This is a genomic window from Castellaniella denitrificans (genome assembly GCF_027214045.1).
Lineage (GTDB): Bacteria > Pseudomonadota > Gammaproteobacteria > Burkholderiales > Burkholderiaceae_B > Castellaniella > Castellaniella denitrificans_A.
Genome location: NZ_JAPWHE010000011.1, coordinates 1 through 57671, shown reverse-complemented (window position 1 = coordinate 57671; position 57671 = coordinate 1). Strand labels below are relative to the sequence as shown.

Annotated in this window: 45 protein-coding genes, 1 tRNA gene and 1 pseudogene (1 of these 47 running past the window's edge); 18 read left to right on the top strand and 29 right to left on the bottom strand. The window is 66.2% G+C overall.

What is annotated here, in order from left to right:
* Positions 1-2630: the 3' portion of a trifunctional transcriptional regulator/proline dehydrogenase/L-glutamate gamma-semialdehyde dehydrogenase gene (gene putA, locus O4H32_RS13035; RefSeq protein ID WP_269359841.1), read on the top strand. Its footprint begins 1186 nt before the window's first position; only the last 2630 of its 3816 coding nucleotides appear in the window; its start codon lies off the left edge, out of view; it ends in the stop codon at positions 2628-2630.
* 213 nt (positions 2631-2843) lie between these two features.
* On the opposite strand, the pseudogene O4H32_RS13030 reads toward putA, so the two are convergent.
* The 11 genes and pseudogenes from O4H32_RS13030 to O4H32_RS12980 form a co-directional block, all read right to left on the bottom strand.
* Positions 2844-3128: pseudogene (locus tag O4H32_RS13030) on the bottom strand (peptidylprolyl isomerase); the annotation flags it as partial.
* A 146-nt stretch (positions 3129-3274) separates the two neighbouring features.
* Entirely contained in the window at positions 3275-3988 is a 714-nt protein-coding gene (locus O4H32_RS13025) for an ABC transporter ATP-binding protein (protein ID WP_269359837.1), read from the bottom strand.
* On the bottom strand, positions 3985-4839 hold the full coding sequence (locus O4H32_RS13020) for an ABC transporter ATP-binding protein (protein ID WP_269359836.1): 855 nt from the start codon (positions 4837-4839) through the stop codon (positions 3985-3987). Before O4H32_RS13020 ends, O4H32_RS13025 begins: the two co-directional genes overlap by 4 nt.
* Positions 4836-5792, bottom strand: a complete 957-nt coding sequence (locus tag O4H32_RS13015) for a branched-chain amino acid ABC transporter permease (RefSeq protein WP_269359835.1) — start codon at positions 5790-5792, stop codon at positions 4836-4838. The genes O4H32_RS13020 and O4H32_RS13015 overlap by 4 nt, the downstream gene beginning before the upstream one ends.
* Before the next feature lie 15 nt (positions 5793-5807).
* Positions 5808-6710 (bottom strand): branched-chain amino acid ABC transporter permease, encoded by a 903-nt coding sequence (locus tag O4H32_RS13010; RefSeq protein ID WP_269359834.1) that lies wholly within the window; start codon positions 6708-6710, stop codon positions 5808-5810.
* 111 nt (positions 6711-6821) lie between these two features.
* The gene (locus O4H32_RS13005; RefSeq protein ID WP_269359832.1) at positions 6822-7964 is read right to left on the bottom strand and encodes a branched-chain amino acid ABC transporter substrate-binding protein; all 1143 of its coding nucleotides are present in this window, start codon (positions 7962-7964) and stop codon (positions 6822-6824) included.
* Positions 7965-8593: 629 nt separating this feature from the next.
* Positions 8594-9061: a dUTP diphosphatase gene (gene dut / locus O4H32_RS13000; protein ID WP_269359830.1), complete on the bottom strand. Its 468-nt coding sequence runs from the start codon at positions 9059-9061 to the stop codon at positions 8594-8596.
* 72 nt (positions 9062-9133) lie between these two features.
* On the bottom strand, positions 9134-10327 hold the full coding sequence (coaBC, locus tag O4H32_RS12995; protein ID WP_269359829.1) for a bifunctional phosphopantothenoylcysteine decarboxylase/phosphopantothenate--cysteine ligase CoaBC: 1194 nt from the start codon (positions 10325-10327) through the stop codon (positions 9134-9136).
* Positions 10328-10337: 10 nt separating this feature from the next.
* Positions 10338-10865 carry a signal peptidase II gene (gene lspA, locus O4H32_RS12990; RefSeq protein ID WP_269359828.1) on the bottom strand — a complete coding sequence of 176 codons (528 nt, stop codon included), beginning with the start codon at positions 10863-10865 and terminating at the stop codon, positions 10338-10340.
* Positions 10858-13716, bottom strand: a complete 2859-nt coding sequence (ileS, locus tag O4H32_RS12985; RefSeq protein ID WP_407932657.1) for an isoleucine--tRNA ligase — start codon at positions 13714-13716, stop codon at positions 10858-10860. The genes lspA and ileS overlap by 8 nt, the downstream gene beginning before the upstream one ends.
* The gene (locus tag O4H32_RS12980) at positions 13673-14638 is read right to left on the bottom strand and encodes a bifunctional riboflavin kinase/FAD synthetase (RefSeq protein ID WP_269359824.1); all 966 of its coding nucleotides are present in this window, start codon (positions 14636-14638) and stop codon (positions 13673-13675) included. Before O4H32_RS12980 ends, ileS begins: the two co-directional genes overlap by 44 nt.
* A gap of 82 nt (positions 14639-14720) precedes the next feature.
* On the opposite strand from O4H32_RS12980, the gene purN reads away from it, so the two are divergent.
* From purN to O4H32_RS12955, 5 genes are all read left to right on the top strand, one after another.
* The gene (gene purN / locus O4H32_RS12975; protein ID WP_269359822.1) at positions 14721-15410 is read left to right on the top strand and encodes a phosphoribosylglycinamide formyltransferase; all 690 of its coding nucleotides are present in this window, start codon (positions 14721-14723) and stop codon (positions 15408-15410) included.
* Between the two features lie 208 nt (positions 15411-15618).
* On the top strand, positions 15619-16854 hold the full coding sequence (locus tag O4H32_RS12970; RefSeq protein ID WP_331284294.1) for an RsmB/NOP family class I SAM-dependent RNA methyltransferase: 1236 nt from the start codon (positions 15619-15621) through the stop codon (positions 16852-16854).
* Positions 16855-16941: 87 nt separating this feature from the next.
* On the top strand, positions 16942-18144 hold the full coding sequence (locus O4H32_RS12965; RefSeq protein WP_269359819.1) for a DesA family fatty acid desaturase: 1203 nt from the start codon (positions 16942-16944) through the stop codon (positions 18142-18144).
* Positions 18145-18152: 8 nt separating this feature from the next.
* Complete coding sequence (locus tag O4H32_RS12960; protein ID WP_269359817.1) at positions 18153-20453, top strand: UvrD-helicase domain-containing protein; 2301 nt, start codon at positions 18153-18155, stop codon at positions 20451-20453.
* A gap of 121 nt (positions 20454-20574) precedes the next feature.
* Positions 20575-21132: a sterol desaturase family protein gene (locus O4H32_RS12955; protein ID WP_269359815.1), complete on the top strand. Its 558-nt coding sequence runs from the start codon at positions 20575-20577 to the stop codon at positions 21130-21132.
* 20 nt (positions 21133-21152) lie between these two features.
* Here the strand turns inward: O4H32_RS12955 and O4H32_RS12950 are convergent, their stop codons facing one another.
* From O4H32_RS12950 to O4H32_RS12895, 12 genes are all read right to left on the bottom strand, one after another.
* Entirely contained in the window at positions 21153-21926 is a 774-nt protein-coding gene (locus O4H32_RS12950) for an ABC transporter permease (RefSeq protein ID WP_407932656.1), read from the bottom strand.
* A gap of 27 nt (positions 21927-21953) precedes the next feature.
* Positions 21954-23174, bottom strand: coding sequence for an ABC transporter substrate-binding protein (locus O4H32_RS12945; protein ID WP_269359813.1), 1221 nt, complete (start codon positions 23172-23174; stop codon positions 21954-21956).
* Positions 23171-24010 (bottom strand): ABC transporter ATP-binding protein, encoded by an 840-nt coding sequence (locus tag O4H32_RS12940; RefSeq protein WP_269359811.1) that lies wholly within the window; start codon positions 24008-24010, stop codon positions 23171-23173. Before O4H32_RS12940 ends, O4H32_RS12945 begins: the two co-directional genes overlap by 4 nt.
* Positions 24011-24013: 3 nt before the next feature.
* On the bottom strand, positions 24014-25114 hold the full coding sequence (locus tag O4H32_RS12935) for an acyl-CoA dehydrogenase family protein (RefSeq protein ID WP_269359809.1): 1101 nt from the start codon (positions 25112-25114) through the stop codon (positions 24014-24016).
* 14 nt (positions 25115-25128) lie between these two features.
* Positions 25129-25671 (bottom strand): carboxymuconolactone decarboxylase family protein, encoded by a 543-nt coding sequence (locus O4H32_RS12930; protein ID WP_269359807.1) that lies wholly within the window; start codon positions 25669-25671, stop codon positions 25129-25131.
* Positions 25672-25807: 136 nt separating this feature from the next.
* Entirely contained in the window at positions 25808-27730 is a 1923-nt protein-coding gene (locus O4H32_RS12925; protein WP_269359805.1) for an ABC-F family ATP-binding cassette domain-containing protein, read from the bottom strand.
* Positions 27727-28623: a 50S ribosomal protein L3 N(5)-glutamine methyltransferase gene (gene prmB, locus O4H32_RS12920; RefSeq protein ID WP_269359804.1), complete on the bottom strand. Its 897-nt coding sequence runs from the start codon at positions 28621-28623 to the stop codon at positions 27727-27729. Before prmB ends, O4H32_RS12925 begins: the two co-directional genes overlap by 4 nt.
* A 53-nt stretch (positions 28624-28676) precedes the next feature.
* Positions 28677-29810 carry a succinyl-diaminopimelate desuccinylase gene (gene dapE, locus O4H32_RS12915; RefSeq protein WP_269359802.1) on the bottom strand — a complete coding sequence of 378 codons (1134 nt, stop codon included), beginning with the start codon at positions 29808-29810 and terminating at the stop codon, positions 28677-28679.
* Positions 29811-29850: 40 nt separating this feature from the next.
* Positions 29851-30675 carry a 2,3,4,5-tetrahydropyridine-2,6-dicarboxylate N-succinyltransferase gene (gene dapD / locus O4H32_RS12910; RefSeq protein WP_269359800.1) on the bottom strand — a complete coding sequence of 275 codons (825 nt, stop codon included), beginning with the start codon at positions 30673-30675 and terminating at the stop codon, positions 29851-29853.
* A gap of 74 nt (positions 30676-30749) precedes the next feature.
* Positions 30750-32195, bottom strand: a complete 1446-nt coding sequence (locus tag O4H32_RS12905; protein ID WP_269359798.1) for an efflux transporter outer membrane subunit — start codon at positions 32193-32195, stop codon at positions 30750-30752.
* Entirely contained in the window at positions 32192-35401 is a 3210-nt protein-coding gene (locus O4H32_RS12900; RefSeq protein ID WP_269359796.1) for an efflux RND transporter permease subunit, read from the bottom strand. Before O4H32_RS12900 ends, O4H32_RS12905 begins: the two co-directional genes overlap by 4 nt.
* 10 nt (positions 35402-35411) lie before the next feature.
* Positions 35412-36629 carry an efflux RND transporter periplasmic adaptor subunit gene (locus O4H32_RS12895; RefSeq protein WP_269359795.1) on the bottom strand — a complete coding sequence of 406 codons (1218 nt, stop codon included), beginning with the start codon at positions 36627-36629 and terminating at the stop codon, positions 35412-35414.
* Between the two features lie 136 nt (positions 36630-36765).
* Between O4H32_RS12895 and O4H32_RS12890 the strand changes: the two genes are divergently transcribed.
* Complete coding sequence (locus O4H32_RS12890; RefSeq protein WP_269359793.1) at positions 36766-37785, top strand: LysR family transcriptional regulator; 1020 nt, start codon at positions 36766-36768, stop codon at positions 37783-37785.
* Between the two features lie 61 nt (positions 37786-37846).
* On the opposite strand, the gene O4H32_RS12885 is transcribed toward O4H32_RS12890, so the two are convergent.
* Positions 37847-37931 (bottom strand) — tRNA-Leu (locus O4H32_RS12885).
* Between the two features lie 112 nt (positions 37932-38043).
* On the opposite strand from O4H32_RS12885, the gene tig reads away from it, so the two are divergent.
* The 4 genes from tig to lon all read left to right on the top strand — a co-directional run bounded on the left by tig (position 38044) and on the right by lon (position 43963).
* Positions 38044-39354 carry a trigger factor gene (gene tig / locus O4H32_RS12880; protein ID WP_269359791.1) on the top strand — a complete coding sequence of 437 codons (1311 nt, stop codon included), beginning with the start codon at positions 38044-38046 and terminating at the stop codon, positions 39352-39354.
* A 1-nt stretch (position 39355) separates the two neighbouring features.
* The gene (clpP, locus tag O4H32_RS12875) at positions 39356-40015 is read left to right on the top strand and encodes an ATP-dependent Clp endopeptidase proteolytic subunit ClpP (RefSeq protein WP_269359789.1); all 660 of its coding nucleotides are present in this window, start codon (positions 39356-39358) and stop codon (positions 40013-40015) included.
* A gap of 10 nt (positions 40016-40025) precedes the next feature.
* The gene (clpX, locus tag O4H32_RS12870; protein WP_269359787.1) at positions 40026-41318 is read left to right on the top strand and encodes an ATP-dependent Clp protease ATP-binding subunit ClpX; all 1293 of its coding nucleotides are present in this window, start codon (positions 40026-40028) and stop codon (positions 41316-41318) included.
* Between the two features lie 191 nt (positions 41319-41509).
* Entirely contained in the window at positions 41510-43963 is a 2454-nt protein-coding gene (gene lon, locus O4H32_RS12865; protein ID WP_269359785.1) for an endopeptidase La, read from the top strand.
* A gap of 121 nt (positions 43964-44084) precedes the next feature.
* Here the strand turns inward: lon and lexA are convergent, their stop codons facing one another.
* Both lexA and O4H32_RS12855 read right to left on the bottom strand, forming a co-directional pair.
* Positions 44085-44804 carry a transcriptional repressor LexA gene (gene lexA / locus O4H32_RS12860; protein ID WP_269359783.1) on the bottom strand — a complete coding sequence of 240 codons (720 nt, stop codon included), beginning with the start codon at positions 44802-44804 and terminating at the stop codon, positions 44085-44087.
* A 133-nt stretch (positions 44805-44937) separates the two neighbouring features.
* Complete coding sequence (locus O4H32_RS12855) at positions 44938-46143, bottom strand: amino acid aminotransferase (RefSeq protein WP_269359781.1); 1206 nt, start codon at positions 46141-46143, stop codon at positions 44938-44940.
* A 94-nt stretch (positions 46144-46237) separates the two neighbouring features.
* Here O4H32_RS12855 and uvrB point away from each other — a divergent pair, with 94 nt between their 5' ends.
* The 6 genes from uvrB (at position 46238) to iscA (ending at position 51735) form a co-directional block, all read left to right on the top strand.
* Positions 46238-48340, top strand: coding sequence for an excinuclease ABC subunit UvrB (gene uvrB, locus O4H32_RS12850; protein ID WP_269359780.1), 2103 nt, complete (start codon positions 46238-46240; stop codon positions 48338-48340).
* 177 nt (positions 48341-48517) lie between these two features.
* Positions 48518-49009, top strand: coding sequence for a low molecular weight protein-tyrosine-phosphatase (locus O4H32_RS12845; protein WP_269359901.1), 492 nt, complete (start codon positions 48518-48520; stop codon positions 49007-49009).
* A gap of 236 nt (positions 49010-49245) precedes the next feature.
* Entirely contained in the window at positions 49246-49767 is a 522-nt protein-coding gene (iscR, locus tag O4H32_RS12840; RefSeq protein WP_269359778.1) for a Fe-S cluster assembly transcriptional regulator IscR, read from the top strand.
* A 15-nt stretch (positions 49768-49782) separates the two neighbouring features.
* Positions 49783-50997 carry an IscS subfamily cysteine desulfurase gene (locus O4H32_RS12835; protein ID WP_269359776.1) on the top strand — a complete coding sequence of 405 codons (1215 nt, stop codon included), beginning with the start codon at positions 49783-49785 and terminating at the stop codon, positions 50995-50997.
* Positions 50998-51002: 5 nt separating this feature from the next.
* Positions 51003-51443, top strand: a complete 441-nt coding sequence (locus tag O4H32_RS12830) for an iron-sulfur cluster assembly scaffold protein (protein WP_269359899.1) — start codon at positions 51003-51005, stop codon at positions 51441-51443.
* Positions 51412-51735, top strand: a complete 324-nt coding sequence (gene iscA / locus O4H32_RS12825) for an iron-sulfur cluster assembly protein IscA (protein ID WP_269359774.1) — start codon at positions 51412-51414, stop codon at positions 51733-51735. The genes O4H32_RS12830 and iscA overlap by 32 nt, the downstream gene beginning before the upstream one ends.
* Positions 51736-51843: 108 nt before the next feature.
* Here iscA and lysS read toward each other — a convergent pair whose 3' ends face one another.
* Positions 51844-53358, bottom strand: a complete 1515-nt coding sequence (lysS, locus tag O4H32_RS12820; protein ID WP_269359772.1) for a lysine--tRNA ligase — start codon at positions 53356-53358, stop codon at positions 51844-51846.
* A 15-nt stretch (positions 53359-53373) separates the two neighbouring features.
* A protein-coding gene (gene prfB / locus O4H32_RS12815) for a peptide chain release factor 2 (protein WP_269359770.1) occupies positions 53374-54478 on the bottom strand; the annotation gives its coding sequence in 2 pieces (ribosomal slippage) (positions 53374-54396 and positions 54398-54478; 1104 coding nt in all).
* A gap of 166 nt (positions 54479-54644) precedes the next feature.
* Here prfB and O4H32_RS12810 point away from each other — a divergent pair.
* On the top strand, positions 54645-55781 hold the full coding sequence (locus tag O4H32_RS12810) for a tellurite resistance/C4-dicarboxylate transporter family protein (protein WP_269359769.1): 1137 nt from the start codon (positions 54645-54647) through the stop codon (positions 55779-55781).
* Between the two features lie 22 nt (positions 55782-55803).
* Here O4H32_RS12810 and O4H32_RS12805 read toward each other — a convergent pair whose 3' ends face one another.
* The gene (locus O4H32_RS12805; protein WP_269359767.1) at positions 55804-57444 is read right to left on the bottom strand and encodes a methyl-accepting chemotaxis protein; all 1641 of its coding nucleotides are present in this window, start codon (positions 57442-57444) and stop codon (positions 55804-55806) included.
* Between the last annotated feature and the right edge of the window lie 227 nt (positions 57445-57671).

Sequence of the window (57671 nt, the reverse complement as noted above, 5' to 3'; positions counted from 1 at the left end):
CCTACCAGAAGCGCGCGCCTTTCGTGATCGACTTCGTGATCGACCTGGCGCGTCGCAGCAAGCATCGCCTGATGGTCCGCCTGGTCAAAGGGGCCTATTGGGATTCCGAGATCAAGCGCGCGCAGGTCGACGGCCTGGAAGGCTACCCGGTCTACACGCGCAAGATCCATACCGACGTGTCGTACCTGGCCTGTGCGCGCAAGCTGCTGTCCGCTCCGGAAGCCGTCTTTCCCCAGTTCGCCACGCACAACGCCCAGACGCTGGCCTCGATCTACCACATGGCCGGCGAGAACTACTATCCCGGCCAGTATGAATTCCAGTGTCTGCACGGCATGGGAGAACCCCTGTACGAAGAAGTCGTCGGGCCGGTCGCCAAGGGCCGTCTGAGCCGGCCTTGTCGCGTCTACGCCCCCGTCGGCACGCACGAGACCCTGCTGGCGTATCTGGTGCGTCGATTGCTGGAAAATGGCGCCAACACCTCCTTCGTCAACCAGATCGGCGATCGCGACCTGCCCATCGACGCGCTGGTGGCCGACCCGGTCCGCAAGGCCCGCGCCGTCCAGCCGCTGGGTGCGCCGCACGATCGCATTCCACTGCCGCGCGACCTGTACCGGGCGCACGAGGACCGCGCCAACTCGGCCGGCCTGGATCTCAGCAATGAACACCGCCTGGGTTCGCTGGCGGCAGCCCTGCTGGGCAGCGCGACGCAGATGTGGCGCGCCGGGCCTGCCGGTGAATGGCGTGACGAGCGCGCCCTGACCGTCCTCAATCCGGCGGACCGCCGCGATGTGGTCGGCCAGGTGGTCGAGGCCGACGCGGACGATGTCCAGGCCGCCTTGCGTCGGGCCGAATACGCGGCGCCGATCTGGCAGGCCACGCCGGCCGCGGAGCGGGCGCAGTGCCTGCGGCATGCCGCGCAGTTGATGGAAGACGAAATGCAGTCGGCCATCGGACTGATCGTGCGCGAAGCGGGCAAGTCCTTCCCCAACGCCGTCGCCGAGGTCCGCGAGGCCGTCGATTTCCTGCGTTATTACGCGGTGCGCATCGAAGAATCCTTCTCCAGCGACAGCCACCGGCCCCTCGGACCCGTGCTGTGCATCAGCCCCTGGAACTTCCCGCTGGCGATCTTCACCGGCCAGGTGGCGGCGGCCCTGGCTGCGGGCAATGTCGTGCTGGCCAAGCCGGCCGAGCAGACCGCGCTGATCGCCGCCTACGGCGTGTCGGTGCTGCATCGCGCCGGTATTTCCGCCGACGCGGTCCAGTTGCTGCCGGGCCGGGGCGAGACCGTCGGCGCGGCCCTGGTCGCCAGCCCGGCGGTGCGCGGCGTCATGTTCACTGGTTCGACCGAGGTTGCGCGGCTGATCGCCGCCACACTGGCGGACCGCCTGGACGGGGCCGGCCATCCTGTTCCCCTGATCGCCGAAACCGGTGGGCAGAATGCCCTGATCGTGGATTCTTCGGCCCTGACCGAGCAGGTCGTGTACGACGTGCTCAGTTCGGCCTTCGATTCGGCGGGCCAACGCTGTTCGGCGCTGCGCATATTGTGCGTGCAGGAAGACTGCGCCGACCGTACGCTGGAGATGCTGCGCGGCGCCATGAAAGAACTGCGCGTGGGGCGTCCCGAACTGTTGTCGACCGACATCGGTCCGGTGATCGATGCGGAGGCCCAGGCGGTGATCGAACGCCACGTTCAGGCCATGCGGGCGGCCGGCCATGCGGTCGACCGGTACCCGCTCGACGCGGAGCAGACGCGCTTCGGCACCTTTGTCGCGCCGACCCTGATTGAAATCTCCGACATCGCCGAACTGGAGCGTGAAGTTTTCGGCCCCGTCCTGCACGTGCTGCGCTATCGCCGCCAGGATCTCGACGCGGTGATCGACGCCATCAACGAGCGTGGCTATGGCCTGACCTTCGGCGTCCATACCCGTCTGGACGAGACCGTCCGCCACGTCACCGAACGCATTCATGCGGGCAATATCTACGTCAACCGCAATATCGTCGGTGCGACTGTGGGTGTCCAACCCTTCGGCGGCGAGGGCCTGTCGGGTACCGGTCCGAAGGCCGGCGGGCCCCTGTATCTGCATCGCCTGCTGGCCGACCTCCCCAGTTCCCTGCCGGTCGAGGGTGTCGTGGGCAAGGGCGCCCGGCCGCTGACGCTGCCCGGTCCCACCGGCGAGACCAACCAGTATCACCTGAAGCCACGCGGCACGGTGCTGTGCCATGCCGCCAGTGTGGCCGGCGCCCAGGCGCAGATGGAAGCCTGTCACCGCACGGGTAACGATACGCTGTGGGTGGACCATCCCGAGGCGCGCGCTTTCCACGCGGCGCGGCCGGCGGGCGCCGCCGTGCGCTGGGTGGCGGCGGACGCCGCCGTGCGCTGGGTGGCGGCGGACGCCGCCGTCACGGCCGATTTCCAGGCGGTGCTCTACGAGGGCGACAGCGACGATCTGCAGGCCTTGTCCCGAGCGCTTGTCGGCCGTCCAGGACCGATCGTGCCGATCCTGGCGCGTCGCGCCGACGAACTGGCCGCTGGCAAGGCCTATCCGCTGGAAATGCTGGTCCGCGAGGTCTCGGTGTGCGTCAACACCGCCGCCGCCGGCGGAAACGCCAGCCTGATGATGGTTGGATGAGACAGGCGAGGAACAGTCCCTGCGGACTGTTCCTCGCCTGTCGAATCCGAGCCGCTTGCAAGCGGCGAGGTGGAGGGATGCCCCGGCTTTGGGCTTCCTCGCCTGTCGAATCCGAGCCGCTTGCAAGCGGCGAGGTGGAGGGGCTCTGGTCGAGTCCCCCACGACAAAAAGGGCTCCGAGGAGCCCTTTTTGTCGTGGGGAGACCGATGCCGCTCAGTCCTGACGGTCGGTTACTTCCACCAGGTGGTAGCCGAACTGGGTGCGGACGGGGCCCTGGACCACGCCCACTGGTGCGCTGAAGACGACCTCGTCGAATTCGCGCACCATCTGGCCGCGACCGAAGGTGCCCAGGTTGCCGCCGTCGCGGCTGGACGGGCAACTGGAATGTTCGCGGGCGATGGCCGCGAAGTCGGCGCCGCTTTCGATGTCGGCCTTCAGCTTCAGGCATTGTGCTTCGTTGTCGACCAGGATGTGGCGGGCGGATGCTTGGGTCATGAGGGTTTTCCTATGTGATTGAGCGGTGGGATTCGAACGTCAAGCCCATAGCTTAACCCGAACACCGCGGAAAAAAGGACGGCCCCGCTGGGCCGTCCGGTGGCATTGCGGGGCGGACAAGGCCTGTCGCCAGGCCCCGTCCCTCGGGCTCAATGCCCCAGATACGCGGCCTGGATCTCCGGCGAGGACAGCAGCTCGCGCGAGGAGCCCTCATGCGACAGCTTGCCGACCTCCAGCACGTAGCCGCGGTCGGCCAGTTTCAGCGCCATGCGGGCGTTCTGTTCCACGATCAGGATCGTGACGCCGGTATCACGCACTTCGCGCAGCACCTGGAAGATATTGCGCACGATGATCGGGGCCAGACCCAGGCTGGGCTCGTCCAGCAGCAGCAGGCGCGGTTTGGTCACCAGGGCGCGGCCGATGGCCAGCATCTGCTGTTCGCCGCCCGACAGCGTACCGGCGAGCTGGTCGCGGCGTTCGTGCAGGCGCGGAAAGATCCTGTAGACGTGTTCACAGCTTTCATCGATCTCGGCGGTCGGGCGCGTGAAGCCGCCCATGCGCAGGTTTTCCGCTACGGACAGAGTGCCGAATACGCGGCGGCCTTCGGGGGATTGGCCGATACCCAGGCGCACGATGCGATCGGCTCCCATGCGGGTGGTATCGTGCCCGGCGAAAGTGATCTTGCCCGATTGCGGCGTGATCAGGCCGCTGAGCGTGCGCATCAGCGTGGTCTTGCCGGCGCCGTTGGCTCCCAGGATGGCCACGACCTCTTTTTCCTGAACATGCAGGGAAATGCCCTTGAGGGCCTGGATGTGACCGTAGCTGACGCGCAGGTCTTCGATCTGGAGCAGAGGAGCGGTCATGCGTTCACCTGGTCTTGTGCGGCGTTCATCAGCGGATCGTCCTCATCGTCGTCCTGACCCAGATAGGCCTCGATGACGAGCGGATTGCTGCGGATTTCGGCGGGCTTGCCCTCGGCGATCTTCTTGCCGAAGTTGATCACGACGATATTGTCGGTGACGTTCATCACCACGCTCATGTCGTGTTCGACCAGGATCACGGTGACGCCGGCGTCGCGGATGGCCCGGATGGTCTCGTTCAGGCCGGCCGACTCCTGTTCGTTCAAGCCGGCGGCCGGTTCGTCCAGAATGATGAGCTCGGGATCGGCGACCAGCGTGCGGGCCATCTCGACGCGGCGCTGGGCGCCGTAGGGCAGTGACGTGGCGATCTCGTGGGCCACGTCGGTCAGGTCAAGCTGGCCCAGCACCGTCATGGCGCGTTCGACCAGCTCGCGTTCTTCGCGGCGTTGGGCGGGCGTATTCAACAGGCCTTGCCACCAGGACTGGCGCATTCGCAGGTGCTGGCCGGCGATCACGTTTTCCAGCACCGTCATGTCCTGGAACAGGCGGATGGTCTGGAAGGTGCGGCGGATGCCGGCTTCGGCGATGCGATGCGGCGCGAGACCGGTGATCTCGCGGCCATGCCAGCGGATATGGCCGTCGGTGGGCCGGTAGACCCCGGTGATCATGTTGAACACCGTGGTCTTGCCGGCGCCGTTGGGGCCGATCAGGCCGACGATTTCGCCTCGCCGGACCTTGAAGCTGAGGTTGTCGACCGCGCGCAGGCCGCCGAAGCTGATGCCGATGCCGTCGAGTTCGAGAAGGATGTCGGACCCGGCGTCGGCGGACGGCGGGCTGGAAACGGCTGTGTTCATATGATCCCCTTGCGAGCCGGCCAGATGCCTTGCGGACGCAGGATCATGACGAGGATCATCGCCACGCCGAAGGCCAGATAGCGGTATTGGGCGAATTCGGTGAAGATCTGCGGCACCACGAACATCATGGCGGTACCCAGCAGCACGCCGGGCACGGAGGCCTGGCCGCCAACCAGCACGATGGCGAAGAGCACCACCGAATCGGTGAAGCGGAATGAGCCCGGGCTGACGGCCGATAGCTGCATGGCGAACAGCGTGCCGGCCAGCCCGGCGATGCCGGCCGCCAGGGCGAAGGCGGCGACCTTGTAGTTGCGGGCGTTGACCCCCAGGGTGGTGGCCGCCAGTTCATCGTGCTTGATGTAGCGGAACGTGCGTCCCAGGGAAGAGCGGTCCAGGTTGCCCATCAGCCACAGCACCACGGCCAGGACGACCCAGTTCAGATAGAACAGGTCGCTCTGGGTGCCGAACATCTGCCCGAAGAGCGTCGGACCGCCGACGCCGAACAGCCCGTCGGCGCCGCCGGTCAGGCCGAACAGATTGTTCTGCATGGCCAGCACGAAAATAGCGTTGAAACCGATCGTGACCACCAGCAGGTAGTCGCCGCGCAGCTTGACGATGGGCGCCGACAGAATGGCGCCCAGAGCCGCGGCCAGCACGATCGCCACCGGGATGGTCCAGAGGACGGGCCAGTTGAAGGACAGCGACAGGATCGCGCAGGTATAGGCACCGATGCCGAAGAAGACCGCGTGGCCCATGTCGTACATTCCAGCCCGGCCAAGGACGATGTCCTGGGACAGGGCGACGATGGCGTAGATGGCGAAGATGCCGCCGATGGTGATCCATGCGGGCGACAGCAACTGCGGGATCAGCAGGCCCAGGATCCACAGCGCGGGGCCGGCCAGGCGCAATGCGCGGGTCGTGCCTGTGGAAGTGGCCCTGGAGGCTTGGTTCATGTTTTTGTCCATGGGTTACACCTTTTCCGCGACGCGTTCGCCCAGCAGGCCGGTGGGGCGCACCAGCAGGATGGCGATCAGCAGGGCGAAGGTAATGGCGTCCTGCCAGGAACTGGAGACGTAGCCGGCGGCGAAGGCATTGAACAGGCCCAGCAGCAGGCCGCCCAGCATGGCGCCGGGAATGTTGCCGATGCCGCCGATGATGGCTGCGATGAAGGCGCTCAGTCCGTAGGACCAGCCCATGGTGAAGTAGGTCTGGCGATAGTAAAGGCCGATGAACAGGCCGCCCACTGCGCCCAGGACGGGGCCGATGATGAAGACCATGGCGATCACGCGGTTGACGTTGACCCCCATCAGGCGCGCGGCGTCCTGATCGATGGCGGTGGCGCGGATGGCGGTGCCCACGCGGGTATGGTGCACGAAGAAGTACAGCGCGGCCATCAGCACGAAGGCGCCGACGATGATCAGCAACTGGACGAAGCTGATGTGGGCGCCGCCGATCTCCCAGTTGATGTTGGGCAGGAGGTTGTCGGGAAAGACCTGGACGTTCGGGCCCCAGATCAGCATGATGCCGTTCTGGATCAGCATCGAGGCGCCCAGGGCGGACACCACGGCCGACAGGCGCGGCGCCTTGCGCAGAGGCTTGTAGGCGAACTGGTCGAGCAGCGTGCCGGCCACGGCCACGACGATCATGGCGATCAGGAATGCCAGGATCAGCAGGACCGGCGTGGACAGGCCGCCGAAGACGCCGGAGGTCAGGGTGGTCAGGCCGATGAAGGCGCCCAGGATGCACAGGTCGCCGTGGGCGAAGTTGATCAGCTTGAGCACCCCGTAGACCATGGTGTAGCCCAGCGCGATCAGCGCGTAGATGCCGCCGACCGTCACCCCATTGATGAATTGCTGGAGGATAAAGTCCATCGATCGGTTTCCAGAGAGAGCCGCTTCGCGGCGGGCGCGCCGTTCGAAGCCGGGCGCTGCGTAAAGGACGGCGCCCGGCCGGAGGCGCGGGCGCTGTCAGGGACGGCGGGCTCAGTTCGTCGGATAGACGGTCTTGTAGCTGCCGTCGGCCTGGACTTCGAAGGCGGACATCGGGCTGCCGATGCGTTCGCCCTTGTCATCCCAGTTGAAGGGGCCGGTCAGGCCGGGGAAGGGTTGCTTCATGCCATGCAGCCAGGGGATGAGCTTGGAGGTGTCCACGCTCTTGGTGGCCTCGATGGCGGCGAAGACCGCGCGCAGGCCGTCGGCGTTGGTGAAGGTGTAGATGCTGGGAGGCGCCGAGCCGAATGCCTGGGTGTAGTCGGCCAGGAATTTTTTGGCTTCCGGGTAGGGCAGGTTTTCCGGGGCGGGGACGTTGACGATGATGGCGCCCTGGGCCGCATTGCCGGCGATCTTGGCGAAGGCCGCGTTCTGGTTGGCGTCGCCGCCGATGAAGGCCGCGTTCATGCCGAGCTGTTTCATCTGCGCGCGGATCAGGCCGCCGTCGGTGTAGTAGCCCGAGAAGAACAGGGCGTCCGGGTTCTTGGATTTCAGCTTGGTCAGCACGGCGCTGTAGTCTTGCGTGCCGGCGTTGATGAAGTCGTCGGCCACGAGGTTGCCTTTCTGGTCCTGGACCGCTTTTTTGACGCTCTGGGCCAGACCGGTGGCGTAACTGGAGTGGTCGCTCAGCACCGCGATGCGCTGATACTTCTTGACGTTGACCATGTAGTTGGCGGCGAAGATGGCTTCGTCGCTGTTGGGCGGCGCGTTGCGGAAGAAGGTCTTCCAGCCGCGCTGGGTCAGCTCGTCGCTGGTGCCGTCGGAGGTCTGGATGACGTTGGCGGCGGAATAGATCGGAGCGGCGGCCAGGGCGGCGCCACTGGTGTAGGTGCCGATCACCGCGGTCACGCCTTCGTTCACCAGTTTGCGACCGCAGATGGCGGCCTGCGAGGCCTTGCCTTCGTCGTCGCACACGATCACCTGGATCTGACGGCCCAGCAGGCCGCCCGCCGCATTCTGCTGTTTGACCAGCAGTTGCACACCGTTCTCGATGCCCTGGCCCTCGGCGGCGTATTCGCCGGTGATGGGGGCTTGCACGCCGATCTTGATCGGGCCGTCGGCGGCCATCGCCGTCCCGGCGCCGGTCGCCAGCAGGATCGCTGCGGTGAGGGTGGAAAGTTTGGTCAGCCTGCTCATGTCTGGATTCTCCTTTGTGACGGATCCAATCGCGTGATGGGTCGGGTAGAGCGCGTACGATGCAAATGGCCTCTTTCCGGGGGATTCCCTTGTCTCGATGGAAAGAGGGCCTGGTCCTCCCGGATCCTGCCGTCGATGAAATCGGCGGAATCGCGCGAGGTGTTCTGATTAACCCCGTCAATCAGGTAAACCTTCGCTGGGGAGAAAAGGAGCAACCTGAAAGACGGGCGAAGTATAACCATCTGAAATCCGCGAGTGCAACCAGGGATATTGCCTAGATGAACGCCTTGGAATATTCAATCGGATTCAGCCATTCTGGACTGATTACATAATATATTGATAATATTTTTTGTAAAAACTGGGATAAACCCTGACTGCAAAGCGATGAGGCACTGTCAGGAAAGTGATTTCAACGCATTGAAAAAAAGAGATTATTTCTTATTGGGGAAATTTTCGAATGGTTTTTGGCTGAATGCCGGATCCGCCGGTCCGATTTTTTACCGGGTGCCAAAGTCGAATCGAAACATGGCTTGCCCTATGGAATATTGGTATAAACCCCGATATAAAAGTCCGCTCAGGATGGGCAGTCGGGCATTCAACGGGGAATATCCGGATGCGCGTCATGGGATTCAATGGCGGCCGGTACTGCCGAAGCCGCCTTCGCCGCGTTCGGTGGCCGTGGCAAAGGCTTCGACCACGTGCAGCCCGACCTGCACGACCGGCTGGAACAGCAGTTGGGCGATGCGTTCGCCCGGCTGGATGTCGTAGGGCGTGTCGCTGTCGTTTGTCAGCAGAACCTTGATTTCGCCATGATAGTCGGCGTCGATGACGCCAATGCCCTGGGCGACGCGGATCCCATGCTTGAGTGACAGGCCCGAGCGCGAGGCCACGATCGCCACCAGGCCGGGATCCATCATATTCAAGGCCAGGCCGGTCGGCACAGGCAGGCGCGCGCCGGGAGCCAGTGCCTGCGGTGCTTCAAGGCAGGCGCGCAGATCCAGGGCGGCGGAGCCGCCTGTGGCGTAGTCGGGCAGGGGGATCGCGTCCGTGCCCAGCAGGGGGTTGACGATACGGGCCTGGATGAGTCGTCGTTGCATGATGATGAGGATCCGTGGTGAAAAGAGATGTCGCGCGGCCCCGGCGGCGCGCGTTTGCGGTGGGTCGGGGAGTCAGCGGGGCAGATGCCCGGCGATCCAGGCGATCAGTTGCCGGGCGGCCAGCAGCTTGGACTGACGGGCCAGAGGATGGGCGCCGGCCTCGTCGAAGATCACCAGTTCGGTGTCTTCCGTGTCCATGGCGTCCTGGGCCAGATTGCCGACAATGACGGGGACGCCCTTGCGGGCGCGCTTGGCCTGGGCGTGTTCGGCCAGGTGGTCGGTCTCGGCGGCGAAGCCCACGCACCAGGGGCCGTCGGGCAGGGCGGCGACTTCGGCCAGGATGTCGGGGTTCTGAACGAAGTCCAGCCGTGGCGGCTGGCCGCCGGGCTGTTTCTTGAGCTTGACGTCCGAAGGATTGGCGATGCCCCAATCGGCCACGGCCGCGACGGCGATGAACAGGTCGGCCTTGCCAGCCCGCGCCATCACGGCGGCGTGCATGTCGGCGGCACCGCGCACGGCGATGCGTTCGACACCGTCCGGGCAGGGCAGTGCGGTCGGGCCGGACACCAGGGTCACGTGGGCTCCGGCTTCCGCCGCCGCCCGGGCCAGGGCATAGCCCATGCGGCCGGATGAGCGGTTCGTCAGCACCCGTACCGGATCGATGGTCTCGCTGGTGGGGCCGGCCGTCAGCAGCACGCGGCGGCCTGCCAGCGACTTGGGCTGGAAGAAGGCGATCAGGGCGCGCAGGATCTGGTCGGGTTCCATCATGCGGCCCGAGCCGGTCTCGCCGCAGGCCTGGGGACCGGCGCCCGGACCGATCAGCGTCACGCCATCGTCGCGCAACTGCGCTGCGTTTCGTTGGGTGGCGGGATGGGTCCACATTTCGTGGTTCATGGCCGGCGCGACCAGCAGCGGGACCGTGCCGCGCGCCACGCACAGGGTGGTCAGCAGATCGTCGGCCAGGCCATGCGCGGCGCGGGCCAGGAAATCGGTGCTGGCGGGCGCCACCAGGACTGCGTCAGCGCCGCGCGTCAGATTGATGTGCGCCATGCGGTTGTCCATGCGGGCGTCCCAGGCGTCCACCCAGACGGGGCGGCCGGACAGGGCCTGCATCGTGGCCGGCGTGATGAAGCGGGTGGCGGCCTCGGTCATCACCACGTCCGCGGTGGCGCCCTCGTCCTGCATGCGGCGCAGCAGTTCGGCCGATTTGTAGCAGGCGATGCCGCCCGTGAGCCCCAGGATGATGCGTTTGCCAGACAGGTCCATGGGGCCTCCTTCAGGATGGGCGCGCGCGGCGGGCGCGCAGGATTTCGTCCAGGATCAGCAGCGCGGCCCCGCAGGTGATGGCCACGTCGGCCAGGTTGAAGGCAGGGAAGTACCAGTCGCGCCAGTAGAACAGCAGGAAGTCCACGACGTGTCCGTGCAGCAGGCGGTCGATGGCGTTGCCCAGGGCGCCGCCCAGAATGCTCGCCAGGGCCGCGCACAGCAGGCGCTCGGTTGGGTGAGTGTACAGCCAGCGCAGGATCAGAACGGCCGCCGCCGCGGCGATGCCGGTGAACAGCCAGCGCTGGGCACCGCCCCCATCGGCCAGGAAGCTGAATGCCGCGCCGGTGTTGTGCAGCAGCGTCAGGTCGAAGAAGGGCAGCACGGGAATGCGTCGCGCATAGTCCAGCGTGCCCGAGATCCATGCCTTGGTGAGCTGGTCCAGCAGGACCAGTACCGCCGCCCAGGCCAGCCAGCCGGCGAGTGGTCGCAGGCGGGCCGGTCGCCGCCCGTCCGGCGGATGTGCGGCCGGATCAGGCATGGGCTCGGGCTTCGCCATCGCCGTACAGGTTGTCCACGCAGCGGCCGCACAGTTCCGGATGCGCCGGATCCCGGCCCACATCGGCGCGGTGATGCCAGCAGCGGCCGCATTTTTCGTGTGTCGTGGCCCGCACCTCGACCCCCAGGTCGCCATCGCCCGCTACGGCACGGGCCGCCGAAGTGATGAAGACGAACTTCAGGTCGTCTTCCAGCGATTGCAGCAAGGCCAGGTCTTCGGCCTGGGCCGAGACGGTCACTTCGGCCTGCAGCGAGGCGCCGACCTTGCCTTCGGCGCGCACGGCCTCGATGTCCTTGTTGACCTGGTCGCGGATTTCGCGGATGCGCGTCCATTTGGCTCGCAGCGCCTCGTCGCCCTCGGGCAGGGTGGTGAAGGTTTCCAGGAAGATGCTGTCGCCGGAGCCGAAGACTTTCCAGGCTTCCTCGGCCGTGAACGACAGGAACGGGGCCATCCAGCGCAGCAGCGCGTGGGTGATCTGGTGCAGCGCGGTCTGGGCGCTGCGGCGCGCCAGGCTCTTGGGGGCCGTGGTGTAGAGGCGGTCCTTCAGCACGTCGAGGTAAAAGCCGCCCAGATCTTCGGAGCAGAACAGTTGCAGCTTGGCGACCACGGGGTGGAATTCATAGACCTGGTAGTGGCCGAGGATCTCTTTTTGGAGCTGGGCCGCGCGCGCCAGGGCGTAGCGGTCGATCTCCAGCAGATCCTCGTAGGCCACGGCGTCGGTCGCCGCGTCGAAATCGCTGGTGTTGGCCAGCAGGAAGCGCAGCGTGTTGCGGATGCGGCGGTAGCCGTCCACCACGCGCGCCAGGATCTTGTCGTCGATGCCCAGGTCGCCCGAATAGTCGGTCGATGCCACCCACAGGCGGATGATCTCGGCGCCCATCTTGCCGCTCACGTCCTGCGGCGCCACCGTGTTGCCCAGCGACTTGCTCATCTTTTTGCCCTGGCCGTCCACGGTGAAGCCGTGGGTGAGCAGCCCGCGGTAGGGCGCGCGGCCGAAGATGGCCGAGGCCAGCAGCAGGGAGCTGTGGAACCAGCCCCGGTGCTGATCGTGGCCTTCGAGGTACAGGTCGGCCTCGGGGCCGCTGTCGTGATGCATGGCGGGATGCGAGCCGCGCATCACGTGCCAGAAGGTGGAGCCCGAGTCGAACCAGACTTCCAGGATGTCGGTGCTCTTGGTGTAGTGCCTGGCGTCTTCGGCGCCCAGGATGTCCTCGGCCGTCACGCGGCTCCAGGCCTCCACGCCGCCCTGTTCGATCATGTCGGCCGCCTGGTCGATGATCTCCATGGTGCGCGGGTGCAGTTCGCCCGTGTCCACATGCAGGAAGAAGGGAATGGGCACGCCCCAGCTGCGCTGGCGCGAGATGCACCAGTCGGGGCGTCCCGCGATCATGTCGCGCAGGCGGACCCTGCCGTTCTCTGGGTAGAAGCGGGTCTGCTCGATGGCTTCGAGGGCGATCTGGCGCAAGGTCTTGGCGGGCTTCTGGGCCGGGTCGGTGAACACGCCCTCGCCCTCGTCCATGCGGATGAACCACTGCGCGGCGGCGCGGTAGATCACCGGCGTCTTGTGGCGCCAGCAATGCGGGTAGCTGTGGGTGATGGTGGTGGTGTCAATCAGGCGGCCCGCGGATTTCAACGCGTCGAGGATGGCGGGCACGGCTTTCCAGATGTGCTGCCCGCCGAACAGCGGCAGATCGTCCGCGTACACGCCGTGGCCCTGCACGGGGTTGAGGATGCCTTCGTACGCCAGGCCGTTGGACATGCAGGAATTGAAGTCGTCCACGCCGTAGGCGGGCGACGAGTGCACGATCCCCGTGCCGTCCTCGGCCGTGGCGTAGTCGGCCAGATACACGGGAGAGAGGCGGTCATAACCCTTGTGCACGTGCGCCAGCGGATGCCTGAAGGGCATGTGGTCGAGCTTTTCGCCCCTGGTCGTGGCGACGACCCGGCCTTGCAGTTTCCAGCGTTCGAGACATTTCTCGACCAGCGCCGAGGCGACGATGAGCAGGCCGAGTTCCGTATCGACCAGGCTGTATTCGAGCGCCGGATTGACGTTGAGCGCCTGGTTGGCGGGGATGGTCCAGGCCGTGGTCGTCCAGATGACGATGAACGCGTCCTTGTCGAGCCGGTCCAGGTTGAACGCGGCGGCCAGTTTCCCGGGGTCGGCGGCCGGAAACATCACGTCCAGCGTCTGGCTTTTCTTGTCGGCGTATTCGATTTCGAACTCGGCCAGCGACGAGGCGCAGTCGAAACACCAGTACACGGGTTTGAGGCCGCGATAGACGAAACCGCGTTCCATGACTTTTTTCAAGGCGCGCAGTTCCAGCGCCTCGTTCGCATGGTTCATGGTCTTGTAGGGGTGATCCCAGTCGCCCAGTACGCCCAGGCGCTTGAAATCCACCATCTGCTGCGCGATCTGCTCGGTGGCGAAGGCGCGGCTCTTTGCCTGCATCTCGTCGCGCGGCAGATTGCGGCCATGCAGTTTTTCGATGGCGTTCTCGATCGGCAGGCCGTGGCAGTCCCAGCCCGGCACGTATACCGCGTCGAAGCCTTCGAGCTGGCGGCTCTTGACGATCATGTCCTTGAGGATCTTGTTGACCGCGTGGCCGATGTGGATCTTGCCGTTGGCGTAGGGCGGGCCGTCGTGCAGGATGAACAGGGGCTCGCCCCGGCGGGCGTCGCGCAGCCGCTTGTACAAGCCTTTTTCCTCCCATTCCTTGATCCAGCCCGGCTCGCGCTTGGGCAGATCGCCGCGCATGGGGAAGGGGGATTCGGGCAGGTTCAGGGTGTCTCTATAGTCCATGGGAGGCAAAATAGTCGCGAGCGCCTTGCGCATCCTGGCGGATGGCGGCGGTCAGGGAGGTCAGGTCGGGAAAGTATTCCTCGTCGCGCAGGAATTCGAGGAATTCGACGCACACCAGTTTACCGTAGGCGTCCACCCGCCGATCGAGGATGTGCGTCTCCAGCAACAGCGCGCCGTCGCGGGTGACCGTGGGCCGCACGCCCAGGCTGGCGACGCCCGGCAGCGGCCGTTCGTCCAGTCCGTGGACGCGCACCACGTAGATGCCGGAACGGGCCGCGCAGGGGGCGGGCACGCGCAGGTTCAGCGTCGGAAAGCCCAGGTCGCGGCCCAGCTTGCGGCCGTGGATGACGTGCCCGCCGATGCGGTAGGGGGCGCCCAGCAATTCGCCGCTGCGTTCCAGATTGCCCACCGCCAGCGCGGTGCGCAGCGCGGAACTGGAAATGCGCTGGCCCTGGTCGTCCCCGACATCGGCCAGGGTCCGTACCTCGAAGCCGTGCTCCCGCCCCATGCGGCGCAGCAGGTCGATGTCGCCGCTGCGTTTGTGGCCGTACCGGAAGTCTTCGCCGACCAGCAGCCAGCGCGTGTTCAGGCCGCGCACCAGCAATTCGCGGATGAAGTCCTCGGCGCCCATGTCGGCCAGGCGCTGGTCGAAGCGCTGGATCACGATCTGGCGCATGCCGTGTTCGGTGAGCAGGACGGTCTTGTCGCGCAGGGAACTGATCTGCGTGGGGATCAGTTCCGGGCGTTGCCCCTTGCGTGCGAAGAAAGCGCGCGGGTGGGGCGCGAAGGTCATCACGGTGGGCACGAGCCCGAGCGCGGCGGCCTGTTCCCGGACCTGGGCGAGGATGGCCTGATGGCCCCGGTGCACGCCATCGAAATTGCCGATGGTCACGGCGCTGGGGGCCGTGGAGTCGTGCCGGGGCAGGTGGCGGTAGAGGCGGAATTCGGTATTCACAGGCGAGAGTTTACAATTTTGCGTTTATGCCCAGGATTCCCGCCGGGCAGCATCCTCTTCTTTCCTGCTGGAGACCCTGCGCATGCCGCACCCCCCCGACCGGCCGATCCGGGTGGCCATCCTGATTTCGGGCCGCGGCTCGAACATGCAGGCGCTGGCCGAGACCGTCGCCACCGAAGGCCTGCCCGTCGACATCTGTGCCGTCCTGTCCAACCGCGCGGATGCGGCGGGGCTGGACTGGGCGCGCGCGCGCGGCCTGCCCGCCGAAGTCCTGGCACACCGCGACTTCGACAGCCGCGAGGCCTTCGACGCCGCCTTGCGGACGCGGCTGGACGCCCTGGCGCCCGACTATATCCTGCTGGCGGGCTTCATGCGGGTGCTGGGCGCCGATTTCGTGCGCCATTTCGATGGCCGCATCGTCAACATCCACCCCTCGCTGTTGCCGGCATTTCCCGGCCTGCATACTCATGAACAGGCCCTGGCCCAGGGCGTGCAATGGCATGGCTGCACCGTGCATTTCGTCACGCCGGTGCTGGATCATGGGCCGATCATCGCCCAGGCCGCCATCCCGGTGTGTGCCGACGACACGCCCGAATCGCTGGCGGCCCGGCTGCTGCCGGTCGAACATCGGGTCTACGCCCAGACGTTGCGCTGGCTGGCGCAGGGCCGCGTGCGGCTGGGGACGGATGGCCGCGTCTCGGTCGAGGGCGCGTCGCACCGCGCCTGGGCCGGTCCGGCCCTTTTCCAGGAGAATCATCATGAGCAGGAATGACACGCGGGATGGATCCCGCTCCCGGCCGCGCGCCCGCATGGACGCCGCCGACGGCGGACGCCGTTCCGGGTCGCCGGACCGCCCCCGCGCCGCGCGCGGCGAAGAAGGCCGGGACGTCCGGGCGTCCCGGGGCAAGGATGCCGCGCGCGGCCAGACCACCGCGCGGCCCTACGTGATGGCGGCGGCGCGTATCGAGCAGGTGCGCCAGGTGCTGGGCGAGGCTCTGCAATGGAAATACCCGGCCGACGCCGTCCTGTCGCACTGGTTCCGCGCCCACGCCAACGCCGGGATGCGCGACCGGGGAGAAATCGCCGAGGCGGTCTTCGATGTGCTGCGTCATCTGCGGCGCTATCGGCAGTTCGCGGAAATCGGCGCGGGTTCGGGCACGCGGCGCCTGGCGGTCCTGGGTCTGGCCTCCGTCTGGCCGCGTGAAACCCTGGACACCGGCCTGGACGAGCACGAGCGCGCCTGGCTGGACCATGTCCTGTCCCTGTCCGCCGCCGGCCTGCCCAGGGCGGTGCGCCACAGCGTGCCGGATTGGCTGGACGAGCGCCTGGCGGCCCTGCCGGATGCCGAATCCCTGCTCCAGGCCCTGAACACCCCCGCGCCCCTGGATCTGCGGATCAATCCGCTCAAGGCCGAGCGCGACGCCCTGCTGGCCGCCTGGGCCGATGGCCCCGAGGCGCGCTGGGCGGCGCGGCCGACGCCGTATTCCCCCTGGGGCATCCGCATCCAGGGACGCCCGCCCGTCAACCGTTGGGGCGCCTTCGAGCGCGGCGAAATCGAAGTCCAGGACGAAGGCAGCCAGTTGCTGGCGGCGCTGGTGGCGCCCCGGCGCGGCGAGATGGTCATCGACTATTGCGCCGGAGCGGGGGGCAAGACCCTGCTGCTGGGCGCGCTGATGCGCTCCACAGGCCGCCTCTACGCCTTTGACGTGTCGGCCGCCCGCCTGGCCCGGGCCAAGCCGCGCTTCGCGCGCAGCGGGCTGTCCAACATCGTGCCGGTGGCCATCGCGGAACGCAACGACCAGCGCGTCAAACGGCTGCGAGGCAAGGCGCACCGCGTACTGGTGGACGCGCCATGCAGCGGCCTGGGCACGCTGCGCCGCAATCCCGACCTGAAATGGCGCCAGCATCCCGAATCCCTGGCCCAACTGCGCCAGACCCAGGCGGCGATCCTGCGCGATGCGGCCGCTTGCGTGATGCCGGGCGGGCGGCTGGTCTACGCCAGTTGCAGCATCCTTCCGGAGGAAAATGAACTGCAGGTCGAAGCCTTCCTGGCCGGGCATCCGGAATTTTCCCTGCTGGATGCCGGCGCCATCCTGGCGGATCGTGACATCCGTGTGTCGCTGGACGGTCCGTATCTGCGGCTGCGTCCCGACGTTCACGGCACCGACGGTTTTTTCGCCGCCGTCATGGAGCGCGCGAAGGGAACCCCCGAATAAGTCGGGCGGAAAACGGCTGACGCGGCAAAACCGCCTGGGCTAAACTGAAAATATCTTTCAGTACCACGCGGGCTAGACCCGGAGACGATGAACACTTGGCTTTCCTTTCTTAAGGGCGGCATGCTGGACCTGGGCCCCTGGGGCCTGGTCGGCGTGACGCTGGCGCTGACTCATGTCACCATCGCGGCGGTGACCCTGTACCTGCATCGAAGTCAGGCGCACCGGGGACTGGACCTGCACCCCGTCGTGGCGCATTTCTTCCGCTTCTGGTTGTGGATGACCACCGGCATGATCACCCGTGAATGGGTCGCCATCCACCGCAAGCATCACGCCAAGTGCGAACGCGAAGGCGATCCCCATTCGCCCGCCGTGTTCGGCCTGGCCCAGGTCTTCTTCCGCGGGGCGGAACTCTATCGTGACGAGGCCCGCAATGCCGAGACCCTCGCGCGCTACGGCCACGGCACACCCGACGACTGGATCGAACGCCACCTGTACGGCCGCCACAATCTGCTGGGCGTGGGCCTGATGCTGATCCTGGACGTGACCCTGTTCGGTGTCCTGGGCCTCACGGTCTGGGCGGTGCAGATGGCCTGGATTCCGTTCTGGGCCGCCGGCGTGATCAACGGCCTGGGCCATGCCTGGGGCTATCGCAATTTCGCCTGCCCCGACGCCAGTACCAACGTCGTGCCTTGGGGCCTGCTGATCGGCGGGGAAGAACTGCACAACAACCACCATGCCTACGGGACCTCGGCGAAATTCTCCTCGCGCTGGTACGAGTTCGATCTGGGCTGGGCCTACATCCGCATTCTGCAGGCCCTGGGCCTGGCCCGGGTGCGCCGGGTCGCGCCCCGGCTGCGGCTGCGGGCGCCGGAATCCGCCGATACGCTGGGACAGGATCAGCTCCAGGGAATCATCGCCCACCGCTACGAAGTCCTGGCGCGCTATTCGGGGGTCGTCAAGGCGGCCGTGGCCCACGAGATCAAGGCGCTCCAACTGCGCCAGCGGCGTGGCGAGCGCCTGCTGCTCAGGCGCTGCCGAAAATGGCTGGTGCGTGACGCCGCCGCGCTGGCGCCCCAGGAGCGGGCCCAGGTGGACCGCGCCCTGTCGCTCGCGCCCGCGCTCGCAACCCTGGTGCAGATGCGCCGCGAATTGACCGCCTTGTGGGAATCCTCCAGCGCCAGCAGTGAGCAACTGCTGGCCGACCTGCGCGCCTGGTGCCAGCGCGCCCAGGCCAGCGGCATCGACGGCCTGGAACAGTTCGCCCTCCGGCTGGGTCGCTACGCGGCATGATGGATGGAATGCTCGAAGGGCTGAATCCGCAGCAGCGGGCCGCCGTCACCCTGCCGGCCGAACACGCCCTGGTGCTGGCCGGCGCGGGCAGCGGCAAGACCCGCGTCCTGACCACCCGCATGGCCTGGCTGATCCAGACCGGCCAGGTCGGTCCGCACGGCCTGCTGGCGGTCACGTTCACCAACAAGGCCGCGCGGGAAATGCTGACGCGTCTGTCGGCGCTGCTGCCCATCAACACCCGGGGCATGTGGGTCGGGACCTTCCACGGCCTGTGCAACCGGCTGTTGCGCGCGCATCATCGCGAGGCGGGTCTGCCCCAAGCTTTCCAGATCCTGGACAGCGCCGACCAGCTTTCGGCCATCAAGCGCATGCTGAAGACGGCGGGCATCGACGACGAACGCTTCCCGCCGCGCGATGTGCAGCGCATGATCAATGGCGCCAAGGAAGACGGCCTGCGTCCGGATGATCTGGACACCCGCGACGCCCATGCGCGGCGGCTGGCCGACCTGTACCAGCGCTACCAGGATCAGTGCGAGCGCGAGGGCGTGGTCGATTTCGGCGAACTGCTGCTGCGCGCCTACGAACTGTTGCGGCGCGAGGCGCCGATCCGCGAACACTACCAGCGCCGCTTCCAGCAGATTCTGGTCGACGAATTCCAGGACACCAACGTCCTGCAGTATCGCTGGCTGATGCTGCTGGCGGGCGCGAGCACGCCCGTGTTCGCGGTGGGCGACGATGACCAGTCCATCTACGCTTTTCGCGGGGCGAACGTGGGCAATATGGCCGACTTCGAACAGCGTCACGCCCAGGGACGCGTCATCCGCCTGGAACAGAACTACCGTTCGCACGGCCACATCCTGGACTCGGCCAACGCCCTGATCACTCACAACAACAATCGTCTGGGCAAGAACCTGTGGACCGATGCGGGCGAGGGCGAGCCCCTGCGCGTGGTCGAGCAGGCCTCGGACACGCTGGAGGCCCAGTGGCTGGTGGACGAGGTCCGCGCCCTGATCCGCGACGGCCGGCCTGCTCATGAAATCGCTATCCTGTACCGCAGCAACGCCCAGTCGCGCCCGATCGAGCACGCCTTGTTTTCCGCCCGTGTCCCGTATCGGGTCTACGGTGGACAGCGATTCTTCGAACGCCAGGAAGTCAAGCATGTCCTGGCCTACCTGCGACTGATCGACAATCCGGACGACGATACTTCCTGGATGCGGGTGGTGAACTTTCCCACGCGAGGGATTGGCGCGCGCACCCTGGAACAACAGGCCGACATGGCGGCGCTGCAGGGCACCAGCCTGGCTGGCGCGGTCGCGTTCGTGCCGGGCAAGGCCGGCTCCAGCCTGGCTCGTTTCGCCACGCTGATCCGCGAACTGGCCGAGGAATCCCGGACACTGGACCTGCCGGAACTGATCGGCCATGTGGTGCACCACAGCGGCCTCGAAGCCCATTACCGGGCTGATCGCGAGGGCCAGGATCGGCTGGAAAATCTCCAGGAACTGGTCAACGCCGCCGCCGCCTTCGTGGCCGAGGAAGGATTCCAGGGCCTGCCCGCCGGCCGTATTCCCGAGGCCGCGACCATCGCCACCGATGCGGCGTCCGATCCGGATCGGGCCTTCGATGCCGACGTGCAGCCGTCGCCCGCCGTCATGTCGCCTCTGGGCGCCTTTCTCAGCCACGCCTCGCTGGAAGCCGGCGACAACCAGGCGCAGGCCGGCGAAGACGCCGTGCAGCTCATGACCGTTCACGCGGCCAAGGGCCTGGAATTCGATGCGGTGTTCATCACCGGGCTCGAGGAAGGCCTGTTCCCTCACGAAAACAGCCTGCTGGATCCCGGGGGCCTGGAAGAAGAGCGCCGCCTGATGTACGTGGCCATCACGCGGGCGCGCGAGCGTCTGACGCTGACCCTGGCGCAAAGCCGCATGCTGCACGGCCAGACCCGCTACGGCATGCGCTCGCGCTTCCTGGACGAAATTCCGGAGGAACACCTGAAATGGATCACGCCGCGCCAGCGTCCGGAATCGGCCCAGGCGCCCTGGAGCGGCGCATTCCGGCGGGGCCTGGGGGGCTGGCAGGGCGAGGCGGGCAGTACTTTCGCACCGCGCACCCCCCGCGCGCAGTCATCCGGAGTGACGGTGGGCGAACAATGCTTCCACATCGGCACGGGGGTGCGCCATGGCCGGTTCGGCGAAGGCACCGTGGTGGCGTTGAGCGGCAGTGGTGCCGACGCCCAGGCGCGCATCGAATTCCGCGACGCCGGCACCAAGACCCTGGCCCTGGGGGTGGCGAAGCTGGACGTTCTGGATTGATGTCCGGGGACCGGTCGCCACCGCCGGGCTGACGGCCTTTCCGGCGGATGACCATCAAAAATCAGGGAAATCCCCAGGGTGGGCGCTATACTGGCCTCGGATATTCGACCGCGGGTTCGCCATGGGGCCTTTCAAGTTCGAGCAGCATCCTGTCATGTATTTCGCGGATTTTGTGTTCTATCCGCTGGTGATCTTGGGTGGGGCGGCCGTGCTGGCCGTGCATGCGGGCGGTTCGGCCCGGGTGTTGCTGGCGGCCGCAGTGCTGGGGTTCCTGACCTGGAGCTTTGTCGAGTATGCCCTGCATCGATTCATCCTGCACGGACTGTGGCCTTTCAAAAGCTGGCACGAGACACACCATGAGCGTCCTTTTGCGTTGATCGGCTCTTCAACGCCGGTCAGCATGACGGCGTTCGCGGTGCTGGTGCTTTGGCCGGTGTCCGCCGCCGCAGGCCCATGGATCGCCCTGGCGGCGACCCTGGGCATGACCGCCGGCTACCTGCTGTATGTGGTGGTTCATCACGCCGCGCATCACTGGAGGGCCCGGCCTGGCTCCTGGATGTGGGTTCGCAAGCGCTGTCATGCCCTGCATCATCGGCCGGGCGCTTCGGGCTGGTACGGCGTCACCACATCGTTCTGGGATCGTGTTTTCGGGACCGACGATTCCGGCGGCGAGCCTTGATCGTCTTATCCTGACGCCGATCAGCGTCGCGCCCAGCGCCGGTGCAGCCGCTGTGCGGTGGCGTCCAGCAGGAAGCCCAGCGCACCGATCAGCACGATCACGGCCATCAGCTCGGAATAGGCCAGGCGGTCGCGGGTATCCAGGATGAAATAGCCCAGGCCGGAACTGACGCCCAGCATTTCGCAGGGCACCAGGATGATCCAGACGATGCCGATGGCCAGGCGCAGACCGGTCAGCATGTGGCCCAGGGAGCCGGGGATCACGATCCTCCAGAGGATTTCCCGGCGCGTGGCGCTCAGGCTGCGCGCCAGCATCAGCCAGCGCGGGTCCAGTTGTCGCACGCCCGCGCTGGTGTTCAGGATGATGGGCCAGACGGCGGCGAAACTGAGCAGGAAATAGATGGGCGCATCGCCGATGCCGAACAGCATCACGGCGACCGGCATCCAGGACAGGGGCGAGACCATGCGCAGGAACTGGAAGGCGCCGCTGGTGGCCAGCTCCAGTTTCTGCGAAGCGCCGATCGCCAGCCCCAGGGGGATGCCGAACACCAGTGCCCAGAACAGCCCCACGGCCACGCGCCGGAGGCTGACCAGGGTGTGCACCGTCAATTGATTGTCCAGGACCAGGTGGGCCAGGCTGGGCAGGGCCTTCAGCGGCGAGAACAGGCCGGCCATGGTCGTTTCCTCGCCGGCCATGCCGATGCCGGCGGCCCAGAGCAGCAGCAGAACCAGCAGTCCGCCCAGGCTCAGGGCCAGGCGTCTGTGGGCGGGCAGCGGGGTGGTTTGCATTTTCATGGGTTTCAGGTCCGTCCGCTCGCGAGCCTAGGCGACCGAGAAGGTTTCCGTGCGCGTGTAGCCCTCGATGCCGAAGGCGGCCGGCCCGCCCTGGGCCTCGATGGCCTTGCGCACATAGCGGTCGTCCACCAGGTCGCGGGCGACTTCGGCGGGGTCGAGATCCTTCAAGAAGGCGTTCTCGCCCAGCACATAAGTGGATTTCAACATTTCCACCAGTTTTTCCGTGTAGCTGGGAAAGGGGTAGGGCTGAAAGTCGATGCGTTGTTCCTTCCAGTCGGCGTGGCGGATCGCGCCGCTGCGGACGTATTCCGCGTCGCGCTCGGGCGAGGGCAGCAGCACTCGCGCCAAGGTCGAATGCTCGTGGGGTGTATAGTCGGCGGGGTTGCCACGCTCAAGGATCTTCACGGTTTCCTCGCGGTGGCCCCGGGTCCAGGCCTGTGCTTCGACGATGGCGTCGACGACCTTCTGGGACCATTCGGGGCGCTCCTGCAAGTCGCGCTCGTGCATCGTGACCACGCAGCAGGCGTGGTTGCGCCAGACGTCGCCGGTGAAGCGCCAGACTTTGCCCACGCCCAGTTCCTCGGCCTTGGCGTTGAACGGCTCGGCCACGATGTAGCCGGAAATCCGCTTCGTGCCAAGAGCGGGGAGCATGTCGCCGGGCGACATGACCACCAGCTTGACCTGTTGTTTGGTCGGTTCTCCGTCACTGATGAATTCCAGCCCGGCCTCGCGCAGCATGGCTTGCAGGACGATGTTGTGTACCGAATACCAGAAGGGGATGGCGACCGTGGTACCGCCCAGGTCGGCGAGGCTGGCGATGTCGGGCCGCACGGTCAGGCAGGAGCCTTCCATATGATTCCAGGCCACCACCTTGGCCGGGGACTTGCTGCCGTAGCGTGACCAGACGGTCATGGGCATGAGCAGATGGACCACATTCACCTGACCGCTCAGGAAAGCCTCGACGATCTGCGACCAGCTACGGAAGCGCCTCGGCTTTTCCACCCGCAGTCCGCGCTTTTCGAACAGGCCGTTGTGATGCGCCACCAGCAGCGGCGTGGCGTCGGTGATCGGCAGATAACCGATGCGCACCGGCGCATCCGGTTCGGCAGCGCGAGCCGCCTGGCCCGCCTGCAGCAGCGGCAGGGCGCCGGCCATCGTGAACAGCGAAGACAGTTTCAGGAATTGTCGGCGGCCGGCCAGGGCGCTGGCGGCGGCGCCGCAGCAGGGATCGATCAGTTTCAGGGTCATGATGCCGGATTGGATTTGGGTGGGCGGGCGGCGCGCAGGGCTTGCAGGATCTGGACGCGCAGTGAGGTGAGGTGGGGATCGGTCTCGTCCCGTGGGTGGGGGCGGCCGGGCCGCCACTGGCCAATCAGGCTGCCCGGCTGGCCGCCCAGCAGCAGAATGCGGTCGGCGAGCAGCAGCGCCTCGTCGATGTCGTGGGTCACCAGGATCGCGGCGGCGCAGTGGCGCGCGCTGATTTCCAGCAGCAGGGTCTGCATTTCGCCGCGGGTCACTTCATCCAGGGCGCTGAAGGGCTCGTCCAGCAGCAGGATTTCGGGCGCGCGCGCCAGGCTGCGGGCCAGAGCGGCCCGCTGGGCCATGCCGCCCGACAATTCGTCGGGGTAGCGTGTCCGGGCGTGCGTCAGGCCGACTTCCGCGATGGCTTGTTGAACGCGCGTGCGGCGCAGTGCCTCGTCCAGCCTGGGCTGATGGCGAAAATCCAGACCGAAGGCGACGTTCTCCTCCAGGGTCAGCCAGGGTAGCAGGCAGGGGTCCTGGAAGACGAAGCCTACGTCAGGGGCGGGACCGGTCAGTTGACGGCCGCGCAGGCGGACCTGACCGGCTTGCGGTTGCTGCAGACCCGCCAGCACCCGCAGCAGCGAGGACTTGCCGACGCCGCTGGGACCCAGCAGCGCGACGATTTCCCCTGCCTGCAGCTCCAGGGAAAAATCCTGCAGGATGCGGTGGGGGCCATCCCCCGGCCGCGCATAGTCCAGTGCCACGTCCGTGGCGCTGAGCACACCGGTTTCGATGGCGGAGGTCCCGGCGATCGGGGCGGCAAGCTCGGTGGCGAGACTCATGCGTCAGGCCGCCTCTCGTTCGAGCGCATGGATTTCCTTGCGCAGGTGCTTCAGGGCCGGTGTCACGATGGCGACGAACAAGGCTTCGCGCAGGCGGCGCTGGGCGGGGTGGCTCATCAGGTAGCCGGCGGCTCCCGCGTGCAGGGCGGCCGATTGCGTGGCCCGCAGGCTGAGTTCCGAGGCCCGGGCGCGGGCGCGCAGGATGTCCAGGAGCAGCGCGTCCCGGTCCAGGCGCGCGAGCCGCACGGTTTCCGTCAGCAGGGCCCCGGCATCCTGGCCGAGCGTGTCCTCTTGGTCGTCCAGGAACGTGTTGACGTGGCTCAGCCGCTGGTTGGTTGCATGGATGGTTTCCAGGCTGGCCCGGACCAGCCCCTGCCCCATGCCGATCTGCATCAGCAGGAAGCCGGGCTTGATCCGGCCGATGTAGTCCTCGAAGCCCGCGGGCTCGGCCAGCACGTCCGTCGCAGGAATCAGCGCGTTCTTCAGGTGCACGCCGTAGGTGCCGGTGCCTTCCATGCCGGCGAAGGCGGGGCAGGGGCGCAACGTCAGCGCGGTCGCGCCCGGCGGCACGGCGAACATGATGTAGCCGCCTTCCTCGACAGCCGCGGCGGCGATGACCAGGTGATCGGGCCCCAGGTTCGAGACCCAGGGCAAGGCGCCGTTCACGCGGTAACCTTCGCCGTCGCGCCGCGCGCGCAGGTTGATGCGTTCGATGCCCGCGAGATGCTTGACGCAGTTGGACATGCCGGTGCCGGCCAGGATCTCACCCCGGGCGATGGGTGACAGATAGCGTTCGCGCGCGGCGGCGTTGTCCGTCTGATGGAAATACCAGGCGCAGGCCGACTGGCACCAGGCCAGGAAAGCCGTGGAGCCGCAGACGCGGCCGACGCGGGCGATGATCTCGATCTGGGCCGCGAGGTCCAGGCCCAGGCCGCCCGATTCGACGGGCAGCGCGGCGCCGAAGCCGCCCAGGCGGCCCAGCGCTCGCATGAAGTCGCCCGGATACCGGCCCTGATCGATGGCTTCCGCCTGGGGCGCCAGGCTTTCCCGGATCAGGGCGTCGATGCCGTCGCCATGGACGGCGGGCAACAGGTCGGTGGACATGCGGGCCTCCAGGATCAGGCGTAGGCCTGCAGTTCCGGGTTGATGGGGGTGCGGGCCAGATTGTTGGCGTAGTTGCACAGTGTCGCCAGGCTTACGCCCAGCACCACGTCCAGGGCCTGGGCGTCGTCGTAGCCTGCCGCGCGCAGTGCGGCCAGTGCTTCGTCGGACACTTGGCCGCGGTGCTCCAGAACTTGCAGGGTGAATTGCGCCAGTGCGTTCAGCTTGGGATCGGACAGGGCCTGGGTGCCGCGCAGGGCCTCGACCAGTTCCTGGGGGAGTTGCAGCTTCTTGTAGGCGAGTTTGGTGTGGCCGGCCACGCAGAAGCCGCAACCGTTGTAGGTGGCGGCCGTGATCTGCACGACTTCGCGTTCGGTGGGGGTGAGGCTGTTGCGGCCGTTGATCGCGCCGACGACCTGGTAGGTTTCCAGGGCGGTGGGCGCGTTCGCCAGGACGCCCAGCAGGTTGGGCAGGAAGCCGTTGGCCTGGGCTGCGGCGCGCAGGCGGTCCTGGGCTTCGGTTGGAGCGGATTCGACGGATTGGATGGGGAGGCGGCTCATGGCGCGGATCTTTTGAAGGGACGGTTATAAGACCAGTCCATTCTAAGGATCGTCATCCTCATGCCGAACGAATATAAGAGTATTAAATTATTCAGCCTTGGAATATGCAGGAAAATCAGCGTGCTGCCGGGGAGGCTCAGGTTTTTTCCAGTGCCTCGAGCTCAGTCTGCAGATCCAGCCATTCCTCTTCCTGGCGCTGGAGGGCCTTGCCCAGTTCGCCGTGTTCGGCCATCAGGCCCGGACGGGTGTCCTTGTGGGCATCCGTATAGAAATCCGGATCGGCCATCAGCGCGTCCAGTTCCGCCAGCCGGGCTTGCGCCCTGGACATCGCGTCTTCCACCCGCTTCAAGCGGGCCTCCAGCGGCTTGCGGCGGGTGGATAGTTCCTGCCGGGCCTGTGCCTGTTCACGGCGCTGCGCCTTGCGGTCCTGGTTCGGGGCCGGCGCTGCCGCGCGCGCGACCTGGTTGCGCTGCGCCTGGCGCTGCTGCAGCCAGTCTCGGTAGTCTTCCAGGTCGCCGTCGAAGGGCTGGACCCGGCCGTCGGCGACGATCCAGAAACTGTCCACGGTGGTGCGCAGCAAGTGCCGGTCGTGGGATACCAGCAGCACGCTGCCGGGGAACTCCGCCAGCGCGCGCGCCAGGGCCTCGCGGGTGTCCACATCCAGGTGGTTGCTGGGCTCGTCGAGCAGCAGCAGGTTGGGCTTGCGCCAGACGATCAGGGCCAGTGCCAGGCGCGCCTTCTCGCCGCCGGAAAAAGGCGCCACCGGCTGGCTCACCATGTCGCCGCCGAAACCGAAGCCGCCCAGCATGTTGCGCAGTTCCTGTTCGCGTGTGTCCGGCGCGATGCGCACGAAGTGCTGCAGAGGACTCAGTTCCGGATCGAGCACGTCCAGTTGCTGCTGGGCGAAATAGCCGATCTCCAGGCCCTTGGCCGGCCGGTAGCCGCCCGCCAGGGGCCGCAGTTCGCGGGCCAGGGTCTTGACCAGGGTGCTCTTGCCGGCGCCATTGACGCCCAGGATGCCGATGCGGCTGCCGCCGCGCACCATCAGGCCTACGTCTTCCAGGATGGCGCGCGCCGCGCCGGCGCCGCTCGCCGGATAGCCCAGGGTGGCGTCCTCCAGCGTCAGCAACACGTCGGGCGTCTGCGCGGGTTCGGGCAGACGGATGTCGATGCCCGACTCCACGGCCAGCGGCGCCAGGGTCTGCATGCGCGCCAGGGCCTTGACCCGGCTTTGCGCCTGCTTGGCCTTGGTGGCCTTGGCCTTGAAGCGGTCGATGAAGGATTGCAGGTGGGCCGCCTCGCGCGTCTGGCGCTGGATCGCCAGGCGGTTCTGGCGCAGCCGCTCGGCGCGCTGTTCCAGGAAGGATTCGTAGCCGCCTTTGTAGCGCACCAGCTTGTCCTGCTCGAAGTGCAGGATGACTCGCGCCACCGCGTCCAGAAATTCGGTGTCGTGGGAAATCAGCAGCACCGTGCCCGGATAGCCGGCCAGCCAGCGTTCCAGCCACAACATGGCGTCCAGATCCAGGTGATTGGTGGGCTCGTCGAGCAGCAGCAGGTCGGAGGGTGCCATCAGCGCGCGCGCCAGGGCAATGCGCATCTGCCAGCCGCCTGAAAAACTGGCGACCGGCCGGGTCCATTCGTCCGGGGCGAAACCCAGGCCGGCCAGCAACTGTTCGGCGCGCGAAGGTGCGCTCCAGGCCTCGGCCTCGACCAGGGCGGCCTCCAGTTCGGCGATCGCATGACCCTGATCCGGGTCCAGGGCGGCGCGGCGCGCCTGCAGATCGCGCAGATGGTGATCGCCGTCGATGACGAATTCGCGTGCCGGACGATCAGTATCGTGCAGGATCTGTTCGACGCTGGCCAGTCGCCAGGATGCGGGGATGTCCAGCGTGCCCGCATCCGGGTCGATCAGGCCTTGCAGCAGGGCGAAAAGCGAGGACTTTCCCGCGCCGTTCTTGCCGACGATGCCGACGCGTTCGCCCGGGTGGACGACGAATTCGGCGTTTTCCAGCAGGACCTTGACACCGCGCCGCAGGGTCAGGCCGGCGGCGCGGATCACGAGGCCAGCTGCGCGCGGCGCAGCAATAGGATCTGGTCGGTGGTGGCGGCCGTGTCCAGCCAGACGGGTTCCAGCTCGGGGAATGCGGCTTCGAAGTGCGCCCGCTCGTGGCCGATCTCCAGTACCAGCAGGCCTTCAGGGGCCATGAAGCGGGGCGCGTCGGCCAGGATGCGGCGCACCAGATCCATGCCGTCGGCGCCGCCGGCCAGCGCCAGCCGGGGCTCGTGCCGGTATTCGGGCGGCAGCCCTTTCATAGATTGCTCGTTGACGTAGGGCGGGTTGCAGACGATCAGGTCGTAGCGGCGGTCCGCCGGCACCTGGGAGAGCAGATCGCTGCGCAGCGCCTGGACACGGTCCCGCAGGCCGTGCAATTCGATGTTCGATTGCGCAACCGCCAGGGCGTCGGTGGACACATCCACCGCGTCCACGGTGGCGTGGCCGAAGGCGTGGGCCGCCAGGATCGCCAGGCAGCCCGAGCCGGTGCACAGGTCCAGCGCCTGTCCGACCGCGTCCGGGTCTTCGATCCAGGGCGCCAGGCCTTCGGCCAGCAATTCTGCAATGGGCGATCGAGGGACGATCACGCGCTCGTCCACCAGGAAGCGCTCGCCCTGCAGCCAGGCCTCGCCCGTCAGATAGGCGGCGGGCTTGCGCGTGTTGATGCGCTCGTGGATCAGGTCCACGCAGCGCTGCCGTTCGCGCTCCAGCAGGCGCGCGTCCAGAAAGGGGTCGAGCGTGTCGGGCGGCAGGTGCAAACCGTGCAGCAGCAGATAGGCGGCCTCGTCCCAGGCGTTGTCGCTGCCGTGGCCGAAGACCAGGCCGGCGGCGTGAAAGCGGCTGATGGACCAGCGCAGCAGATCGCGCAGGGTCAGGAGTTCGGTATGTGGAGAGGACATGGTGTGCGTGGGGAACGGGGTCGCCCGCGCCGTCCGGCGCGGACCGGATGGGGTCAGGCCAGCAGTTTTTCCAGCATGCGGCGGTAGATGTTCTTCAGTGGCGCGAGACTGTCCAGGGGGATGCGCTCGCCCGTCTGGTGGATCGTCCGGTTCAGCGGACCGAATTCGACGACTTGCGGGCAGATCCGGGCGATGAAGCGCCCATCCGAGGTGCCGCCTGTTGTGGACAGCTCCGCGTGGACGCCGGTTTCTTCGGCGATCGCCGCTTGCAGGGCTTCGCACAGGGTGCCCTGAGGGGTCAGGAAAGGCAGGCCGCTGATCGTCCAGGCGATGTCATAGTCCAGACCGTGACGGTCCAGCAGGGCGGCCGTCCGGGCTTGCAGTCCTTCCGGGGTGCTGGCGGTCGAGAAACGGAAATTGCAGTCGATCACGGCGACGCCGGGGATGACGTTGCCTGCTCCGGTGCCCGCGTGCAGGTTCGAGACCTGGAAGGTGGTGGGAGGGAAGTACTCATTGCCTTCGTCCCATCGGACCGTCGTCAGTTCGGCCAGGGCGGGCGCCAGTTCGTGGATCGGGTTGCGGGCCAGGTGCGGGTAGGCCACGTGGCCCTGGACGCCGCGCACCGTGATCCGGGCCGACATCGAGCCCCGGCGGCCGTTCTTGATCGTGTCGCCCAGGACTTGCATTGAGGTCGGTTCCCCGACCACGCAGTAATCGAGTGTTTCGCCACGCGCTTCCAGGGCGCGGCAGACATGGACCGTGCCGTCGGTCGCCGGGCCTTCCTCGTCCGAGGTGATCAGCAAAGCGATGGAACCCGGATGGTCCGGATGGGCGGCGATGAACTCCTCGGTCGCGACCACGAAGGCGGCGATCGAGGTCTTCATGTCGGCGGCGCCCCTGCCCACCAGCATGCCGTCGGTTTCCGTGGGCATGAAGGGGGGGCTGGGCCATTCGATTTCCGGCCCGGTGGGGACGACGTCCGTGTGGCCCGCGAACACCAGCAGGGGGCCTGCCGTGCCGCGGCGCGCCCAGAGATTGCTGACCGGACCGCTGGGCAGCGATTCGCAGGTGAAACCCCATGGCCGCAGGCGGTCGGCGATCAGGTCCTGGCAGCCGGCATCGTCCGGCGTGACGGAGGGACGAGCGATCAGGGTCGCGGCCAGGGCGCGGACGTCGGCGTCTGCCATGCTTCTTGGCTCCTTGAGTCGTGTGGGACGGCTGCGGGCACTAGGCCCGCAGCAGGTCGTTGATGCTGGTCTTGGCGCGGGTTTTCGCGTCCACCCGCTTGACAATCACCGCGCAGGCCAGGCTGTGGCTACCGTCGGCTGCAGGCAGCGAGCCCGGCACTACCACGGAACCCGCCGGCACGCGACCGTAGTGGATCTCGCCGGTGGCGCGATCGTAGATGCGCGTGCTCTGGGAAATGAAGACCCCCATGGCCAGTACCGAATTTTCCTCGACGACGACGCCCTCGACGATTTCCGAGCGGGCGCCGATGAAGCAGTTGTCTTCGATGATGGTGGGGCCGGCCTGCAGGGGTTCCAGCACCCCGCCGATGCCTACGCCACCAGACAGGTGGACATGGCTGCCGATCTGCGCGCACGAGCCCACCGTCGCCCAGGTGTCCACCATCGTGCCTTCGCCCACGCGCGCGCCGATGTTGACGTAGGAGGGCATCAGCACTGCGTCGGGGGCGATATAGGCGCCGCGCCTCACCGTGGCGGTCGGGACCACGCGAAAGCCGGCCTGCTGGAAGTCCGATGAGGAATAGTCCTGGAACTTCAGCGGAACCTTGTCGTAGTACAGTTGGGGCGCCTGGCCCATGACGCGGTTGTCAGACAGCCGGAAGGACAGCAGTACGGCCTTCTTGATCCACTGGTGGACCTGCCATTGGCCGTCGACCTTTTCCGCGACGCGCAATGTGCCATCATCTAGGCCGGCGATCACTTGGTCGACGGCCTGGCGCAGGGCGTCGGGGGCCTGGCCGGGGTTCAGGGACGCACGGTCTTCCCAGGCGGTTTCGATGAGGTTCTGGAGGGCGGTATGCGGCATGATGGCGGAGTCTGGTCGGTGTCTTGTAAGAAGTGAACCAGAAATTTTAGCAGCGTGGCGCCCTCTTGCGACAATCAGGACGCGTCCCAGCCACCGCCGATCGCCCGGATGAGCTGGACGGCCGCCTGCGCGCGCAGGCCGTCCAGCTGCACGAGGGTGCGCCGGTGCCGCAGCACGTCGCGGTCGGCGTCGATGACTTCCAGATAGCTGACCGACCCGGCTTCATATTGGTTTTTCGAGAGTTCCGCCGCGTGGGTTGCGGCGGCCACGGCGGTATCCTGCGCTTCGGTCTGTTCGCCCAGCAGGCGCAGCGCGGACAGGCCATCCTCGACTTCGTCGAAGGCTTTGAGCACGCTCTGCCGATAGAGGGCCACGTCTTCCTCGTAGCGGGCGCGGGCGCGGTCCACGCCGGCCTGGCGCCGTCCGCCGTCGAAGATCGGCAACGTCAGCGCCGTACCGATCAGCGGGCCGAGCAGAAAGCTGCGGCTCGACCAGCGCAGCAGTTCGTCCAGTTCGGACGATTCGAAGCCGAAGGTGCCGGTCAGGACCAGTTGCGGGAACAGGGCGGCCCGTGCGGCGCCGATCCGTGCATTGGCGGCCGCCAGCGCTCTTTCGGCGGCGGCGATGTCGGGGCGCCTTTCAAGCAGGGAGGAGGGCAGTCCGGCCGGGATGGCCACCGAAATCCTGGCCAGTGGCTGCCGCGGCAGGGAAAAATTCGCAGGTGGCTGTCCCAGCAGCAGCGCCAGTCCGTGCTCGGCGGCGGCGCGTTGCCGCTCGACGCCGAGCGCCTCGGCGCGTGCCGAGGCGAGTTCGGACCGGGCCCGTGCGACGTCGAGCTCGCTGATGTCGCCTTCGTGAAAACGGGTCTCGACCAGCTCCAGGCTTATTTGACGCAGGGAGATCGTGTTGTCGTAGAGCTGGGTTTCACCGTCCAGTCGCCGGATCAGGAAATAGGTCTGCGCGACGTCGGCCTGCAGCGCCAGCCGCACAGAATGGTACAGCGCCTGGACCCGTTGAGTGTCGGCGCCAGCCGCGTCGATTTCCGAGGCTACGCGGCCGAACAGATCGACTTCGTAGGACAGGCCGGTCTGTGCGCGCCAGAGCGTGGTGGTGACGCCCGTGTCGACCGAGTCTCCGGCCGCGTTGGCGGTGCGCTGGCGGTTGGCGCTCAGGCCGGCCGTCAGCTCCGGAAAGCGGTCGGCGCGCGCGTTCCGCTGCATCGCGCGCGCCTGCTTCACGCGCGCGGCGGCCGCCTTCAGATCCTGATTCGCCCGCATGGCTTGCTCCTGCAGGGCATCCAGTGCCTGATCCCTGAAAATGGCCCACCAGCGGCCCCGTGCCAGGTCGTCGGCCGGCTGGGCCTGCTTCCAGCGCTGCCGTTCGGCGGCGCTCAGACGGGCTTCCTTGAAGACGCCGGGCACTTCGACGGTGGGCCGTTCGTATTTGGGGACGATGGCGCATCCGGCGAGCAGAGCGGCCAGCAGGCCCGACACGGCGGCGAGAGAAAGTCGTTCGATCATGAGCGGATTTCCACTGTGGGTTTGGTGGCGGGGACGAGGGCGCCGGGGGTTGCCGGTTCGGCATGCCGGGCCGGGGAGGATCGGCCGGAGAGCCGGCGCAGCAGCACGTAGAACACCGGGGTCAGGTACAGGCCGAACGCGGTGACGCCCAGCATGCCGAAGAAGACGGCGATCCCCATCGCATGACGCATTTCCGCACCAGCGCCTGTGGAAAGGACCAGAGGTACGATTCCCATGATGAAGGCGATGGATGTCATCAGGATGGGACGCAGGCGCAGACGGCTGGCTTCCCGGGCGGCCTGTGCTGCGGACATCCCCTGCGCTTCCAGTTCGAGGGCGAATTCGACGATCAGGATGGCGTTCTTGCAGGCCAGGCCGACCAGCACCATGAGTCCGATCTGGGTGAAAATATTGTTGTCGCCCCGGGTCAGCCAGACGCCGGCCAGGGCGGCGAGCGCGCTCATGGGGACGATCAGGATGACCGCCAATGGCAATGTCAGGCTTTCGTAGAGCGCGGCGAGCACCAGGAAGACCAGCAGGACGCTGATGGGGAACACCCAGATCCCGGCGTTGCCGGCCAGAATCTGCTGGTAGGTCAGGTCCGTCCATTCGAACTTGATGCCTTTGGGCAAGGTGTCCGCTGCGATGCGTTCGGCCGCCGCCTGGGCCTCGCCGGACGAGTAGCCGGGCGCGGGGCCGCTGTTGATGTCGGCGGCCGTGTAGCCGTTGTAGCGCACCACCATCTCCGGACCGTACGTCGGCGTCAGGGACACTAGAGAGCCCAGCGGCACCATGGCGCCCGAATCGCCGCGTGTCTTCAGCCGGAGAATGTCCTCCGGGCTGGACCGGAAGGGCGCGTCGGCCTGGGCCTTGACCTGGTAGACGCGTCCGAAGCGGTTGAAGTCGTTGATGTAGAGCGAACCCAGGTAAATCTGCATGGTGTCGAACACGTTTGTGACAGGCACGCCCAACTGCTTGGCCTTGACCCGGTCGAGATCCACGTCCAGCTGGGGCACATTGATCTGGTAGCTGGAAAACGCGGGACCCAGTTCCGGCGCGTGTGCCGCCTTGTCCAGGAAGGCCTGGACCGCGTCGTTCAGGCGGTCGTAGCCCAGGCCGGCCGTGTCCTCGATCTGCAGCTTGAAGCCGCCGACCGTTCCGAGACCCATCACCGGCGGGGGCGGGAAGACTGCGGTGAAGGCTTCCTGAATGCTGGCGAATTGCCGGCTCAGCGCGGCCGTGATGGCCTGCGCGGATGTCGCACCGTCCCGGCGTTTGTCGAAATCGTCGAGCGTCATGAAGACGACGGCCGCGCTCGAGCTGTTGGTGAAGCCGTTGATCGACAGGCCCGGGAATGCGACGACGCTCTTCACGCCCGGCTGGGCCAGGGCGATCTCGCTCATGCGCCGGACCACGGCATCCGTGCGTTCGAGCGAGGCGCCGCTTGGCAGTTGCGCGAAACTGACGAGGTACTGCTTGTCCTGGCCGGGTACGAAACCGCCCGGGACGAGGTAGGCGATCCCCGCCGTCAGCGCGAGCAGGATCAGATAGACGCCCAGGGTCGCGCCCTTGCGTCGCACGACTGCGCCCACGCCCCGCGCGTAGCCGTCCGAGGCGCGCCCGAACATGTGATTGAAGACGCGGAAGAAACCGCCCAGGACGCGATCCATGCCCCGGGTGAGTGCGTCCGGCCTGGCATCGTGGGGTTTCAGCAGCAGGGCCGCGAGCGCTGGCGACAGCGTCAGCGAATTGAATGCCGAGATGACCGTCGAAATGGCGATCGTCATGGCGAACTGCTTGAAGAACTGCCCGCTCAGCCCCGTCATGAAGGCCAGCGGTACGAACACGGCGACCAGCGTCAGGGCGATGGCGATGATCGGCCCGCTGACTTCCCTCATGGCGCGATAGGTGGCGTCGCGGGGGCTGAGGCCGGTCTCGATGTTGCGCTCGACGTTCTCGACGACCACGATGGCGTCGTCCACGACGATGCCGATCGCCAGCACCAGGCCGAACAGGGACAGTGCGTTGATGGTGTAGCCGAACGTCAGCATCAGGGAAAACGTGCCGATGATCGAGACGGGCACTGCCAGCAGCGGAATGATGGAGGCGCGCCAGGTCTGCAGGAAGACGATGACGACGAGCACGACCAGGGCGATGGCCTCGAGCAGCGTCGACACCACCGCCTTGATGCTGGACCGGACGAACTGTGTGGGGTCGTAGACGATGCGGCTTTCGAGAGAGGCCGGAAAATCGGCCGACAATGCCTTCATGGTCTGGCGCACGGCGTCGGAAATGGCCAGGGCGTTGGCGCCCGGGGCCTCCATGATCGCCATGGCGACCGCCGGCTTGTTGTCCAGCAGGGATCGCAAGGCGTAGTCCGAGGCTGCCAGTTCGATGCGGGCCACGTCGCGCAGCCGGATGATGCCGCCGTCCGCGGAGGACTTCAGGACGATGTCGCCGAATTCCTCCTCCGTTCGCAGGCGGCCCTGCGCGTTGACCGAGAATTGCATGGCGACGCCGGGCCCGCTGGGCGCCGCGCCGATGACGCCTGCGGCCACCTGCACGTTCTGTTCCCGGATGGCGGCGACGATATCGCTGGCCGTCAGGCCACGCTCGGCGATTTTCTCCGGGTTCAGCCAGACGCGCATCGAGTAGTTGCCGGCGCCCCACAATTGCACCTCGCCCACGCCCGGGATGCGCGCCAGCCTGTCCTTGACGTTCAGGACGGCGTAGTTGCGCAGATAGGTCAGATCGTAGCGTTGGTCGGGCGAGACCAGATGCACGACCATCGTCAGGGTGGGAGTCGCCTTGGTCGTCGTCACGCCCAGGCGCTGAACGTCCTCGGGCAGGCGCGGCAGGGCCTGCGCGACCCGGTTCTGCACCAGTTGCTGGGCCTTGTCGGGGTCCATGCCCAGGTGGAAATTGACCGTCACCACCAGGTTGCCATCGCTGTTGGCCTGCGACTGCATGTACAGCATGTTTTCGACCCCGTTGATGGCTTCCTCAAGCGGTGCCGCCACCGTTTCCGCGATCACCTTGGGGTTGGCGCCGGGAAACTGCGCGCGCACGACGACCGAGGGCGGCACGACCGCCGGGTATTCCGAAATAGGCAGGCGGAAGACGGCCAGCAGGCCGGCCAGCAGGATCAGGACCGACAGGACCGCCGCGAAGATCGGCCGGTCGATGAAGAATCTGGAAATGTTCATGGAGAGGCGCTCAGGATCGGTGCTGTTCGTCCGGCGACTGGCCGGGCAGGGGGGCGGCGGCGCCTGTCGCAAGCGCACCGCCGTCGGCGTGGACTGGTGTCGGCGCCACGGTGTCGCCCGGGCGGATGCGCTGCATGCCGTTCACCACGACCCGGTCTCCCGCCGTCAGGCCGGTCTGGATGACGCGCCAGCCCTCCCGGTTGGCGCCCAGGGTCACTTCCCGGTAGGCTGCTTTGTTCTCGTCATCCACGATCATGACGAAACGCTTGGCCTGATCGGTGCCGATCGCCTGCTCGCGCAAGAGCACGGCATCGTGGGGGGTGCCCGCGCTCATGCGGATCCGCGCATAGAGGCCGGGCCTCAGCCGGCCGTCCGGGTTGTCGAACAGCGCCCGCACGCGGATCGTGCCAGTCAAAGGGTCGAGACTGTTGTCCAGAAACGCCAGCCGGCCCTGGCGGGGGTATCCCGGCTCGTTGGCCAGGCCCATGGACACGGGGACGGCCGTCCGGACGCCTGAAGCGGCCGTGCCGCTCATCTCCAGGAAGGCCTGTTCGTCCATCTCGAACGAGGCGTAGAGCTGCGAGACGGAGACCATGGTGGTCAGCGGGCGCGCGTCGCTGGCGCCGACGACGTTGCCTTCGGTCACCGCCGCTTTCGAGACGCGCCCGTCGATGGGGGCGGCGATGCGGGTGTGCTCCAGATCGAGTTGTGCCGATCGCAGGGTGGCCTGGGCGGCCTGCACGCGGGCGGAAGCCTCGCGGGCCGCATTGCGCTTTTCCTCAAAGTCCCGCCGGGCGATGGCGTTGCTGGCGAGCAGCCGTCGGGCCCGGGCCAGGTCCGTGCCGGTGTAGGCGGCCTGTGCCGTGGCCGCCGTCAGCTGTGCTTGCGCCTCGTCGACGGCGGCCTGATAGGGGCGCGGATCGATGGCGAAGAGCGGATCGCCGCGCCGGACCAGCGTGCCGTCCTGAAAGCGGACCTGGGTCAGGGTGCCGGACACCAGGGGCCGGATCTCGACCCGTTCCACGGCCTCCAGGCGTCCGGAATATTCGTGCCAGTCCGTGATCGTCTGATACTGGATCGTGGCGACGTCCACCGGGATCGCGGGTGACGGAGACGAATGGCCGGCATCGGCCAGTGTGCCGGCGCTCTCGCGCATCAGCAGCAGGCCGCCGGCGAGCAGCAGGCCGGCCAGTGCGAGTGCGGCGTGTCGTACATGGAAAGAAAACATGACGGGATTCCTTTTGAACAGTGCGCTATTATTTGTTTTTCGCGAATTTGGATAAATATCCAATTTTTTCCATCACTGTTCAAAATAAAATAACAATGGCGCACGGCAGGTGCCGTCCCGCGTCAGGAGCACGGATATGGATCATCTTCAAGCCATGCGCGTTTTCACTCGGGTCGTCGACGCCAATAGCTTCACTCTGGCCGCCGACAGCCTGAGCATGCCCAGAGCCACGGTGAGCACGATCATTCGCAAACTCGAACGGCACCTGGGCACGCGGCTGCTGAATCGCAGCACCCGCCGCCTGAGTCTGACCCCCGATGGCGCGTCCTACTATGAACGCTGCGTCGGCATTCTGGCTGACGTCGAAGAGGCCGAATCGTCTTTCCGCGACCGCGCGCGCGGCCCGCGCGGCCGTCTGCGCATCGACGCGCCGCCCTCCCTGGGCCGGCTGGTCCTGATACCGCGGCTGTGCGATTTCCATCACCGCTATCCGGACATCGAACTGGTGGTCGGCCTGAGCGACCGGCCGGTCGACATGGTGCAGGATGCCGTCGACTGCGTACTGCGGATCGGTGAATTGCGGGATTCTTCGCTGATCGCCAAGCGCATCGGCGTCTTCAAGAGCGTGACCTGCGCGGCGCCGGCCTATCTGGAACGCTACGGGAAGCCGGAGACGATCGACGACCTGCCGCGTCATCGGGCCGTCAACTATTTCGTGACCCGGACCGGGCGCACCATCGACTGGAGTTTCAAGGTCGGCAACGAGGTCGTGACCGTTCCGGTCAAGGGCTCATTGGCCGTCAACGATGCCGACGCCTACGTCAACGCCGGGCTGACGGGGTTCGGCATGATCCAGCCGCCGCGCTATATGGTTGCGCAGCATCTGGATCGCGGTGAGCTCGTCGAAGTCCTGGAGACCTGGTCGCCGCCGCCGATGCCGATTTCCGTTGTCTATCAGCAAAGTCGGCATCTTTCTTCCAAGGTCCACGTGTTCGTCGACTGGATCACCGAGGTCTTCAGCGGCTGCGTGCTGATGGACAAGTGCAGGGGCAACTACCCCCTGGATCAGGATTGCCGGTTCGCGGGCGAGCGGGCGATGCCCAATGGGCTGCAGGAGATCATGGAGCGGCAGAATCTGCTGGAAAGCGCGTACTAGACCGGACTTTTTGGTCGACGGAAGTGGGGGGGAGGGGGCGCAGGATGAAGTGGAAGCCGCGTGGTGCGAACGGAGAGACTTGAACTCTCATGCCTTACGGCGCCAGAACCTAAATCTGGTGCGTCTACCAATTCCGCCACGTTCGCCAGGCAAGCTGATCATTATAGCGTGATTCGGCGCGGTTTCCCGGTCGTCTACGGGGCGCTCCACTTTCCGCTAAAATACCCCGTTTATTGTTCATCATTCAATAGGTTCCGAATGCAGCCCGTGGTTGAAAAATTGTCCGGCCTGGAGCGCCGCGTTGATCTGACCGTTTCGGTCGCCGACATCGAAAAGGAAGTCCAGGCCCAGCTCAAGCGCGTCGCCAGGACGGCGAAGGTGCAGGGCTTCCGTCCCGGCAAGGCGCCTCTGTCGGTCATCGAGCGCAGCCATGGCCCGTCGGTCCGCTATGACGTGATCAACACCCAGATCGGCAAATCCCTGGACAAGGTGATCGAGGACGCGAACCTGCGCGTGGCCGGCACCCCCAGCCTGGAACCCAAGGTCGAAGGCGCCGAGGACGGCGTGATGGCGTTTTCCGCCACCTTCGAGGTCTATCCCGAGATCCAGTTGCCGGACCTGTCGTCCCTGAAGATCACCCGCAACACTGTCGAGGTGGGCGACGCCGAGGTGCAGCAAACCCTCGACATCCTGCGCCGCCAGCGCACGATCTTCAAGCCGGCCGCCGATCGCGCCGCCCAGAGCGGCGACCGCGTCACGCTGGACTTCACGGGCACCATCGACGGTGTGGCCTTCGAGGGTGGCACCGCCCAGGACTTTCCCTTTGTGCTGGGTCAGGGCCGCATGCTGCCCGAATTCGAAGCCGCCGCCACCGGCCTGAAGGCGGGCGAGACCAAGGTCTTCCCGCTGGCCTTCCCCGAAGACTACGGCAGCCCCGCCGTGGCCGGCAAGCAGGCCGAATTCACCATCACCGTGAAAGAAGTCGCCGAGCCTGAACTGCCCGAGGTCGATGCCGATTTCGCCCGCGCCCTGGGTCAGGCCGAAGGCGATGTCGACGCCCTGCTGGCCGATGTGCGCGCCAACGTCGAACGCGAAGCCCAGGCCCGCGCCAAGAACCGCACCAAGGCCAGCGTCATGGACGCTCTGGCGGGTGCCTGCGATTTCGATCTGCCCAAGGCCCTGGTCGACAACGAGGTCGCCAGCCGCACCGCCGCCGCGCGCGAGGAACTGAAACAGCGTGGCCTGCCCAACGCCGACAGCATCCCCATTCCGGAGGACACGTTCCGTCCGGAAGCCGAGCGCCGCGTGCGCCTGGGCCTGCTGGTGGGCGAACTGATCAAGTCCGCCGACCTCAAGGCCAAGCCGGAGCAGGTCCGTGCCCGCATCGAGGAATTCGCCAAGAGCTACGAGCAGCCCGCCCAGGTCGTGGCCTACTACCTGTCCGATCGCCAGCGCCGCGCGGAAATCGAATCGCTGGTCCTGGAAGACAACCTTGTCGAACATGTCCTGGCGTCCGCCCAGGTCACCGACGAGGCCGTCGATTTCGACACTTTGATGGGTGCCCGCTGACATGAACCGGTTCACCGATTTCTACGCGTCGATGTACGGCGGGGACTCGGTCGTCCCCACCGCTCTGGGCTACGTGCCCATCGTGATCGAGCAGTCCGGTCGGGGCGAGCGATCCTACGACATCTACTCGCGTCTACTGCGCGAACGGGTGATCTTTTTCGTGGGGCCGGTCAACGACCAGTCGGCCAACCTGGTCGTCGCGCAACTGCTGTTCCTGGAATCGGAGAACCCTGACAAGGACATCTCGCTGTACATCAATTCCCCGGGCGGCTCGGTCTATGCCGGCATGGCGATCTTCGACACCATGCAGTTCGTCAAGCCCGATGTCTCCACCCTGTGCACGGGGCTGGCCGCCAGCATGGGCGCGTTCCTGCTGGCCGCGGGTGCCAAGGGCAAGCGCTATGCGCTGCCCAATTCGCGGATCATGATTCACCAGCCCTCGGGCGGCGCCCAGGGCCAGGCCTCGGACATCCAGATCCAGGCCAAGGAAATCCTCAGTCTGCGCGAGCGCCTGAACAACATCCTGGCCGAACGCACCGGCCAGGATATCGAGCGCATCGCCGTGGATACCGAACGTGACAATTTCATGTCCGCCGACGACGCGCGGGAATACGGACTGATCGACAAGGTACTGGTTTCGCGCATCGACGAAGCCAAGTGATTGGATAGCCATGACCGAAAAAAAAGGTTCCAGCGAGGACAAGGCGTTGCATTGTTCCTTCTGCAACAAAAGCCAGCACGAAGTCCACAAGCTGATCGCGGGGCCTTCCGTCTTCATCTGTGATGAATGCATCAGCCTGTGCAACGACATCATCCGCGAAGAGTCCCAGGACGAGGCGCGTGCCGCCGTGCGCAAGGAACTGCCCACGCCGGAGGAAATCAAGTCCTTCCTGGACGGCTACGTCATCGGCCAGGAAACGCCCAAGCGCAATCTGGCGGTGGCGGTCTACAACCACTACAAGCGCATCCGCTACCAGGACGCCAAGGACGGTGACGTCGAGCTGTCCAAGAGCAACATCCTGCTGATCGGACCGACGGGATCGGGCAAGACCTTGCTGGCCCAGACGCTGGCTCGCATGCTGGACGTGCCCTTCGTGATGGCCGACGCCACCACGCTGACGGAAGCCGGTTATGTTGGCGAGGACGTCGAGAACATCATCCAGAAATTGCTCCAGAACTGCAATTACGAAGTCGAGAAAGCCCAACGGGCCATCGTCTACATCGACGAAATCGACAAGATCTCGCGCAAGTCCGACAACCCTTCCATCACTCGCGACGTCTCGGGCGAGGGCGTGCAGCAGGCCTTGCTGAAGCTCATCGAGGGCACGGTGGCCTCGGTGCCGCCACAGGGAGGGCGCAAGCACCCGAACCAGGACTTCGTCCAGGTCGACACCACCAATATCCTGTTCATCGTGGGCGGTGCCTTCGACGGTCTGGAAAAGATCATCCGCGACCGTAGCGAGCGCTCCGGCATCGGCTTCGCCGCCACGGTGCGCGCGCGTTCCGAGCGTGGCGTGGGCGAACTGTTCGCCGAGGTCGAGCCCGAAGACCTGATCAAGTTCGGCCTGATTCCCGAACTGGTCGGCCGCCTGCCGGTGGTCGCCACTCTGGAAGAACTGACCGAGGACACGCTGGTGCGCATCCTCACCGAGCCCCGCAATGCCGTGGTCAAGCAGTTCCAGAAGCTGTTCGAGATGGAGGACGTCGAGCTGGACGTGACGCCCGAGGCGCTGACGGCGATCGCTCGTCGGGCCATCAAGCGCCGCACCGGTGCGCGGGGGCTGCGCTCCATCATGGAACAGTCCTTGTTGGGCACGATGTACGAACTGCCTTCGCGCCGGGACATCAATCGCGTGATCCTGGAAAAAGAAGCGGTCGAAGGCCAGGGGACGCCGACGCTGGTCAAGGGGCCACGGCCCGACCGCCAGGCCGAGGAAAAGTCCCTGCGCTCGGCCGCCGCCTGATCGCGCGCCCGGCGTCGACCTCGACCCGGCGGGCGGGGCGGCTGCGCAGCGGTCGGTTCCCGTATACTGGCAGTGTGTCCCCGGCTCTTGAAAAGCGCCTGTACGGCACCATATTCATCAGCAGGCACCATACGAAAAAGGAAGCCCGCGCTTCCTTTTTCTTTCAGATTCAATAGCTTGAGGAATCAACCATGTCTGCTAGCCAGATCCTGACCCAGGAACCTGTGGAACTGCCGCTGTTGCCGCTGCGCGACGTCGTGGTCTTTCCCCACATGGTCATCCCCCTGTTCGTGGGGCGGCCCCGTTCCATCAAGGCGCTCGAACTGGCCATGGAGGCCGGCAGCAGCGTCATGCTGGTGGCCCAGAAATCCGCGGGCAAGGACGAGCCCACGCCCGACGACTTGTACGAAATCGGCTGCGCGGCCAACATCCTGCAGATGCTGAAACTGCCCGACGGCACCGTCAAAGTGCTGGTCGAAGGCCTGCAGCGCGCCCGCGTGCACGAAGTCACCGATGCCGAATCGCATTTTTCCGCCCGCGTCTCGGGCATCGAAGAGGACCAGTCCGATCTGGCCGAGGCCGAGGCCCTGCGCCGCGCCGTCGTGGCCCAGTTTGAACAATACGTCAAACTGAACAAGAAGATCCCCCAGGAAATCCTGACGTCCCTGTCCGGGATCGAGGAAGCCGGCCGTCTGGCCGACACCATCGCGGCCCATCTGCCCCTGAAGATCGAGCAGAAACAGGCCCTGCTGGACATGTCCGTCGCGTCACGCCGCCTGGAAGCGTTGCTGGCCCAGCTGGAATCGGAAATCGAGATCCTGCAGGTCGAAAAGCGCATCCGTGGCCGCGTGAAAAAGCAGATGGAAAAGAGCCAGCGCGACTACTATCTGAACGAGCAGGTCAAGGCCATCCAGAAGGAACTGGGCGAAGGCGAGGAAGGCGCCGACCTCGAGGAACTCGAACGCCGCATCGCGGCGGCGCATCTGCCCAAGGAGGCCCGCAAGAAGGCCGACGCCGAGTTGAAGAAACTCAAGCTGATGTCGCCCATGTCGGCCGAGGCCACCGTGGTCCGCAACTACATCGACACGCTGCTGAGCCTGCCGTGGCGAAAGAAGAGCCGCGTCAACAACGCGCTGAAGAACGCGGAGGAAGTCCTCGACGCCGATCACTACGGGCTGGAAAAAGTCAAGGAGCGGATCGTCGAGTATCTGGCGGTGCAGCAGCGCGTGGACAAGCTCAAGGCGCCGATCCTGTGCCTGGTCGGCCCTCCGGGTGTGGGCAAGACCTCGCTGGGCCAGTCCGTTGCCCGCGCGACCAACCGCAAGTTCGTGCGCATGGCGCTGGGCGGTGTGCGAGACGAAGCCGAGATCCGAGGTCACCGGCGCACCTATATCGGTTCCATGCCGGGCAAGATCCTGCAGAACATGGCCAAGGTCGGCGTGCGCAACCCGCTGTTCCTGCTCGATGAGATCGACAAGCTGGGCGCCGATTTCCGCGGCGACCCTTCCTCGGCCCTGCTCGAAGTACTCGATCCGGAACAGAATCACACCTTCCAGGATCACTACATCGAGGTCGATTTCGACCTGTCGGATGTCATGTTCGTGGCCACCAGCAACACGCTGAACATCCCGCCGGCCCTGCTGGACCGGATGGAAGTGATCCGCCTGTCGGGTTATACCGAGGACGAAAAGGTCCACATCGCCTTCGACCATCTGCTGCCCAAGCTGATGAAGAACAACGGTGTCAAGGAAGGCGAACTCAGCATCTCCGAAGACGCTGTCCGGGACATCGTGCGCTACTACACGCGTGAGGCCGGAGTGCGTGCGCTGGAACGCGAAATCTCCAAGATCTGCCGCAAGGCCGTCAAGCGGTTGCTGAGCGACCCCGCCGTACGGGATCGAAAGGCCGACGACCAGGCGGCGATCGTAGTGGACGCCGCCAATCTGAACGATTTCCTGGGTGTGCGCCGCTTCAGCTTTGGCGTGGCCGAAAAGGAAGACAAGGTCGGCCAGGTCACCGGCCTGGCCTGGACGGAAGTCGGTGGCGACTTGTTGACCATCGAGGCGGCCGACATGCCGGGCAAGGGCGTGGTCTTGCGCACGGGCTCGCTGGGCGATGTGATGAAGGAGTCGGTCGAAGCCGCCCGCACCGTGGTGCGCGCCCGCGCCCGCCAGTGGGGCATCGCCGACCAGGCCTTCGAAAAACGTGACCTGCACATCCATTTCCCGGAAGGCGCCACGCCCAAGGACGGCCCCTCGGCCGGTGCCGCCATCACCACAGCCATGGTGTCGGCCCTGACGGGCATCCCGGTGCGCGCCGATGTCGCGATGACGGGGGAAATCACCCTGCGCGGCGAGGTTCTGGAAATCGGCGGCCTGAAGGAAAAACTGCTGGCCGCCCATCGCGGCGGCATCAAGACCGTGATGATTCCCGAAGAGAACGTCAAGGATCTGGCGGAAATTCCGGACAACGTGAAAAACCACCTGGAGATCATCCCGGTGCGCTGGATCGACCGGGTGCTTGAAGTCGCGTTGCAGCGCATGCCCGTGCCTTTGTCGGACGAGGAAGTCGCCCGGCTGGCGGCCGAGGCCGTGGCCGCGGCCAAGTCGTCGGAGGCCGGCAGCGGTGGCGTGATGAAACACTGAGCCGTTCCTTGGGAATGTGACAAGGGCTCCCTGACAGGGAGCCCTTGTTGTTTCCGGTTCCGCGCGGCGGGCGATGTGGCCGTCTGTGAATCGCGCGGGCAGAAGGGCGGTGGCCCGCCGCTCAGTGTAGCGGGGTGGTGCGGATCAGGCCGACGGCGATGCCCTCAATGGCGAAGTCGTCGCCCGGCCCCACGTCGATGGGCTGGAAATCGGGATTCTCGGGGAGCAGGCGGATGCGGCGGCCCTGGTGTTCCAGACGCTTGACGGTGACGTCGTCGCCCAGGCGGGCGACCACGATCTGGCCGTGGCGGGCCTGGGGCGTGCTGCGCACGGCCAGCAGGTCGCCATCCAGGATTCCGGCGTCGCGCATGCTGCTGCCGCGGACGCGCAGCAGATAGTCGGGCGCGGCGTCGAACAGGTGCGGGGCCAGCGGGATTTCGCGTTCGACGTGTTCAGCCGCCAGAACCGGGCTGCCGGCCGCGACGCGGCCCACCAGCGGCACCAGGCGGCTGTCGGATGACGCGATCCAGGTCGGGGCGCCGGGCGGAGCGGTCGGCCGACCCCCGGCGTGAGCGGTTGCGCCTTCGGGGACTGCGGGGTCGGCATCGGCGGCGGCCGCCAGGGCCTGCCCGGTGAGCTGGATGCCGCGCGAGGTGGCAGCTGACAGGTGGATGTAGCCCTTGCGTTCCAGGGCGCGGAGGTGGTCTTCGGCTGCGTTGGCGGAACGGAATCCCAGCTGGCGGGCGATTTCTGCCCGGGTTGGGGGACGGCCCGTCTGCTGGATGGCCAGCCGGATGATGTCCAGGATCTGGGACTGTCGGGCGGTGAGTTTCAGGGCCATGTCGCGCTACTGGATGGAAACACAGCCCATATTGTGACGGAAGGAGGCGGGCGGCGCAAGCGCCAGGTCGGTGCGCACGAAACGACAACGGGGCCCCGAAGGGCCCCGTTGTGGTCGAGGCATATGCCCCGGATCAGTGTTTGATGACTTCGGCCACCGCGCGGGCGACGTAATCGATGTTGCCGCTGTTCAGCGCGGCCACGCAGATGCGGCCGCTGCCGACGGCATAGATGCCGAAGTCTTCGCGCAGGCGTTCCACCTGGGGCTTGGTCAGGCCGGAGTACGAGAACATGCCGCGCTGAGCCTTGACGAAGCTGAAGTCCTGGTCCACGCCGTGGGCCTGGATTTTTTCGACCAGTTGGTGGCGCATGGAGCGGATGCGGTCGCGCATGCCGGACAGTTCGTCGGCCCACAACGCATACAGTTCGGGCGTGTTCAGCACGGTCGAGACCAGCGAGCCACCGTGGGTGGGGGGGTTGGAGTAGTTGGTGCGGATGACGCGCTTCAACTGGCTGAGCACGCGGGTGCTTTCATCGTCGCCGCTGGTGACCAGGGTCAGTGCGCCGACACGCTCGCCATACAGCGAGAAGGACTTGGAGAACGAGGAACTGATGAACATGGTCATGCCCATGCTTGCGAACAGCCGCACCACGGCGGCGTCTTCCTCGATGCCGTCACCGAAGCCCTGATAGGCGATATCCAGGAAGGGCACCAGTTGGCCGACCTGCAGCGTGCTGGCGATCTCCCGCCATTGGTCCAGAGTGGGATCCACACCCGTGGGGTTGTGGCAGCAGGCGTGCAGCACCACGATGGTGCCGGCGGGCAGGGCGCGCAGCGAGGCCAGCAGGCCGTCGAAATCCAGCCCGTGCGTGGTGGCATCGTAGTAGTCGTAGCTGACGACCGGAAAGCCGGCGGTGGCGAACAGGGCCTGATGATTGGCCCAGCTCGGGTTGCTGATGGCGACCTTGGCGTCGGGCAGGATCTGCTTCAGGAAGTCGGCGCCGACCTTGAGCGCGCCTGTGCCGCCCAGGGTCTGGACAGTCAGCGAGCGGTGCTCGGCGATCAGCGGCGAGCCGGCGCCCAGCAGCAGGGCCCGGGCGCCGGTGTTGTAGCCGGGGATTCCGTCGATCGGCAGATAGTTGCGCGGTTCGGCCTGTTCGAACACGCGGGTCTCGGCCTGGCGGACGGCCTTGAGCAGGGGAATGCGACCCGCGTCGTCGTAGTAGACGCCGACGCCGAGATTGACCTTGGTGGACCGGGTATCGGCCTTGAATTGTTCGTTCAGGCCCAGGATGGGGTCGCGCGGAGCGAGTTCGACGGATGCGAAAATGGAGGACATGGTTACCGGGAGGACAAGGTGGGAGAAGTCTTGGTCACGTGGGCCAACAGTGTGATAATAAGAGGTTTACCCGAACAGTGTCCAGTTGAGCCCCATGCCCAGTCAGGCCAAATCACAGGCCGCGGCACGACAGGCCCGGTCCCAGGCCGATCCGTCGCCCGCATCCCGGTCCGCCCCAGAGGCCGGACCGGGGTTCGTCCACTATCCGGACAGTCCATTCCAGCTCTTTCAGCCCTATCCGCCGGCCGGCGACCAGCCGGCCGCGATCGATGCGCTGGAGGAGGGCGTGCGCGACGGCCTCATGTGCCAGACTTTGCTGGGGGTGACGGGCTCGGGCAAGACCTACACCATGGCCAACCTGATCGCCCGCACCGGGCGGCCGGCCATCGTGCTGGCGCCGAACAAGACCCTGGCCGCCCAGCTCTATGCGGAAATGCGCGAATTCTTCCCCCGCAATGCGGTGGAATACTTCGTGTCCTACTATGATTACTATCAGCCCGAGGCCTATGTGCCCTCGCGCGACCTGTTCATCGAGAAGGACTCGTCCATCAACGAGCACATCGAACAGATGCGCCTGTCGGCCACCAAAAGCCTGCTGGAACGACCCGACACCATCATTGTCGGTACGGTGTCCTGCATCTACGGCATCGGCAATCCGGGCGACTATCATGCGATGGTGCTGACGCTGCGCACGGGTGACCGGGTCGGTCGCCAGGAGGTCCTGGCGCGACTGGTATCCATGCAGTACGAGCGCAACGACATGGAGTTTTCCCGGGGAACGTTCCGGGCGCGGGGCGAGGTCATCGACGTCTTTCCGGCCGAGCACGCGGAGCACGCGCTGCGCATCACGCTCTTTGACGACGAGATCGAATCCCTGGGCCTGTTCGATCCTCTGACGGGCAAACCGGTCCAGAGTCTGATGCGTTTCACGATCTTCCCCAGTTCCCACTATGTGACGCCGCGCGAGACCGTGCTGCGCGCCATCGAGACGATCAAGGAGGAACTGCGCGGCCGCCTGGCCGAGCTGACGGCGGCGGGCAGGCTCGTCGAGGCGCAGCGGCTGGAGCAGCGCACCCGGTTCGATCTGGAAATGCTGCAGGAACTGGGCTTCTGCAAAGGGATCGAGAACTACTCCCGGCACCTGTCCGGCGCCCTTCCGGGCGAGCCGCCGCCCACGCTCATCGATTACCTGCCGGCCAACGCATTGATGTTCATCGACGAGAGTCACGTCACCATCGGGCAGTTGGGCGGCATGTACCGGGGCGACCGGTCACGCAAGGAAACCCTGGTCCAGTTCGGGTTCCGTTTGCCCTCGGCGCTGGACAACCGGCCCCTGCGGCTCGAGGAATTCGAGGCGCGCATGCCGCAATGCGTGTTCGTGTCCGCCACGCCCGGTCCCTACGAGGCGCAACACGCCGACCAGGTGGTCGAGCAGGTCGTGCGTCCGACCGGCCTGGTGGACCCGGAGGTCGAACTGCGCCCGGCCGCCACCCAGGTCGACGATCTGCTGGGCGAGGCCAAGCTGCGCATCGCGCGCCATGAACGGGTGCTGGTGACCACGCTGACCAAGCGCATGGCCGAGGATCTGACCGAATACCTGGGAGAAAACGGTCTCAAGGTCCGTTATCTGCATTCCGACATCGACACGGTGGAGCGGGTCGAGATCATTCGCGATCTGCGCCTGGGAGCCTTCGACGTGCTGGTCGGGATCAACCTGCTGCGCGAAGGGCTGGACATTCCTGAGGTTTCCCTGGTGGCGATCCTGGATGCCGACAAGGAGGGCTTCCTGCGCTCGGAGCGCAGCCTGATCCAGACCATCGGCCGGGCGGCGCGCAATTTGAACGGACGCGCCATCCTGTACGCCGACCGTGTGACCGACTCCATGCGCCGGGCCATGGACGAAACCGCCCGTCGCCGGGAAAAGCAGGAGGCGTTCAACCTCGAACACGGCATTACGGCCCGGGGGGTGAGCAAAGCGGTGCGCGACTTGATCGACGGGGTGGCGGTGGCCGCGGCGCCAGCTTCAACCGAGGCCGGTTATGATGAATCCGCCCTGCACGATGAGAAGTCCCTGGCGCGGGAGATCCGCCGCCTGGAACAGCGCATGAACGAGCATGCCCGCAATCTGGAATTCGAGCAGGCCGCCTCGGTACGCGATGCGCTGCGCGCCCTGAAGGCCCGGGCCTTGATGGAGTGAAACCGGGGCGGGTTTGCTCTTCGGGGCGCATCGCCCTCCGGCCGGGTCCAGACTGCGGCCAGGCCGCATCCGTCCCGTTGCGGCAGCGTTCCGGAAGTGCTTCAAGCATCAGGTTTTTTTGCAGTTTTCCACAGAAAATGCTTGCTAATTTCCGGGTTTTCCCGCACACTTTTACCTATCATGCATAAGGTACTTTTTGTCTGTACGGGCAATATCTGCCGTTCCCCCACCGCCCAGGGTGTTTTCCAGCACTTCGTCGACGAGGCCGGGCTTTCCGACGCGATCGCCGTCGATTCCGCCGCGACGCATCACTTTCATGTGGGAGAGGCTCCGGACGCCCGCGCCCAGGCAGCCGCGCGAAAGCGTGGCTACGACCTGTCGGCGCTGGTCGCCCGACAGATCCGCACCGATGATTTCCGCGAGGCCGACCTGATCCTGGCGATGGATTGGGAAAACCTGTCTGCGCTGCAGCAGCAGTGCCCCAAAGTCTACCAGCACAAACTCATGCTGCTGATGCGCTTTTCGAATGAATTCGAGGAAGCCACGGTCCCTGACCCCTACTACGGCGGACCCGAAGGCTTCAACAAGGTGCTGGACTACATCGAAGACTCCTGCCAAGGCGTCCTCGAACTGGTGCGCAAGCGCGCGCTGCAATACCAGGCCGCCTGATCTCCTCGTTTTCCACACCAGGGGGCGCTCTCGGAGCGCCCCCTGGCATTTCCGGATAAGGCTGATGAGGGAGGGGCGGATGCCCCTGATGCGTGGTCGGAATTGACAAGGGTCAAGTTCCGGTTTTTTTTGAGCTTAAAACCGAGTGTTTTAGTCGGGTAAGGAGGTACACTTGACTTGAATAGTCGGGTATTTGCCATGCCCACGTTTTCTCCGCATCCACAGAGGACTTCACCATGCGTTTGACGACCAAGGGACGTTTCGCCGTCACGGCAATGATCGATCTGGCCTTGCGCCATCACAGCGGACCAGTGACGCTGGCCGCCATCAGCGCGCGCCAGAATATTTCCCTGTCCTACCTGGAACAGTTGTTCGGCAAGCTGCGGCGGCATGAGCTGGTCGACAGCGTGCGTGGTCCGGGCGGCGGCTACACGCTGGCCCGGCATGCGCGCGACATCTCTGTGGCGGACATCATCTTCGCCGTCGACGAGCCGCTGGACGCCACCAGTTGCGGGGGCAAGGAAAACTGCGACATCGGTCGCAACGGCCATACCGGCAAATGCATGACCCACGACCTGTGGGCGACTTTGAGTCGTAAAATGCTGGAATACCTGGACTCGGTTTCGCTGCAGGACCTGGTCGACCAGCAACGGCTGCGCGAATGGCAGGAATCCGGCCACATGCGCAACGGACGCGCGACGATCCCGATCACGCCGGTTGCGGCCGATTCACCAGTCCAGGAGCCCGTATCGGCCTGATTTACCGGAGTTTCAATGCCACAGGATCCGTCCCCGATCTACCTGGACTATTCCGCTACCACACCCGTCGACGAGCGAGTCCTCCAGGCCATGCTGCCCTGGCTGAGCGAACGCTTCGGCAATCCCGCTTCGCGCAGCCACGCCTGGGGCTGGGATGCCGAAGAAGCCGTCGAACGGGCGCGCGGGCAGGTTGCGGCCCTGATCCATGCCGATCCGCGGGAAATCGTCTGGACTTCCGGCGCCACCGAGTCCGACAATCTGGCGATCAAGGGCGCGGCGCGGTTCCATGCCGGCCGTGGCAGGCATGTGGTCACGGTTCGAACCGAACACAAGGCGGTGCTGGACCCTTGTCTCGAACTTGAACGCCAAGGCTTCGAAGTCACCTGGCTGGATGTGGACGCCAACGGTCTGGTGGGCCCCGATGCCTTGGCCGCCGTCCTGCGCCCCGACACGATCCTGGTGTCGGTGATGCTGGTGAACAACGAGATCGGGGTGATCCAGGATGTCGCCGCACTGGCGGCGCTCTGTCGCGATCGCGGCATCCTGTTCCATACCGACGCCGCCCAGGCCACGGGCAAGCTGCCGATCGATGTCCAGGCGCTGGGCGTGGATCTGATGTCCCTGTCGGCGCACAAGACCTATGGTCCCAAGGGGGTGGGGGCCTTGTACGTGCGCCGCAAACCGCGCGTGCGCCTGGAGGCCCAGATCCACGGCGGCGGCCATGAACGCGGCTTGCGTTCAGGCACGCTGCCCACCCACCAGATCGTCGGCATGGGCGAGGCGTTCACGCTGGCGGGCGAATTGATGGACACCGAAATTCCCCGCATCCGGGCGTTGCGCGACCGCCTGTGGGACGGTCTGCGCGACTTGCCGGATGTCTATCTCAACGGCGATCCGGACCGGCGCGTGGCGCACACCCTGAACATCAGCGTGGCCCATGTGGAGGGCGAAGCCCTGCTGATGGCCGTGCCGGAACTGGCCCTGTCCTCGGGCTCGGCCTGTACTTCGGCCAGTCTGGAGCCTTCCCACGTACTGCGCGCCCTGGGGCGCAGCGACACGCTGGCGCACAGTTCGCTGCGCCTGACCCTGGGGCGCTACACCACGCGGGACGAGGTGGACAGGGCCGTGCGGTTGCTGCGTGACCAGATCGGGCGCTTGCGTGAGCTGTCTCCCCTGTGGGAAATGCGTCAGCAAGGCACCTTGGGCGCCTGGGCGGAGCAATGCCGGTGACAGGGCTGTCGTACGGGCCGCGGGTCCTGGATCACTACCTGCATCCGCGCAACGTCGGTTCTTTCGACGTGGATGATCCCCGGGTGGGCACCGCGTTGGTGGGCTCGCCCGAGCTCGGTCAGATCCTGAAACTGCAGATCCGGCTGGAAGGCGTTACCATAGAATCTGCCTGTTTCCGGGCGTTCGGCAGCGGTGAAGCCATCGCGGCCGGATCGCTTGCGACCGAATGGCTGCGCGGATGCGACCTGGAGCAGGCGCTGGCCATCGGCAGCCAGGACATTGTCCAGGCCCTGGACCTGGCGCCCGACAAGCTGCATTGCGCCTTGCTGGCGCAGGACGCCATCCGCGCGGCCGTGGCCGATTACACTGATAAACACCCGGTTCCACCGACAACCATCGTTCCTGAGGCACATCATGGGAATCACCCTGACACAACGGGCCGCTGAGCACATCCAGCGCCACCTGGAAAAACGCGGCAAGGGCCTGGGCTTGCGCCTGGGGGTCAAGCCCTCGGGCTGCTCGGGCATGTCCTATCACCTGGAATACGTGGACGCCCCCGACGCGGAAGACCAGGTCTTCGAGCAGTTCGGTGCGCGCGTGTATGTGACGTCAGACAGCCTGCCCTATCTGCAGGGTACGGAACTGGACTACGCCCGCGAAGGCTTGAACGAGGGCTTCCGTTTCAACAACCCCAACGAAAAGGCCGCTTGCGGCTGCGGGGAATCCTTTACTGTCTGATGATGCGCGGCGCGTGACAGGGGGCCGGACGAGCGTCTCCCGTCCGCCGGTCCGGCATGAAAAAGGCCAGTCCAACGGAACTGGCCTTTTTCATTGTTCGAGCGCGAATCAGTCCTCGCGCCGCAGGTGTGGGAACAGGATCACGTCGCGGATGTTGGGACTGTCGGTCAGCATCATGACCAGCCGGTCGATGCCAATGCCGCAGCCCCCCGTGGGGGGCATGCCATATTCCAGGGCGCGCACGTAGTCCGCGTCATAGTACATGGCTTCCTCGTCGCCCGCATCCTTGGCGGCTGCCTGGGCCTGGAAGCGTGCGGCCTGGTCCTCGGGGTCGTTCAGCTCGGAAAACCCATTGGCGATTTCGCGTCCGCAGGCGAACAGCTCGAAACGTTCGGTGATGCCGGCCTGCGTGTCGGAGGCCCGCGCCAGTGGCGAGACTTCCACCGGGTAGTCGATGATGAAGGTCGGGTGCCAGAGTTTCGATTCGGCGGTTTCCTCGAACAGCGCCAGTTGAAGCGCGCCCAGGCCCGCATGGGCCAGGGCCGGGCCATCCACGTCCGCGCCCAGGCGGCTCAGCTCGCCGCGCAGATACGATTCGTCCTGAAGCTGGGCGGGCGCATAAGCGGGGGCGTGTTTCAGGATCGCCTCGACGATGGTCAGCCTGTCGAAGGGCCGGTCCAGATCCAGGGGATGGCCCTGGTAACTCAGGCTCGCGGTGCCGCGCACGCGCCGCGCGGTTTCGCGGATCAGGGCTTCGGTGTAGTCCATCAGCCAGCGATAGTCCGTATACGCCGCATAGAATTCCATCATGGTGAATTCAGGATTGTGGCGCGGGCTGACGCCCTCGTTGCGGAAATTGCGGTTGATCTCGAAGACCCGCTCGAAGCCCCCGACGATCAGGCGCTTCAGGTAGAGTTCCGGGGCGATGCGCAGGTACATTTCCATGTCCAGCGCGTTGTGGTGGGTGATGAAGGGCTTGGCCGCCGCGCCGCCGGGTATGGGATGCAGCATCGGGGTCTCGACTTCGAGGAAGTCGGCTTCCGACATGATCTGGCGGATCGCGGTGACGATGCGGCTGCGGGCGAGGAACGTCTCGCGCGTGCCCTCGGTCATGATCAGGTCCACGTAGCGTTGACGGTAGCGCAGTTCCTGGTCGGCCACGCCGTGGAACTTGTCGGGCAGGGGGCGCAGGGATTTCGACAGCAAGCGCAGCGACTGCACGCGCAGCGACAGTTCGCCCTTGCGCGTCTTGAAGACTTCGCCCTCTGCGCCGACGATGTCGCCGATATCCCAGGACTTGAAGGCGGCATAGGTTTCGTCGCCGAGCACGCCCCGGTCCAGGTACAGCTGCAGGCGCCCTGTGGCGTCCTGCAGCGTGGCGAAGCTGGCCTTGCCCATGATGCGCTTGAGCATCATGCGTCCGGCGACGCGGGCGCGCCGGCCCTGGGCCTGCAGGGTGTCCTCGTCCAGATCGCCGCAGTCCCGGTGCAGATCGGCGGCGTGGCTGTCGGGATGAAAGTCGTTGGGGTAGGCGGGGCCTGCCTGGCGCAGCGCATCCAGCTTGGCGCGGCGCTCGGCGATCAGACGGTTCTCGTCGGGGGCTTGGGTTTCGATCGAAGTCATGTCGTGAGAATGGGCTCAGACGCCTTGCTTGAGGCTGGCCGTGATGAAGGGATCCAGATCGCCGTCCAGGACCTTCTGGGTGTTGGAAATTTCCACGCCGGTGCGCAGATCCTTGATGCGGCTCTGGTCCAGGACGTAGGACCGGATCTGGTGTCCCCAGCCTACGTCGCTCTTGGCGTCTTCCAGTTTCTGCTGTTCGGCCATGCGCTTGCGCATTTCCAGTTCGTAGAGGCGCGATTTCAGCATCTGCATGGCTTCGGCGCGGTTGCGGTGCTGGGAGCGGTCGTTCTGGCACTGCACGACGATCCCGGTGGGCTGGTGCGTGATGCGCACGGCCGAGTCGGTCTTGTTGATGTGCTGGCCGCCGGCGCCGCTGGCGCGGTAGGTGTCGATGCGCAGGTCCGCCGGATTGATGTCGATCTCGAAGGAGTCGTCGATTTCCGGGTAGACGAAGACGCTGGCGAAGGAGGTGTGCCGGCCGTTGGACGAATCGAAGGGACTTTTGCGCACCAGACGGTGCACGCCGGTCTCCGTACGCAGCAGGCCATAGGCGTACTCACCTTCGAATTTGATGGTGGCCGACTTGATGCCGGCGACTTCGCCTTCGGATTCTTCCAGGACTTCGGCTTTGAAATCCTTGCGTTCGCCGTAGTGCAGGTACTGGCGCAGCAGCATGGAGGCCCAGTCCTGGGCTTCGGTGCCGCCGGCGCCGGCCTGGATGTCGACGAAGCAGTTCAGGGGGTCGGCCGGGTTGTTGAACATGCGCCGGAATTCGAGCGCCTCCAGGCGTTCGCCCAGGGCGGCGCAGTCCTGCTCGATGGCTTGCAGCGTGGCGTCGTCGTCATCCGCGCTGGCCAGTTCGAACAGGTCGCGCGCGTCGTTCAGGCCGCGCTCCAGGTCGGACAGGGTGCCGACCACGGTCTCCAGGGATTTTTTTTCGCGACCCAGTTCCTGGGCGTGCTGCGGATCGTTCCAGACGTCCGGGCTTTCCAGTTCGGCGTTGACGACATGCAGGCGTTCGGCCTTGGCATCGTAGTCAAAGATACCTCCGGAGCAGGCCCTGACGCTCGGCGTAATCGTCGATGCGGGCGATGATCTGGTTCTGGCGTTCGGCTTCCATGGAGATGTCCTGTGTCGATGTCTGGCCGGCGCGGCGGGGGCGCGCGCCACCGTATCCGGCGGAGCGCCCCGATGTCCGTGCGCGCCGAATTACGGGGATAATCAATTATTTTAACGCGACCGCGCAAATGGGCATGGGCCCGGGGGCGGCATGGGAGAGGGCAGGCATGGACGGGACTTCTTCGGACGACGGGCGCCGGGTGCCGGCGTCTGCCGCGACCACCGCGCTGCGGGCCGGCGGCGCGGAGCCGCCGGCAGGCTGGCGCGCCGCGCTGGCCGGTCTGTCGCCGGCCTATTTCGGCCTGGTGATGGCGACCGGGATCGTTTCGCTGGGCGCGGGCATGATGGGCCTGCCGCTGGTGGCGCGGTTGTTGTTCCTGCTGAACGTGGCGCAATATGCCGTATTGTGCGTGTTGTATGCGTTGCGGGCGTTTCACCACCCCCGCCGTTTTTTCGGCGATATGGTCGATCATCTCAAGGGGCCGGGTTATTTCACCACGGTGGCCGGCACGGGGATCCTGGCGAGCCAGTTCATCGTGCAGACCGACAACATCCGGGTCGGTTTCATCCTGTGGGCCGTGGCGGTGGCGCTGTGGCTCGCGCTGACCTACACCATCTTCACCGCCTTCACGGTCAAGCCGGAAAAACCCACGTTGGACCGAGGCATCAGCGGCGCCTGGCTGCTGGCGGTGGTGTCGACCCAGTCGCTGGCGGTGTCCAGCGCGCTGTTGGCCGCGCGCATCGGACAGCCTTTCCGGCTGGAGCTGAATTTGATGGCCCTGTCGATGTGGCTATGGGGCGGAATGCTCTATATCTGGATGATGTCGCTGATCTTCTATCGTTACGTGTTCTTCCGTTTCTCGCCCGACGACCTGGCGCCGCCGTATTGGATCAACATGGGCGCGATGGCGATCTCCACCCTGGCCGGTTCGCTGCTGATCCTGAACGCGCCCGACGCGCCGTATCTGGTGTCGTTGCTGCCGTTCCTGAAGGGGTTCACGGTGTTCTACTGGGCGACCGGCACCTGGTGGATTCCGATGCTGCTGCTGTTGGGCGTCTGGCGCTATGTCTTCCAGCGTTTTCCATTCCAGTACGATCCCCTGTATTGGGGCGCGGTGTTTCCGCTGGGGATGTATGCGGCCTGCACCTGGCAGATGGACCACGCCATGGGGTTCGGCTTTCTAGCGGCGCTGCCCCGCGGCTTCCTGTATGTGGCGCTGTTCGCCTGGGTGCTGACGTTCGCCGGGATGCTGGGTCGGGTGGCGCGGATCGTGCGTGCGCCGGGGCGGGCCGGTCCCGCCTGAGGCCGCTGCGCGCGCAGGGTGCTCAGGCGGCCAGCCGGGGCGGGGTTTCCTGGGGTGTCGCGGCCTCCAGCCTGAATTGCGTCAGCGTCTGGCGCAGATCGGTGACGCGGGCGCGCTGTTCGGCCACCACCTGTGACGCGGCCTGGGCCTGGCGCGCGCCGCGCGCGCCGATGGCCTCCAGGCGGCGCGCCGCCTGCGCCGTTTCGTGGATGGACAGGGCCTGGGATTCGGTGACGGCGGCGACCTCGTCCATGATCTGGCGGCTGCGGCCGGTGGCCTGGACGACACGGTCCATGGCCTCGCGCGCCTCGGTGGCCAGGGTCGCGCCCTCGCGGCTGTCGCGGATGGAGGCCTCGATCGTGGTCTGAATCAGCGCGGCGGCCTGGTCGCACCGCTGGGCCAGCGACCGGACTTCGGCTGCGACGATGGCGAAACCGCGCCCATGGGCGCCCGCATGGGCGGCTTCGACGGCGGCATTGAGGGCCAGGATGTTGGTCTGGAATGCGATCTCGACGATCTGCCGGGCGGCGTCTTCGACGCGTTGGCCGCTGCGTGAAATGCCGTCCATGGCCAGCGCCAGCCGGGCGACCGCTTCGGCGCCCGTGCGGGCCTCGCGGTCGCCTTGTTCGCTCAGATCTCTCGCTTCGACCGCCCGATTGTGGTTCAGCCGGACTGTTTCGTCCAGGCTGTCCATGGCGGAGGACACCTGCCCGGCCATGGCGCACTGGTCGTGGCTGTCCCCGAGGACCGCCTCCTGGCCGCAGGACAGGACATCCACGCCGGCATTGACGTGCGCGAAATGGTCCGTGACCCGGTTGAGCGTACGGTTCAGGCCCTGGCGGATGCCTTCCAGGGCGTGCATCAGGCGACCCATCTCGTCGCGGCCCGCGCCTTCGATCGGGGTGGACAGGTCGCCGGCCGCCAGATGGCCTGCCAGCGCCACGCCCAGATCCAGGGGCCGCTTGACTGAGCGATAAAGACCGCGCAGGGCCAGCATGCCGCAGAGCAGCAACGCCAGCACCGCGCCGGTGGCAATGTGCCCGGCCGTCCGGCCGTCCGCGGCGACCTGGTCGACGCGGGCTTCCATCCGCAGCGCCTGGTGGGTGTCGAACGCATCGATCAGGGCGGTGATTTCAGCCTCGGCCTGTGTGTATTGCTGGTTGAAGATCAGCGCCTTGGCGAGCAGCGCGTTGGGCAGTGCGATGCGCACGCCGCCCTTGCCGTCGTCCAGTTCGCCTTTGGCGGTCCCCATGGCCTCGCGCTGAGTGGCGGCCAGTGTCATGAGCCGCGCATGGGCGTCTTCGAACAAGGCCAGTTCGTCCGCGTCCAGACCAGCTTGTCTGAAGCGGGTGCCGGCGTCGGCCTGAACGCCGCGGGCGTCGGGCGCGCGGCCTTCCAGGACGGCCAGGTGTTCCTGGTAGCGCTGTTCGAATTCCGGTTGCTCGCTGGCAACGAAGGCGGCGGCGTCCCTGGCCAAGGCGGCGGCCTGGGCTTGATACCAGCCGGCCAATTGGCTGGTCCGGTAGCGTGCGGCTTCCGCTTCGCGCAGGGTGTCGGCCGTCCGCCGCAAATGGGCGACGGCGCCCATGACCAGACCCGCGCACAACGCCAGCACGGTCATGAACAGGATGAAACGGATCTTGAGTGTGAATGCAAACCGCATGCGGGCAATCCCTTGGTCTGAAGCGCCCGGACCTGACGGTCCGGGCTTGCGCTGGGATTATGGCGGTTGCGTATGACAGCCGTGTGTCGGCCGCTCAGCCGAGGAGCCTGGGCAGCCAGAGGCTGACGGCCGGGACGTAGGTGATGAAGGCCAGATAGGTCAGCAGCAGGAGCAGCCAGGGCAGCGCGGCGCGCACGACCTGTCCGATGCTCATTTTGGTGATGCCG

Bases quoted from the DNA above. Each gene is read 5' to 3' on its own strand.
- O4H32_RS13025 (WP_269359837.1), bottom strand. From the start codon at position 3,988: ATGACCGCTCCTCTGCTCCAGATCGAAGACCTGCGCGTCAGCTACGGT.
- O4H32_RS13020 (WP_269359836.1), bottom strand. From the start codon at position 4,839: ATGAACACAGCCGTTTCCAGCCCGCCGTCCGCCGACGCCGGGTCCGAC.
- O4H32_RS13015 (WP_269359835.1), bottom strand. From the start codon at position 5,792: ATGAACCAAGCCTCCAGGGCCACTTCCACAGGCACGACCCGCGCATTG.
- O4H32_RS13010 (WP_269359834.1), bottom strand. From the start codon at position 6,710: ATGGACTTTATCCTCCAGCAATTCATCAATGGGGTGACGGTCGGCGGC.
- O4H32_RS13005 (WP_269359832.1), bottom strand. From the start codon at position 7,964: ATGAGCAGGCTGACCAAACTTTCCACCCTCACCGCAGCGATCCTGCTG.
- dut (WP_269359830.1), bottom strand. From the start codon at position 9,061: ATGCAACGACGACTCATCCAGGCCCGTATCGTCAACCCCCTGCTGGGC.
- coaBC (WP_269359829.1), bottom strand. From the start codon at position 10,327: ATGGACCTGTCTGGCAAACGCATCATCCTGGGGCTCACGGGCGGCATC.
- lspA (WP_269359828.1), bottom strand. From the start codon at position 10,865: ATGCCTGATCCGGCCGCACATCCGCCGGACGGGCGGCGACCGGCCCGC.
- ileS (WP_407932657.1), bottom strand. From the start codon at position 13,716: ATGCGCAAGGCGCTCGCGACTATTTTGCCTCCCATGGACTATAGAGAC.
- purN (WP_269359822.1), top strand. From the start codon at position 14,721: ATGCCGCACCCCCCCGACCGGCCGATCCGGGTGGCCATCCTGATTTCG.
- O4H32_RS12965 (WP_269359819.1), top strand. From the start codon at position 16,942: ATGAACACTTGGCTTTCCTTTCTTAAGGGCGGCATGCTGGACCTGGGC.
- O4H32_RS12960 (WP_269359817.1), top strand. From the start codon at position 18,153: ATGCTCGAAGGGCTGAATCCGCAGCAGCGGGCCGCCGTCACCCTGCCG.
- O4H32_RS12955 (WP_269359815.1), top strand. From the start codon at position 20,575: ATGGGGCCTTTCAAGTTCGAGCAGCATCCTGTCATGTATTTCGCGGAT.
- O4H32_RS12950 (WP_407932656.1), bottom strand. From the start codon at position 21,926: ATGAAAATGCAAACCACCCCGCTGCCCGCCCACAGACGCCTGGCCCTG.
- O4H32_RS12945 (WP_269359813.1), bottom strand. From the start codon at position 23,174: ATGACCCTGAAACTGATCGATCCCTGCTGCGGCGCCGCCGCCAGCGCC.
- O4H32_RS12940 (WP_269359811.1), bottom strand. From the start codon at position 24,010: ATGAGTCTCGCCACCGAGCTTGCCGCCCCGATCGCCGGGACCTCCGCC.
- O4H32_RS12935 (WP_269359809.1), bottom strand. From the start codon at position 25,114: ATGTCCACCGACCTGTTGCCCGCCGTCCATGGCGACGGCATCGACGCC.
- O4H32_RS12930 (WP_269359807.1), bottom strand. From the start codon at position 25,671: ATGAGCCGCCTCCCCATCCAATCCGTCGAATCCGCTCCAACCGAAGCC.
- prmB (WP_269359804.1), bottom strand. From the start codon at position 28,623: ATGTCCTCTCCACATACCGAACTCCTGACCCTGCGCGATCTGCTGCGC.
- dapE (WP_269359802.1), bottom strand. From the start codon at position 29,810: ATGGCAGACGCCGACGTCCGCGCCCTGGCCGCGACCCTGATCGCTCGT.
- dapD (WP_269359800.1), bottom strand. From the start codon at position 30,675: ATGCCGCATACCGCCCTCCAGAACCTCATCGAAACCGCCTGGGAAGAC.
- O4H32_RS12905 (WP_269359798.1), bottom strand. From the start codon at position 32,195: ATGATCGAACGACTTTCTCTCGCCGCCGTGTCGGGCCTGCTGGCCGCT.
- O4H32_RS12900 (WP_269359796.1), bottom strand. From the start codon at position 35,401: ATGAACATTTCCAGATTCTTCATCGACCGGCCGATCTTCGCGGCGGTC.
- O4H32_RS12895 (WP_269359795.1), bottom strand. From the start codon at position 36,629: ATGTTTTCTTTCCATGTACGACACGCCGCACTCGCACTGGCCGGCCTG.
- O4H32_RS12890 (WP_269359793.1), top strand. From the start codon at position 36,766: ATGGATCATCTTCAAGCCATGCGCGTTTTCACTCGGGTCGTCGACGCC.
- tig (WP_269359791.1), top strand. From the start codon at position 38,044: ATGCAGCCCGTGGTTGAAAAATTGTCCGGCCTGGAGCGCCGCGTTGAT.
- clpP (WP_269359789.1), top strand. From the start codon at position 39,356: ATGAACCGGTTCACCGATTTCTACGCGTCGATGTACGGCGGGGACTCG.
- clpX (WP_269359787.1), top strand. From the start codon at position 40,026: ATGACCGAAAAAAAAGGTTCCAGCGAGGACAAGGCGTTGCATTGTTCC.
- lon (WP_269359785.1), top strand. From the start codon at position 41,510: ATGTCTGCTAGCCAGATCCTGACCCAGGAACCTGTGGAACTGCCGCTG.
- lexA (WP_269359783.1), bottom strand. From the start codon at position 44,804: ATGGCCCTGAAACTCACCGCCCGACAGTCCCAGATCCTGGACATCATC.
- O4H32_RS12855 (WP_269359781.1), bottom strand. From the start codon at position 46,143: ATGTCCTCCATTTTCGCATCCGTCGAACTCGCTCCGCGCGACCCCATC.
- uvrB (WP_269359780.1), top strand. From the start codon at position 46,238: ATGCCCAGTCAGGCCAAATCACAGGCCGCGGCACGACAGGCCCGGTCC.
- iscR (WP_269359778.1), top strand. From the start codon at position 49,246: ATGCGTTTGACGACCAAGGGACGTTTCGCCGTCACGGCAATGATCGAT.
- O4H32_RS12835 (WP_269359776.1), top strand. From the start codon at position 49,783: ATGCCACAGGATCCGTCCCCGATCTACCTGGACTATTCCGCTACCACA.
- iscA (WP_269359774.1), top strand. From the start codon at position 51,412: ATGGGAATCACCCTGACACAACGGGCCGCTGAGCACATCCAGCGCCAC.
- lysS (WP_269359772.1), bottom strand. From the start codon at position 53,358: ATGACTTCGATCGAAACCCAAGCCCCCGACGAGAACCGTCTGATCGCC.
- O4H32_RS12810 (WP_269359769.1), top strand. From the start codon at position 54,645: ATGGACGGGACTTCTTCGGACGACGGGCGCCGGGTGCCGGCGTCTGCC.
- O4H32_RS12805 (WP_269359767.1), bottom strand. From the start codon at position 57,444: ATGCGGTTTGCATTCACACTCAAGATCCGTTTCATCCTGTTCATGACC.